The 57,671-nt window shown below is 73.0% G+C and carries 44 protein-coding genes (2 of these 44 cut by a window edge); 24 read left to right on the top strand and 20 right to left on the bottom strand.

Annotation, left to right across the window (positions count from 1 at the left end):
- Together ABZ272_RS02550 and ABZ272_RS02545 are read left to right on the top strand one after the other, a co-directional pair.
- Positions 1 to 261, top strand: partial view of a hypothetical protein gene (locus ABZ272_RS02550; protein WP_355048117.1) — the 3' portion only. The gene continues 9 nt to the left of window position 1, outside the view; only the last 261 of its 270 coding nucleotides appear in the window; its start codon lies beyond the left edge, outside the window; the stop codon is at positions 259 to 261.
- A 108-nt stretch (positions 262 to 369) separates the two neighbouring features.
- Positions 370 to 1,623, top strand: coding sequence for a DUF222 domain-containing protein (locus ABZ272_RS02545; protein WP_355048116.1), 1,254 nt, complete (start codon positions 370 to 372; stop codon positions 1,621 to 1,623).
- 89 nt (positions 1,624 to 1,712) lie between these two features.
- On the opposite strand, the gene ABZ272_RS02540 is transcribed toward ABZ272_RS02545, so the two are convergent.
- Both ABZ272_RS02540 and ABZ272_RS02535 read right to left on the bottom strand, forming a co-directional pair.
- Positions 1,713 to 2,222, bottom strand: a complete 510-nt coding sequence (locus tag ABZ272_RS02540; protein ID WP_355048115.1) for a pyridoxamine 5'-phosphate oxidase family protein — start codon at positions 2,220 to 2,222, stop codon at positions 1,713 to 1,715.
- A gap of 103 nt (positions 2,223 to 2,325) precedes the next feature.
- Entirely contained in the window at positions 2,326 to 2,889 is a 564-nt protein-coding gene (locus tag ABZ272_RS02535; protein ID WP_355048114.1) for a hypothetical protein, read from the bottom strand.
- An 80-nt stretch (positions 2,890 to 2,969) separates the two neighbouring features.
- Here ABZ272_RS02535 and ABZ272_RS02530 point away from each other — a divergent pair, with 80 nt between their 5' ends.
- A complete protein-coding gene (locus ABZ272_RS02530) occupies positions 2,970 to 4,862 on the top strand; it encodes an ABC transporter ATP-binding protein (RefSeq protein ID WP_355048113.1) in 1,893 nt (630 codons plus the stop codon).
- 125 nt (positions 4,863 to 4,987) lie between these two features.
- Here the strand turns inward: ABZ272_RS02530 and ABZ272_RS02525 are convergent, their stop codons facing one another.
- Together ABZ272_RS02525 and ABZ272_RS02520 are read right to left on the bottom strand one after the other, a co-directional pair.
- Positions 4,988 to 5,506: a PepSY domain-containing protein gene (locus ABZ272_RS02525; RefSeq protein ID WP_355048112.1), complete on the bottom strand. Its 519-nt coding sequence runs from the start codon at positions 5,504 to 5,506 to the stop codon at positions 4,988 to 4,990.
- A 94-nt stretch (positions 5,507 to 5,600) separates the two neighbouring features.
- Entirely contained in the window at positions 5,601 to 6,080 is a 480-nt protein-coding gene (locus tag ABZ272_RS02520; protein WP_355048111.1) for a GNAT family N-acetyltransferase, read from the bottom strand.
- Positions 6,081 to 6,151: 71 nt separating this feature from the next.
- Between ABZ272_RS02520 and ABZ272_RS02515 the strand changes: the two genes are divergently transcribed.
- Positions 6,152 to 7,060, top strand: a complete 909-nt coding sequence (locus ABZ272_RS02515; protein ID WP_355048110.1) for a LysR substrate-binding domain-containing protein — start codon at positions 6,152 to 6,154, stop codon at positions 7,058 to 7,060.
- Here the strand turns inward: ABZ272_RS02515 and ABZ272_RS02510 are convergent.
- The 4 genes from ABZ272_RS02510 to ABZ272_RS02495 are packed head-to-tail and all read right to left on the bottom strand — an operon-like array spanning position 7,044 to position 10,328.
- Positions 7,044 to 7,598, bottom strand: a complete 555-nt coding sequence (locus ABZ272_RS02510; protein WP_355048109.1) for a DUF5872 domain-containing protein — start codon at positions 7,596 to 7,598, stop codon at positions 7,044 to 7,046. The two genes, ABZ272_RS02515 and ABZ272_RS02510, sit on opposite strands and share 17 nt — an antisense overlap.
- A gap of 28 nt (positions 7,599 to 7,626) precedes the next feature.
- A complete protein-coding gene (locus ABZ272_RS02505; protein ID WP_355048108.1) occupies positions 7,627 to 8,913 on the bottom strand; it encodes a HAMP domain-containing sensor histidine kinase in 1,287 nt (428 codons plus the stop codon).
- Positions 8,910 to 9,605, bottom strand: a complete 696-nt coding sequence (locus ABZ272_RS02500) for a response regulator transcription factor (protein WP_355048107.1) — start codon at positions 9,603 to 9,605, stop codon at positions 8,910 to 8,912. The genes ABZ272_RS02505 and ABZ272_RS02500 overlap by 4 nt, the downstream gene beginning before the upstream one ends.
- Positions 9,606 to 9,629: 24 nt before the next feature.
- A complete protein-coding gene (locus ABZ272_RS02495) occupies positions 9,630 to 10,328 on the bottom strand; it encodes an SDR family NAD(P)-dependent oxidoreductase (RefSeq protein WP_355048106.1) in 699 nt (232 codons plus the stop codon).
- A 105-nt stretch (positions 10,329 to 10,433) separates the two neighbouring features.
- Between ABZ272_RS02495 and ABZ272_RS02490 the strand changes: the two genes are divergently transcribed.
- The 4 genes from ABZ272_RS02490 (at position 10,434) to ABZ272_RS02475 (ending at position 12,903) form a co-directional block, all read left to right on the top strand.
- A complete protein-coding gene (locus ABZ272_RS02490; protein WP_355048250.1) occupies positions 10,434 to 11,333 on the top strand; it encodes a helix-turn-helix transcriptional regulator in 900 nt (299 codons plus the stop codon).
- Positions 11,334 to 11,503: 170 nt separating this feature from the next.
- The gene (locus ABZ272_RS02485; protein ID WP_355048105.1) at positions 11,504 to 11,962 is read left to right on the top strand and encodes a septum formation initiator; all 459 of its coding nucleotides are present in this window, start codon (positions 11,504 to 11,506) and stop codon (positions 11,960 to 11,962) included.
- 113 nt (positions 11,963 to 12,075) lie between these two features.
- Positions 12,076 to 12,480, top strand: a complete 405-nt coding sequence (locus tag ABZ272_RS02480; protein WP_355048104.1) for a hypothetical protein — start codon at positions 12,076 to 12,078, stop codon at positions 12,478 to 12,480.
- A 9-nt stretch (positions 12,481 to 12,489) separates the two neighbouring features.
- Positions 12,490 to 12,903 carry a hypothetical protein gene (locus tag ABZ272_RS02475; RefSeq protein ID WP_355048103.1) on the top strand — a complete coding sequence of 138 codons (414 nt, stop codon included), beginning with the start codon at positions 12,490 to 12,492 and terminating at the stop codon, positions 12,901 to 12,903.
- A 56-nt stretch (positions 12,904 to 12,959) separates the two neighbouring features.
- Here the strand turns inward: ABZ272_RS02475 and ABZ272_RS02470 are convergent, their stop codons facing one another.
- Together ABZ272_RS02470 and ABZ272_RS02465 are read right to left on the bottom strand one after the other, a co-directional pair.
- Positions 12,960 to 16,895 carry a ThuA domain-containing protein gene (locus ABZ272_RS02470; protein ID WP_355048102.1) on the bottom strand — a complete coding sequence of 1,312 codons (3,936 nt, stop codon included), beginning with the start codon at positions 16,893 to 16,895 and terminating at the stop codon, positions 12,960 to 12,962.
- 129 nt (positions 16,896 to 17,024) lie between these two features.
- The gene (locus ABZ272_RS02465) at positions 17,025 to 17,642 is read right to left on the bottom strand and encodes a hypothetical protein (protein ID WP_355048101.1); all 618 of its coding nucleotides are present in this window, start codon (positions 17,640 to 17,642) and stop codon (positions 17,025 to 17,027) included.
- 124 nt (positions 17,643 to 17,766) lie between these two features.
- Here ABZ272_RS02465 and ABZ272_RS02460 point away from each other — a divergent pair, with 124 nt between their 5' ends.
- The 12 genes from ABZ272_RS02460 to ABZ272_RS02405 all read left to right on the top strand — a co-directional run bounded on the left by ABZ272_RS02460 (position 17,767) and on the right by ABZ272_RS02405 (position 35,533).
- Positions 17,767 to 18,372 carry a class I SAM-dependent methyltransferase gene (locus ABZ272_RS02460; RefSeq protein ID WP_355048100.1) on the top strand — a complete coding sequence of 202 codons (606 nt, stop codon included), beginning with the start codon at positions 17,767 to 17,769 and terminating at the stop codon, positions 18,370 to 18,372.
- A gap of 89 nt (positions 18,373 to 18,461) precedes the next feature.
- Positions 18,462 to 19,265, top strand: a complete 804-nt coding sequence (locus tag ABZ272_RS02455) for an alpha/beta fold hydrolase (protein WP_355048099.1) — start codon at positions 18,462 to 18,464, stop codon at positions 19,263 to 19,265.
- The gene (locus ABZ272_RS02450) at positions 19,262 to 25,879 is read left to right on the top strand and encodes a condensation domain-containing protein (protein WP_355048098.1); all 6,618 of its coding nucleotides are present in this window, start codon (positions 19,262 to 19,264) and stop codon (positions 25,877 to 25,879) included. The genes ABZ272_RS02455 and ABZ272_RS02450 overlap by 4 nt, the downstream gene beginning before the upstream one ends.
- 11 nt (positions 25,880 to 25,890) lie before the next feature.
- The gene (locus tag ABZ272_RS02445) at positions 25,891 to 27,279 is read left to right on the top strand and encodes an MFS transporter (RefSeq protein ID WP_355048097.1); all 1,389 of its coding nucleotides are present in this window, start codon (positions 25,891 to 25,893) and stop codon (positions 27,277 to 27,279) included.
- Positions 27,276 to 27,506: an acyl carrier protein gene (locus ABZ272_RS02440; RefSeq protein ID WP_355048096.1), complete on the top strand. Its 231-nt coding sequence runs from the start codon at positions 27,276 to 27,278 to the stop codon at positions 27,504 to 27,506. Before ABZ272_RS02445 ends, ABZ272_RS02440 begins: the two co-directional genes overlap by 4 nt.
- On the top strand, positions 27,503 to 29,215 hold the full coding sequence (locus ABZ272_RS02435; RefSeq protein ID WP_355048095.1) for a hypothetical protein: 1,713 nt from the start codon (positions 27,503 to 27,505) through the stop codon (positions 29,213 to 29,215). Before ABZ272_RS02440 ends, ABZ272_RS02435 begins: the two co-directional genes overlap by 4 nt.
- Positions 29,212 to 30,240, top strand: a complete 1,029-nt coding sequence (locus ABZ272_RS02430) for a 3-oxoacyl-[acyl-carrier-protein] synthase III C-terminal domain-containing protein (protein WP_355048094.1) — start codon at positions 29,212 to 29,214, stop codon at positions 30,238 to 30,240. The genes ABZ272_RS02435 and ABZ272_RS02430 overlap by 4 nt, the downstream gene beginning before the upstream one ends.
- A 38-nt stretch (positions 30,241 to 30,278) precedes the next feature.
- Entirely contained in the window at positions 30,279 to 32,162 is a 1,884-nt protein-coding gene (locus ABZ272_RS02425) for an HAD-IIIC family phosphatase (protein ID WP_355048093.1), read from the top strand.
- Positions 32,155 to 32,403: an acyl carrier protein gene (locus ABZ272_RS02420; RefSeq protein WP_355048092.1), complete on the top strand. Its 249-nt coding sequence runs from the start codon at positions 32,155 to 32,157 to the stop codon at positions 32,401 to 32,403. Before ABZ272_RS02425 ends, ABZ272_RS02420 begins: the two co-directional genes overlap by 8 nt.
- A complete protein-coding gene (locus tag ABZ272_RS02415; RefSeq protein ID WP_355048091.1) occupies positions 32,400 to 33,338 on the top strand; it encodes a thiamine pyrophosphate-dependent dehydrogenase E1 component subunit alpha in 939 nt (312 codons plus the stop codon). The genes ABZ272_RS02420 and ABZ272_RS02415 overlap by 4 nt, the downstream gene beginning before the upstream one ends.
- Positions 33,331 to 34,344: a transketolase C-terminal domain-containing protein gene (locus ABZ272_RS02410; protein ID WP_355048090.1), complete on the top strand. Its 1,014-nt coding sequence runs from the start codon at positions 33,331 to 33,333 to the stop codon at positions 34,342 to 34,344. Before ABZ272_RS02415 ends, ABZ272_RS02410 begins: the two co-directional genes overlap by 8 nt.
- Positions 34,337 to 35,533, top strand: a complete 1,197-nt coding sequence (locus tag ABZ272_RS02405; protein ID WP_355048089.1) for a 2-oxo acid dehydrogenase subunit E2 — start codon at positions 34,337 to 34,339, stop codon at positions 35,531 to 35,533. The genes ABZ272_RS02410 and ABZ272_RS02405 overlap by 8 nt, the downstream gene beginning before the upstream one ends.
- 8 nt (positions 35,534 to 35,541) lie before the next feature.
- Here the strand turns inward: ABZ272_RS02405 and ABZ272_RS02400 are convergent, their stop codons facing one another.
- From ABZ272_RS02400 to ABZ272_RS02370, 7 genes are all read right to left on the bottom strand, one after another.
- Positions 35,542 to 36,012: a hypothetical protein gene (locus ABZ272_RS02400; RefSeq protein ID WP_355048088.1), complete on the bottom strand. Its 471-nt coding sequence runs from the start codon at positions 36,010 to 36,012 to the stop codon at positions 35,542 to 35,544.
- Positions 36,013 to 36,093: 81 nt separating this feature from the next.
- Positions 36,094 to 37,320, bottom strand: a complete 1,227-nt coding sequence (locus ABZ272_RS02395) for an MFS transporter (RefSeq protein WP_355048087.1) — start codon at positions 37,318 to 37,320, stop codon at positions 36,094 to 36,096.
- A gap of 76 nt (positions 37,321 to 37,396) precedes the next feature.
- Positions 37,397 to 37,876, bottom strand: coding sequence for a hypothetical protein (locus tag ABZ272_RS02390; RefSeq protein WP_355048086.1), 480 nt, complete (start codon positions 37,874 to 37,876; stop codon positions 37,397 to 37,399).
- 38 nt (positions 37,877 to 37,914) lie between these two features.
- Positions 37,915 to 38,106 carry an MbtH family protein gene (locus ABZ272_RS02385; RefSeq protein WP_355048249.1) on the bottom strand — a complete coding sequence of 64 codons (192 nt, stop codon included), beginning with the start codon at positions 38,104 to 38,106 and terminating at the stop codon, positions 37,915 to 37,917.
- On the bottom strand, positions 38,106 to 41,174 hold the full coding sequence (locus ABZ272_RS02380) for a beta-ketoacyl synthase N-terminal-like domain-containing protein (RefSeq protein ID WP_355048085.1): 3,069 nt from the start codon (positions 41,172 to 41,174) through the stop codon (positions 38,106 to 38,108). The genes ABZ272_RS02385 and ABZ272_RS02380 overlap by 1 nt, the downstream gene beginning before the upstream one ends.
- A complete protein-coding gene (locus ABZ272_RS02375; RefSeq protein WP_355048084.1) occupies positions 41,171 to 44,470 on the bottom strand; it encodes an amino acid adenylation domain-containing protein in 3,300 nt (1,099 codons plus the stop codon). The genes ABZ272_RS02380 and ABZ272_RS02375 overlap by 4 nt, the downstream gene beginning before the upstream one ends.
- Positions 44,467 to 46,959, bottom strand: coding sequence for an amino acid adenylation domain-containing protein (locus tag ABZ272_RS02370; RefSeq protein ID WP_355048083.1), 2,493 nt, complete (start codon positions 46,957 to 46,959; stop codon positions 44,467 to 44,469). The genes ABZ272_RS02375 and ABZ272_RS02370 overlap by 4 nt, the downstream gene beginning before the upstream one ends.
- Before the next feature lie 296 nt (positions 46,960 to 47,255).
- Between ABZ272_RS02370 and ABZ272_RS02365 the strand changes: the two genes are divergently transcribed.
- The gene (locus tag ABZ272_RS02365; RefSeq protein ID WP_355048082.1) at positions 47,256 to 49,565 is read left to right on the top strand and encodes a BTAD domain-containing putative transcriptional regulator; all 2,310 of its coding nucleotides are present in this window, start codon (positions 47,256 to 47,258) and stop codon (positions 49,563 to 49,565) included.
- Between the two features lie 71 nt (positions 49,566 to 49,636).
- Here ABZ272_RS02365 and ABZ272_RS02360 read toward each other — a convergent pair whose 3' ends face one another.
- Complete coding sequence (locus ABZ272_RS02360) at positions 49,637 to 50,710, bottom strand: glycerophosphodiester phosphodiesterase family protein (RefSeq protein WP_355048081.1); 1,074 nt, start codon at positions 50,708 to 50,710, stop codon at positions 49,637 to 49,639.
- A 174-nt stretch (positions 50,711 to 50,884) separates the two neighbouring features.
- Positions 50,885 to 52,951 carry a PQQ-dependent sugar dehydrogenase gene (locus ABZ272_RS02355; RefSeq protein WP_355048080.1) on the bottom strand — a complete coding sequence of 689 codons (2,067 nt, stop codon included), beginning with the start codon at positions 52,949 to 52,951 and terminating at the stop codon, positions 50,885 to 50,887.
- Between the two features lie 1,091 nt (positions 52,952 to 54,042).
- Here ABZ272_RS02355 and ABZ272_RS02350 point away from each other — a divergent pair.
- Both ABZ272_RS02350 and ABZ272_RS02345 read left to right on the top strand, forming a co-directional pair.
- Positions 54,043 to 55,089 (top strand): polysaccharide deacetylase family protein, encoded by a 1,047-nt coding sequence (locus ABZ272_RS02350; RefSeq protein ID WP_355048079.1) that lies wholly within the window; start codon positions 54,043 to 54,045, stop codon positions 55,087 to 55,089.
- 136 nt (positions 55,090 to 55,225) lie between these two features.
- Positions 55,226 to 56,689: a PepSY domain-containing protein gene (locus tag ABZ272_RS02345; RefSeq protein WP_355048078.1), complete on the top strand. Its 1,464-nt coding sequence runs from the start codon at positions 55,226 to 55,228 to the stop codon at positions 56,687 to 56,689.
- 46 nt (positions 56,690 to 56,735) lie between these two features.
- Here the strand turns inward: ABZ272_RS02345 and ABZ272_RS02340 are convergent, their stop codons facing one another.
- Positions 56,736 to 57,203: a MarR family transcriptional regulator gene (locus ABZ272_RS02340; protein ID WP_355048077.1), complete on the bottom strand. Its 468-nt coding sequence runs from the start codon at positions 57,201 to 57,203 to the stop codon at positions 56,736 to 56,738.
- 98 nt (positions 57,204 to 57,301) lie between these two features.
- Here ABZ272_RS02340 and ABZ272_RS02335 point away from each other — a divergent pair, with 98 nt between their 5' ends.
- On the top strand, positions 57,302 to 57,671 hold the 5' end (the start) of the coding sequence (locus tag ABZ272_RS02335; RefSeq protein ID WP_355048076.1) for an SDR family oxidoreductase. 476 nt of this gene lie beyond the right edge of the window; the window shows 370 of its 846 coding nt (coding positions 1-370); it begins with the start codon at positions 57,302 to 57,304; its stop codon lies off the right edge, out of view.

Raw genomic sequence — 57,671 nt, 5'->3', positions numbered from 1 at the left:
AACACGGTGGAGAAGTTCGGCGCGGACGACTTCCTCGAACGCGTATGGGATCTGCCGACAGCGGTCAGCGAATCGCTCCGTCCGCTCGTTCAGATGACGCCTGAGGGCTGGGTCGTGGACGCGTGGCCCATGACTGCGCAGCTTGCTGCGATCGTGCAACCGTGGGTGGACGAACCCGTCGATGTGGAGTCAGCTTGCTGGTTCGTCAGCTCCGCGCAGCATCGGCGCGATGCCGGCGGCACGCCGCCAGCGACCGCTTGACGCTCCCGCGAGCCGTCCGTCTCGGCAGCCGCCGAGGATCGGCACCGTTCGGACATCCAATCGATCATGATTACGAAAAGTGTCGTACACCTGTTCTAATCTCAGATCATGGTCGAGGAGCTGGCGCAGGCAGACGCGGCGGTCGCCGCCTGCCTGGACGCGTCCGCCTGGAGCCTCGCCGAGCACGAACTCGTCGCTGCGCTCGACGCCACACACCGCCTCGCGCAACGCCTCGCCGCGCTCGAGCTGGCCCTCGTTCGCGAGGTCGACGGCCGGGGCATCGCCCGCGCCCACGGCGCGTCCAGCACCACGGTCTGGTTGCGCGAACGCCTGCGCCGCACGATTCCCGCCGCCCGGCGGCTCGTCGACCTCGCCGCCGCCCTCGACAACGGCCACAACGGTGGAGTCCGGCAGGCGTTGGCGGACGGGAACATCACCGCCGAGCAGGCCCGCGTCATCACCGACACCGTGACCACGGTGCACTCGGCCGCCGGTGCCGCGATCGCCGACAAAGCCGTCGGCGTCCTCGTCGAATGGGCCGGACAGTTCGACCCCACCCTGCTGCGAAGGATGGGCACCCGCATCCTCGACCACGTCGCACCGGATGCCGCCGACGCCGCCGCGAAGGCCGCGCTCGACGCCGACGCCCGCCGAGCCGACCGCGACCGGCACCTGACGGTGTCCGAGCAGACCGACGGCCGACTACGCCTCACCGGCATCCTCGACGCCGAGACCGCCGGCCTGCTGCGCGCCGCCATCGACCCGCTCAGCGGCCCCACCGGCCCGGACGACACCCGTACGCCGGGCCAACGCCGCCACGACGCCCTCGCCGACGTCTGCCGACTCGCCCTCCGCACCGGCGACCTACCGGCGAACGGCGGCGAGCCCGCCCAGATCGTCGTCACCACCGGCTACGACAGCCTGAGTCAGCAGCTCGGCGCCGGCGCCCTCGACACCGGCCTCGCCCTGACCCCGCAGACGGTACGTCGGCTCGCCTGCGACGCCGCCATCCTCCCCGCCGTTCTGGGCGGCAACGGCCAACCCCTCGATGTCGGCCGGCAACGCCGCCTCATCACCGGTCCCCTGCGGCGCGCCCTCGTGCTTCGCGACCGTGGCTGCGCCTTCCCGGGCTGCGACCGGCCACCGCGCTGGTGCGACGCCCACCACATCCGTCACTGGGCCGACGGCGGGTCCACGAGCCTCACCAACGCCGTCCTGCTCTGCGGCTACCATCACCGTCGCATTCATCAGGGAGAGTGGACGGTCAGTCTGGGCAGCGACGGTCGACCGATGTTCGTCCCGCCGGCCTGGCTCGACCCCAACCTGATCCCCCGCCGCAACCACTACCACCGGCGCTGCTGAGGCTTGCTCCGCAGAGGCGGCCGAGCCATGGCGGTGGCCTGGTGTGCGGCCGAGCCATGGAGGTGACCACGCCGCCGAGAGGGGAATGCTCAGCGACACCAGTGCTGGCGCGGCGCCAGCCCTTCGCGTCGCAGCCAGTGTTCCGTGTAGACGATCCGCTCCGCCTCGACGACCACCAGGGTGTCCTCGGGAGGCTCGGACAGCGGTCGTCCCCGCTCGGCGTGCTCGTTCTCCCAGCGGAGCGCCTCCCAGTAGTGCGCACGGTCCGGATGCCCCGGATCGAGCACCCGGGCAGATCCGAACACCTGAGCCCCACGGCTGCTGGCCAACCCGACCAGGGGCGCGAAGATCCCGACGGACACTCGCGGGTCCGCGGCGATGTTGCGCATCTTCGGCGAACGCGGCGCGGCCGTGAACAGCACGGCGAAGCCCAGGTGGTAGTACCGCACCGGCGTGGCCAGCGGCCCGTCCGGGCCCGTGGTCGCGAGCACGCACATGTTCTGCGACGACAGCAGGTTGAGGATGCGCTCTTCGAGCCGTTCACGATCGAGCTGCCCGGCCGGCGTGGGTCCGGCCAGCCATGGATTCGTCAACGGCATGCGGTGGCCCGGATCATGACGAGCACCCTACTCACACGGTCCACCCGAGCAGTGACCACGATCGGGCAGGACACGGCCCGAAGGCGGTGACAGGGCAGCGGGGTCAGGCTCGCGCAGAGCCCACCGGGCCGTCGTGTCCCGACGAGCCGCCGACTTCGGCGTCTCGCCAGTGGGGTGGGCGGCCGCTGGCCCCACCCAACCACACCGACAGGGGCCGTTGGTGTCGTCCCATGGACCGGCGCATGGCGTTGACCAGGTCCAGTTGCCTCTGGGCTGGCACCACCATCGCCTGCTCGAAGTCCCCCTGCGACAGCGGCGTCGTCGTGGTGTCCACGTCGGCGGTGGCATCCAGGAATCCCCGTACCGCCCGGCCGAAGTCGTCGATCGCGGTAGCGACCGCGTTCGGGGCGACCAGGCTGGCCGACATCAACGCCGTACTCCAGGCTCCCCAGTCGTAGTCCCAGGCCGTGCGTCCCAGGTGGGCGCGACGCAGGATCATCGAGAACGTGGCGTACTCGCGCAGCAGATCCTGGTAGGCCACGAGTTGGCGGTCTCGTAGCCAGTACCGGTCCTGCGCACGCCGGGTGAGCATCCCGCCGACGACGACGCCGACGGTTGCCGAGAGCGCGCCGCCCACGGTCGTGACGACGATGCTCAGCAATTCCATCGACTCTCCCCGTGAACGCGCGCACCGCGGCTTGACCTCAAGCTCGGATGAGGTCCTAGCCTCCGACATCGGAGGTACGCATGAGCATGGAAGTTACCGCGTGGACGTCCCTGCGCCACGCGATGAACGCGCGGGACGAGCGACCGCTGTCCCGCGCCACCCTGAAGCGGATCGGGCGGTTCGCCCGGCCACACCGCGCCCTGATCGTCAGATTCCTGCTGTTGAGTGTGGTGACGGCAGTCCTCACGGTGGCGTCGCCGATCCTCGCCGGTCGGGTGGTCGACGCGATCGTCGACGGCGCCGACGGCGGCGTCGTGGTCCGGTTGGCCGTACTGATCGCGGTGATCGCCCTCGCCGAGGCCGGCCTCGGGCTGGTGACGCGATATCTCTCCGCCAGCATCGGTGAGGGGCTGATCGTCCAACTACGGACGGCCGTCTTCGACCACGTGCAACGTATGCCGGTGGCGTTCTTCACGCGGACCCGGACGGGCGCGCTGGTCAGCCGCTTGAACAACGACGTGATCGGCGCGCAGCGGGCCTTCAGCGACACCCTGTCCAGTGTGGTCGGCAACGCGGTCACACTGATGCTGACGTTGGCCGTCATGCTCAGCTTCTCGTGGCAGATCACGCTGTTGGCGCTCGTCCTGCTGCCGATCTTCGTGCTACCCGCCCGCCGCATCGGTTCGCGGCTCGCCCGCTTACAGCGTGAGGCGGCCGAGCACAACGCGGCCATGAGCACCCGGATGACGGAACGGTTCTCCGCCCCCGGCGCCACCCTGGTCAAGCTGTACGGGCGGCCGGCCGAGGAGTCCGCCGAGTTCGCGGCCCGGGCACGGCGGGTACGGGACATCGGCGTCCGTACGGCGATGTTGCAGTGGGTCTTCATCACCGCGCTCACCGTCGTCGGCTCGCTGGCGTTGGCCCTGGTCTACGGGCTGGGCGGCCTGTACGCCCTGCGGGGCAGCCTCGACGCCGGGACGGTGGTCGCCCTCGCGCTGCTTCTGTCGCGCCTCTACGCACCGCTGACATCGCTGGCCAGCGCCCGGGTCGAGGTGATGAGCGCGCTGGTGAGCTTCGAGCGGGTCTTCGAGGTCCTCGACCTCAGGCCGCTGATCCTCGACAAGCCCGACGCCCGGCCCCTTCCCGACGGGCCGGTCGCGGTCGAGTTCGACGGGGTACGGTTCGGCTACCCGGCCGCCGACCGGGTGTCCCTCGCATCCCTCGAGGACGTGGTGAAGCTCGACACGCGTGGCGGCGAGGACGTCCTGCACGGGGTGTCGTTCCGCGCCGAGGCGGGCCAGATGGTCGCGCTCGTGGGCTCCTCCGGGGCGGGCAAGTCGACGATCGCGCAGTTGGTGCCCCGCCTGTACGACGTCGATGACGGGACCGTGAAGCTCGGCGACGTCGACGTGCGCGACCTGTCCGCCGAGTCGATCCGGACGGCGCTGGGCGTGGTCACCCAGGACGGGCACCTCTTCCACGAGAGCATCCGCGCCAACCTGGCGTTCGCCCGGCCCGACGCCGGTGAGGACGAGATGTGGGACGTGCTGCGGCGGGCCCGACTCGACGAGCTGATCCGTACGCTTCCCGACGGTCTCGACACCATCGTCGGCGAACGCGGCTACCGCCTGTCCGGCGGCGAGCGGCAACGGTTGACCATCGCGCGACTGTTGCTGGCCCGGCCGCGCGTGGTCATCCTCGACGAGGCCACCGCGCACCTCGACTCCACCTCGGAGGCGGCGGTCCAGGACGCCCTCGCCGAGGCCCTGACCGGCCGCACGAGCCTGGTCATCGCGCACCGGCTCTCCACCATCCGCGCGGCCGACCAGATCCTCGTCGTGGAGGCCGGCAGGATCGTCGAACGCGGACGACACGGCGACCTGCTCGCGGCGGGCGGTCGCTACCACGAGCTGTACCGCACCCAGTTCGCCCAGGACCAACCGACGGTCCACGAACAACGCGTGCCGATCTAGCCAGCGTGCCCACCGAAGACCGCGCCCAGCAATGCCCCGGACGGCACCAGCGCCAAGGGCCGCGCGACCGGCACGGTCGCCGCCCGCCTCGGGTCGACCCCGGGGCGGGCGGCGAGATTCGACGATCAATCGTCGTCGCCGTCGTCGTCCGCGTCGTCGTTCTTGTCGTCGGCGTCGTCATCGGCGTCGACCGGTTCCTGCTCGGCCTTGACCACCGAGCCGTTCTCACGGTCGACGTCCACCTCGTGCTCGGTGTCGCCGACGACGACCTCGACGCTCCAGACCGGGCGGCCGTGCTCCTGCTCGGCCTCGATCTCGACGATCTGACCGCCGCCAGCCTTGGCGAGGGCGATCTCCCCGGCTCGCTTCTCGTCGACAGCGGCGCCGGCCGGCGCCCCGCCCGCAGACGGGTCACTGGACGTCGGGGCACCGCTCGTCGGCGTACCCGACGGTGTGCCGGTCGACGACGGATCGCTGGTCGCCGGCGCGGCGGTGGTGCTGTCGGCCGTCGGCGCGACGGTCGCGGCGGCGAGCGTCGTGTCGGTGCGCGAGTCCCTCGCGGCGGTGACGCCGATCGCGGCCCCGGCCACCGCCAGCACCGCCGCCCCGCCGGCCGACGCCAGGAGCAGATTGGTCCGCTTCATCGTGGTGTCCACCTTTCCTCGGTTGTCGACTCCGAGGATCGGCGCAAGCGGGATAGCGGCGCGCTGTCCCAACGCTAAGGCCGGGTTAAGCCGGTCAGAGCGCCATGCGCATGAAGACGTCGGCACGGGCGTACGGCGGCAGCGGGACCTGTTCCGCATCGACGTGCTGGAAGCCGGCCGTCTCGTAGAGGTGTACGGCGTTCGGGAGCTTGGTGCTGCTGCCGAGGAACAGGGTGGCCGCGCCGAGCTCGCGGGCGCGCTCGATCGCGGCCTCGATGAGTTGCCGGCCCAGGCCCCTGCCGCGCAGCGCCGGAGTCACCGCCATCTTCGACAACTCGAAGACGTCCGCCGAGCTGCGTACCAGGGCGACACAACCGACGATCTCCCCGCCGTCGCGCAGGACGAGCACGTCGCCGCCCGGTTCGACGATGGCGGCGAACGGGTCGCCGAGCGTCTTACGGTCCGATTCCTCGATGGTGAACCGGTGAGAGATCCACTCTTCGTTCAGCGTCCGGAAGGCCTCGGCCTCCTCGGGGGTCGTCATGGACGTGACGGTCAGCGTGCTCGGATTCATGACCCCGATTCTCCGGCCGCCCTTATTCGAACGTCCAATATCTTGTTGGGACTGATTCGTATGCTGGGCGTATGGATCCGGAGTTGCGCCACCTGCGGTACTTCGTCGCGGTCGCCGAGGAGCTGCACTTCGGCCGGGCCGCGGCGCGGCTGCGGATGGCCCAGCCGCCGCTGTCGCAGCAGATCCGTCAGCTCGAGGCGATGATCGGTACGCCGCTGTTCGTCCGCACCTCCCGGTCGGTGGCGCTGACGCCCGCCGGCGAGGCGTATCTCGTCCGGTGCCGGCGCGTGCTGGCCGCAGTGTCCGACGACGTGCACGAGGCGAGCCGCATCGGACGCGGCGAGCAGGGGCGCTTCGACATCGGCTTCGTCAGTTCGGCGATCCAGCTCGGGCTGGCCGGGCCGATCCGTCGTTTCCGGGAGCGCCATCCGGCCGTCCACCTACGCCTGCACGAGGCGCAGACGGCGCACATCGTCGACCGGCTGCTGAACGGCGAGGTCGATCTCGGCGTGGTCCGGGACGCGGACGACCACGACGACCTGACCGGCGTCACCTTCGCCACCGAGTCCTTCGTCGCCGTCCTGCCGGCCGACCACCCGCACGCGGGAAGCCGCGCGATCGACGCGGTCGTGCTGCGGGACGACCCGTTCGTCTTCTTCCCACGCGTGGCCGGCGAGCGGGCCTACCAGCGCAATCTCCGGCCGTGCCTGGACGCCGGCTACACGCCGCGCATCGTCCAGGAAGCCGGTAGTTGGACCACTGTGGTGCACCTGGTCGCGGCCGGCCTCGGTGTGACGATCGCACCGGCGAGCGTCACCGCCGTGGCGCCGCCCCGGGTGGCGGTGCTGCCGTTGACCGGCACCGAGGCCACCACCGAGATGCGGATCCTGCGTCGCCGGGACGACGACCGGGTCACCTCGACGAGCTTCGGGACCGCAGGCGGGCGTCCCGACCCGCTCGCGACTAGCCGCGCCGGTTGAGTTCCGCCTCCAGCCGCTGGACGAGGGTCTTGCGGTCCTTGCCGGCGTGCTCGTTGCGCAGGGCGGTCCGGAGCTGTCGCGTGTCGAGGCCACGGACGAGTCTGCTGGCCTCGGCCACCGACATCTCCGATATCCGGCCGGCGGTGGTGGCGTCGCGTCGTGCCTTCTTGGCCGGGCCGGTGTTGGCGACGTACTGCCGGCCGGTCCGGGACGCCTCCCGCTTCTTGGTGTCGGTCGCGCGCTTCTGGCTCTCGGACATCTCGTCCCAGGCCTTCTTGGGCAGGTAACGGCTCGTCGTGCCGTCCTTGCGGGCCCGGGCGTCGCCCTCCTTCGTCTGCCACTTCTCGTTGCCCCAGCGCTGCAACGCCTTCTGCCGCTCGTCCTTTTCGCCCAGGAATCCACCGCCGCGCCGCTTGTACTCCTGCGTCACCAGCTGTGACTTGCGCGCCGACCACTGACCGGGCTTCCCGCCCTTGTCGGACGCCTTGATCTCTTCCTTGATCTGCTCTCTGAGCTCGGGTTTCGTATACCGCGCCATGGGTGGCAGCTACCCGGCAGCGCAGCGGCTATGCCTGGCGCTGCGGCGGCGGGCCGAGCCGCAGCAGCACTTGCGCCCCGCCCTGCGGGCCGGACCGCAGCTCCAACCGCCCGCCGCCGGCCTGCGCGGCGCGGCGGGCGATGTCCAGGCCGAGCCCGGTCGAGCCGGCCGCGCTGGCACCCCGCCGGACCGCGCCAGCCGGCATCCCCGGACCCTCGTCCGCGACGGTGAGCAGCACCTCCCCGTCGTCCCGCGCGAGCCGGACGGCGAACGGTGTGCCGTCGGGGGTGTGCGCGAAGACGTTGCCGAGCAGGGCGTCCACGGCGGCCGTCAGGTCGTCGGCGGCCACCCCGACGGTCAGCGGGCCGGGGGCCAGGTCGAGGTGGACGGCCCGGCCGGTGTCCTCGGCGAGCACCGACCAGAACGCGACCCGGTCGGCGACGATCGCCGCGGCGTCGGACGCGACCGCGCCCGGCACCGGAGCGCGACGCCAGCGGGCCTGCTGGATCAGCCCGGTGACCGCCCGTTCGAGCCCGTCGGCGGCGGCCGTGATCCGGCTCGCGTCGTCCGGGTCGCGCAGTGACTCCGCCTCCAACCGCAGCGCCGTCAGCGGTGTCCGCAGCCGGTGGGACAGGTCCGCGACCTGCTCGCGCTCCTGAAGCAGGAGGACCTGGATCCGGCCGGCGAGGTGGTTGAGCGCCCCGGCGACCTCGCGCAGCTCGGCCGGGCCGGCGGGTACGACCCGGGCGTCCAGTTCGGCGTTCGCCAGGCGGTGCGACACGGCGGACAGGTCGCTGATCGGCCGCACCAGCGTGCGCGCCAGGCGGTCGGCGACCGCCAACCCGATCAGCACCAGCACCACACCGAGCAGCGCCAGCACCAGCCAGGCCCGGGTCACCCCGGCGGTCAGCTCCTGCCGGGGCACCACGATCCGGATCACGCCCGTGCCGTCCGCCCGGCCCTGCACGGCGATGACCACCTCTCGGCCGGCAGCCGACTCACCGGTGAGGCTCTGCCCGCGTGCGGCCAGGGCCACCGCGGGCGTACGGGGCGCCTGGGCGCCGAGCACCGTGCCGTCGGGCAGGAAGACACTCACCGGTCGGCCGGACTCCGCGGCGAGCTGCTCGACGGTGAGCCGGATGGTGGGCGCGTCGGCCGTACCGACCACCGGCACGAGGCTCTGCGCGTCGGCGGTGGCCCGCACGGTCGCCCGGTCCTGGGCCACGGTGCGCACGAGCAGGGCCAGCGGCACCAGGAACGCGACGAGCGTGAGCACGCTGACCGCAGCGACCAGCAGCGCCAGACGCGCCCTCACGGGCGGACCGCGGGCGCTTCGAGGCGTACGCCGACGCCCCGCACGGTGTACAGGTAGCGGGGTTGCTGGGCGGTCTCCCCCAGCTTGCGGCGCAGCCAGGACAGGTGCACGTCGACAGTCTTGTCGGCCCCGCCGTACGGGATCTGCCAGACCTCGGTGAGCAGCTCGCGTTTGGTGACCACCTGACCGGGCCGCCCGGCCAGGTGGTGCAGCAGGTCGAACTCGCGCGGCGTCAGCTCCACCAGCGTGCCGTCCAGGGTGACCTGTCGGGACCGAGGATCGACGCGCAGGCCGCCCACCACGAGGGACGGATCCTGCGCGTCGACGCTGGCGGGACCTCGTCGCAGGACCGCGCGGACGCGCGCGTCGAGCTGCGCGGCGGTGAACGGCTTGACCACGTAGTCGTCGGCGCCCGCGTCGAGGACCCGGACGATCTCCGCCTCGTCGTCGCGGGCGGTCGCCACGATGACCGGCACGGAGCTGACCGCGCGCATCATCCGCAGCAGCTCGCGTCCGTCCAGGTCGGGAAGTCCCAGGTCGAGCACCACCAGATCGGGCCGGTCGTCGAGGGCGTCCCGCAGCCCCGCCATCGCGGTCGAGGCCGCGGCGACCGCGTGGCCGCGTTCCCGCAGCCCGCGCAGCAGCGGGGTACGGATGGTCAGGTCGTCCTCGATGAGCAGCAGGCGGGCCACAGCAGGCAGGCTAACCGTTCGTCATCAGGACCACGCGATCTCGCCGTGGCGGTCGACGAAGCGGCCCGAACGATGTCCCGGCCCTTCGGTGGCGAGGGCGACGATCGCTTCCGTGCCCTCCGTGACGGTCTGCGGACCGCTGTGGCCGTTGAGGTCCGTGGCGGTGTAACCGGGGTCAGCGGCGTTGATGCGGACGTCCGTCAGCGCCTTGGCGTACTGGGTGGTCAGCATGGTCAGCGCCGCCTTCGACGACGTGTAGACGGGGGCGATGACGCCGGACTCGGCTCGCGACGGGTCGTGGGTGGCCGACAGGGATCCCATCGCGCTGCTCACGTTGATGATCACCGGGTCGGGCGAGCGGCGCAGCAGCGGCAGGAACGCTGTTGTCGTCCGCACCACGCCGACGACGTTGACGTTGAGCACGTCGAGGATGTCGTCGCCGGTCAACTCGCTCGGGTCGCCGAACGGCCCATGGACGCCGGCATTGTTGATCAGCACGTCGACGCGGCCCTCGTGCTTCTCGACGTCGGCGGCTGCAGCCGCGACGGACGCGTCGTCGGTGACGTCGATCTGGACGAACCGGGCGCCGAGTGTGTCGGCCGTCACGGCGCCGAGCTCCGGGTCACGCGCTCCGACGATAACGGTGCGGCCCAGTTCGATGAGGCGGCGGGCGGTCTCGCGGCCGAGGCCCTTGTTGGCTCCGGTGATGAAGGTGATCGTCATGCGTCCCAGCTTTCGTCGAGGTGAGCGCATGTGCCAGGGACGTCACAACGGTAGGAAAACCAATACCACCTTCACGGTGGGGGGGTGCGCAACAATCGAGGCGTGATGACGCAGGCTGCGGGACTGGGGGCGACGATCCGCGCCTGGCGTGACCGCCTGTCGCCGACTGCCACCGGGTTGCCCGCCGGCCGTGGGCGACGGGCCGCCGGACTGCGCCGGGAGGAGCTGGCCGAGCTGGCCGGCGTGTCGGTCGACTACATCGTGCGCCTGGAGCAGGGACGGGCGACCACACCATCGGCGCAGGTCGCCTCCGCGCTCGCTCGCGCCCTACGGCTGACCTCAGCCGAGCGCGACCACCTGTTCCGGCTGGCGCACCTGGCCGCCCCGACGGACGACCAGATCTCCGACCACATTCCGCCCGGGGTGCAGCGGGTGGTGGGGCGTCTCGGTGACGCCGCCGTCGCCGTCTTCGCCGCGGACTGGCAGGTGATCTGGTGGAACCGGAGCTGGGCCGCGCTCCTGGGAGACCCGTCGACGTCCCCGCCGGGCCTGCGCAACTTCGCCCGCGACACTTTCCCGGTGACCTCCGACGGGCCGGGGATGTCGCAGTGGCCCGTCATCTCACTGGACGCCGACGCCACGAGCGCCGCGGTCGTGTCCGACCTCCGGCGCGCCACCGGCCGGTTTCCCCGTGACCGCCGCCTGGCGAAGCTCATCCGCGACCTCACCGAGGGCAACGAGCGGTTCGCCGAGCTGTGGGCGGCCGGGGCGGTCGCCGCACACCGCGAAGACCGCAAGATCGTCGAGCATCCGTCGGTCGGTGCGGTCACGGTCGACTGCGACGTTCTGACCGACGGCGACGCCGAGCTGAAGGTCGTGATCCTCACTGCGGCTCCGGGCACCAGCGACGAGACCAGCATGCGCCTGGCTGTAGTGGCCGGGGCTCCCGACCCGTCGAGGTCCGACGACCTCAGCGACACGACTCGCCACCGCACCGGGCGTTAACGAAACCCAGCCCCCGCCCCCGCCCCCGCCCCCGCCCCCGCCGATCTTGCACTTTCAGTTGCCGAAATGCGCGGGATGCACCTGATGTCGGCGCAGCAAGTGCAAGATCGTGTAGGAGAGCCGGGGCTCGGGTTTTTTGGTGACGAACTCCGTTCGGGGATAGTCGGGGCATGAGCCGTCGTTCGGTCCTCGTCGCCGCCGGGTGGGTGGCCACCGTCGCCGTGGCGACCCTGATCGGCTTGGGGGCGATCCGGCTGGTGGGTGAGAGCATCACCGGCACGCCGGGCGGGGTGCGCAGCGAGGCGGAGATCGAACGGGCGCTCGCCTCGCCCGAGCCCGCGCAGAGTGGCACCGTCGGCGCGACAGCGGGCGGGCCGACGACGCCCGCGCCGTCCGCCAGCGCCGGGGTCCGCCGGAGTTTCGCCACCGACGGCGGCACGGCCGTGGCCGAGTGCGGCGCCGACGGGGTACGCCTGGTGTCGTGGGCGCCCGCGCAGGGTTATCGGGTGCACGAGGTGGACCGGGGTCCGGACGACGACGTCGAGGTCACGTTCGAGGGTTCGGCCGGCCGGCACGAGTTGAAGGTCCGCTGCATCGGCACCGAACCGGTGGCCGTCGCCGACGACTGACCGGGATTCGTCCCGGTCGGGCAGGTGCCCGCAGCCGAGGCGAGGGCTCGACCGGGTGGAGGCGATCGGCTCGCCGGTTGACGGTCCGAGCATTGGTGAGCCACCATCGCACCGTGCTGGCGCAGGGGCGGGACGAGTCGGGTCAGCTACGCGCGTGGCGGGTGGGTCGCCGACGCCTCGCCTGGCGTCCCCGTCTCGCCCGGCCGCGGCTTGAGGGCGCGGACGGCGGCCCGTTCGAGATCGTCGTGGTCGTGATCCTGGCCGTGCTGGGCCTCGGCCATCTGCTCAACTGGCTCGCCGCTCTGTTGGCCACCTCGGTCGTCTGGCCGTATCGAGCGTTGTCCGGCCGCTGGCCGGTCGTGGCATATCCGCTTGATTCGTCCCTGGTCGCGACGGATCAGGGCGGCGACCTGCCGCATCGTCGAAGGGTGGCGGGCCGCGTCGCCGCCATGGAGCTGACGCGGCAGTGGGTGCGCGACATCGAAATGGCAGGGGCGCCCGGTCCTGGAGATCGTTAGTGTGCTGCCGTGATCCGTACCCTCGTTGTCGCCTCCCTGCTGCTGGCGGGCTGCTCGCCTGCCGATAAGCCCGAGCCCGTGGCCAGCCCGACCAACGCCTCGGACCCGCGCGCCGTGTCCGCCTGCCGCTACCTGGCAGACGCACTGAAGAAGAACATCCTGCCCCCGTTCCAGGAGGCGGGCGCCGCGAATCACGCCGCCTACTCGACCGACCCGGATATCCGGGCGGCGGGTGAGCGGCTGGGACCGGCCGCCAAGGAGGTCGGCGATATCTATTTCCGGAAGGACCCCGCCATCGACACCGGGCCCGCCGACCTCCGCCTGGCCGAGGCGCGGCAGGGCATGCTCGCGGCGTGCACCAAGGTGTTCGGCGAGCCCCCGTGGGAGTTCGCCCAGGAGCCCACTCCCACACCCAGCAGCTGATTGACGGGCGTGGCCGGCACGAAGGCTCGTGCCGGCCACGTCGTGGTGGTGGTGGTTCAGCTCGTGTACGCCTCCACCTCCCAGAGGGAGTGGCCGTAGCCGGTCCCCCGGGCCGTGCCGTAGATGCGCAGGTAGCGGCCGTTCGCGCCGAGGCCGCTGTGCTCGTCCACGCCACCGTCGGCGCCGGTCACCGTCTTCACGGTGGTCCAGGTGGTGCCGTCGTTGGAGGTCTGGATCTGGTACGCGCTGCTGTACGCCGCCTCCCAGGCGAGCTTGACCCGTCCGATCGCGGTCGGGCTGCCCAGGTCGACGCGGATCCATTGCGGGTCGGAGAACGTGCTCGACCAGCGGGTGGCGAGGTTGCCGTCGACGGCCTGGGCGCCGGTCACGTCGGCCCCCTCGGTGCTGGACGTCGTCGTCGGCTTGTTCAGCAGCAGGTTGCCGCCGGTCGGGGTGCCGGTGCCGCCGTACACCTCGAACTCGTAGAGCGAGTAGCCCCACGCCGTGCCGCGGCCGGTGCCGAGGAGCCGGACGTACCGGCCGGAGCCGGTGAGCCCGGTCAGGTCGTCCACCCCGCCGTCGCCGCCGGTCACCGTGCGGATCGTGGTGAAGGTGACGCCGTCGGTCGAGGTCTGGATCTGGTACGCGCTGCCGTACGCGGCCTCCCAGGTCAGCTTGACCCGGCTGAGGGCGTACGTCGCGCCGAGGTCCACGTCGATCCACTGCGGGTCGCCGAAGGCGCTGCCCCAGCGGGTGCCGGCGACACCGTCGAACGCGTTGGCCGCGACGAACGCGCCCTCGTAGCTGGATGCCCGCGCCGGCTTGCCCTTGGCCAGGTTGGTGCCCGTACCGGGATCCGGGTCCGGGTCCGGGCCGGGCCCGCCGGGGCTGGTGGAGAGGGTGAACTCGTCGATGTCGAACCACGGACCGGCGCCCTTGAAGACCAGGTACAGCGTCCGGGTGCCGGTCGGCGCGGTCACTCCACCGGTGACCGTGGCGAAGTTGGCGTACCCGCCGGTGGAGGTGACGGTCGCCGAGCCGACCAACTGCCCGGTGGGTGAGTCGACGCGCAGCTCCAGCGTCCCGCCGCCGCCGGCCGGCGCGCCGACCCGGGCGCTGAACGACTGGATGCCGGTCAGGTTGTACGGACGGAACGAAATCCAGTCGTTGTTGTCGATGTATCCGACCGCTGCCCCGCCGTGCCCGGCCGCCCCGGCGACGATCTGCACGCCGGACGAGTCACCGAAGTGCTCGGCCTGGCGGATGCGGGGTTGCAGCACCGCCTGGGTGTGCGTGGTCAGCGCCGGCTGGCCACCCCCGCCCAGATCGGTGTACTCGGCGTCGATGATGCCGAAGATGTTCGCCGCGGTGTCGTGCTCGCCGTCGGCCGAGGTCTGGATGACCCCGGTGCAGCCCTGCGTGCTGGCGAGCTGGTGGCCGTGCGAGTCGTGGCCGAGGACGTAGTTCACCTTGACCCGGGCGCAGTTGATGGTGCCGTCCTGGGCGTCGGTGACCGTGACGGAGAACGGGATCGCGTCCCCGAAGGTGAAGGTCTGCCCGTTCAACGGGGTGTTCACGGTGACCACCGGGGCGCTGTTGCCGACGGTGACGACCACGCTCGCGGTGGCGGTCTTGCCGGTGGTGTCCCGCACGGTCAGCGTCGGGCTGCGGGTGCCGTTGGTGGTGTACGTGAAGCTCGGGTTCGCGGCGGTCGAGTCGGTGGTGCCGTTGTTGTCGAAGTCCCAGGCGTAGGTGAACGGGTCGCCGTCCGGGTCGAGGGTGCCGGCCGAGGAGAAGGCCACGGTCAGCGGCGCGGTGCCGCTGGTGGGGGTGGCGGTGACCTTCGGTACGGGCGCGCGGCCGCCGCGGGCGTACTCGATGCGGTAGAGCGCCGAGTTGGCGTCGCCGTTGAACCAGCCGGTGCCGTAGTCGAGCACGTAGAGCGCGCCATCCGGGCCGAACTCCATGTCCATGACCTGGGTGCCGGTCCACGGGAACGGGTTGATCTTCAGTGGCTGACCGGTGGAGTCGAGCTTGACGTTCTTGATCCAGCGGCGGCCGAACTCGCCCGCGAAGAAGGTGCCGTCGTAGTACTGCGGGAACGCCACGGGCGAGGTGTTGTTCGGGTCGTACCGGTAGACCGGGCCGGCCATCGGCGACAGGCCACCGCCGGTGAACTCGGGCGGCGAGCCGGAACCGCCGTACGGCAGCCAGGCCGGAATCGCCGGCGGGAGCTGGGTGATGCCGGTGTTGTTGGGCGAGTCGTTCACGGGCCCGCCGGCGCAGTTGAACTTCGCCCCGGACGGCCCGGACGGGAAGGTGTAGTCGTTGTAGGCGTCGTTGCGGGCGGTGCAGTACGGCCAGCCGTAGAAGCCCGGCCGGTCGATCCGGGCGAACTCGACGTTGCCCGCCGGACCCCGGTTCGGGTCGGCGGTGCCCGCGTCGGGTCCGTAGTCACCGAGGTAGACGATCCCGGTGGCCTTGTCCACGCTCATCCGGAACGGGTTGCGGAAGCCCATCGCGTAGATCTCCGGGCGGGTCCGGGCGGTGCCGGGCGCGAACATGTTGCCGGCCGGGATGGTGTAGCCGCCCGCCGCGCTCGGCTTGATGCGCAGCACCTTGCCGCGCAGGTCGTTGCTGTTGCCGGCGGTGCGTTGCGCGTCGAAGGCCGGGTTGCGGCCGGCCCGCTCGTCGATCGGGGTGAAACCGGCCGAGTCGAACGGGTTGGTGTCGTCCCCGGTGGACAGGTAGAGGTTGCCGGCCGCGTCGAAGTCCATGTCGCCGCCGACGTGGCAGCACATGCCCCGGCTGGTGGGCACGTTGAGGATCAGCGTCTCGCTGGCCATGTTGATCGTGTTGTCGGCGTTCACGGTGAAGCGGGACAACCGGTTAACCCCGTCCCAGACGGCGAAGTCGGCCGGCGTGCCGGTGGCCGGCGCCCCGCCCCCGGGCGTGCTCAACGGGGGCGCGTAGTACGCGTACACCCAGCGGTTGGTGGCGAAGTTGGGGTCGGCCTTGATGCCCTGTAGGCCCTCCTCGTCGCCGGTGTAGACGGCGAGGGTGCCGGCGACCTTGGTGTTGCCGGCGGCGTCGGTGTGCCGGATCACGCCGTCGCGGGCGGTGTGCAGCACACCCCGGTCGGGCAGGACGGTCAGGCTCATCGGCTCGCCGGTCTCAGCCGCGCCCTTGGCCAGCGCCACCTGCTGGAAGTTCGTGGTGACCGTCGGGCCACAGTCGGCGGTGACCGCACCGGCGGCGGTCTGGATGCCGCCGAGCAGGTGCTGCCGGAAGGCCGCGTCGGTGTACGAGGCGTCGGTGTGGCCGAGGCCGGTGTACCAGGCCCGGCCGCCGGAGTAGTTCTGGCACCAGGAGATCGGGTGGTCGTACCCCATGCTGCCGCCGGTGTAGGTGCTCTCGTCGAGGGTGGCCAGCACGTGCACGGTGCCCCGGGGGTTGGCGCGGTAGTTGTACAGCTCGTCGAAGCGGCTCCACCGCTGCGGCAGCCCCTTGGTGGACGGGTGCACCTGGTCGGCGACCGTCACGGTGGCGGTCTGCTCGGCCGGATGCGAGGCGAAGTACGCGCCGACGAGCCCGCCGTACCACGGCCAGTCGTACTCGGTGTCGGAGGCGGAGTGCACGCCCACGTACCCGCCGCCGGCCGTGATGTAGCGCTCAAAGCTGGCCTGCTGGGTGGCGTTGAGGACGTCACCGGTGGTGGACAGCCAGATCACCGCCGCGAACCGGGCGAGGTTCGCGTCGGTGAACTGGCCGGCGTCCTCGGTGGCCTCGACGGTGAAGCCGTTGGCCGCGCCGAGTTGCTGGATCGCCGTGATGCCGGGGGTGATCGAGCCGTGCCGGAATCCGGCGGTCTTGCTGAAGACCAGGACGGTGAACGGGGCGGCGCTGGCCGCGGGTGGCGTGGCGACGACGCCGCCCAAGACGAGGATCGCGCTCAACACAGCGCCAAGCCACGCTCTCAGGGATCTGCGCACGGATAGGTCCTTTCGCGGGACGACGTGCGCCGATCACGCCGGTGGTGGTGAGGTGCATGCATCGTTACGGGTCGATTACCACCTCGTCAAGGACTTCCGCACTATCCGAGAGAGCGTTATCTCGGCAGCTCAGGGCGACTCCGGCAAGGAAGATCCAATTACGGTTTCCGATTGGTCCGGCGCGTCGTCCCGGCGCAGGGCCGGCAGCGTCGGCGCGAGCGCCATCGCCATACACAGGCCGCCGAGCGGCAGCAGGTCGAGCGTGACGGCCGGTAGGACGATGCCGACGAGCAGCAGGGCCACGCTCCACCAGGGAAGCCGCCGGTGCGCCGCGAGCATGCCCGCGAGGACGAGCAGACCGAGGAAGAACAGCTGCGGTACGACGTCGTAGAACAGCACCTCGACGCCGGGCACGCTCTTGAAGTCCCGGCCGAGGGCCGACATCTCCGCCCGGTCGGCGGCCAGCAGACCCTCGACGATGTCGGCGCCGAACTGCACCATCGTGGCGGCGAGCCCGACCAGCGTGACGGCCACGACCGACGTACGCCACGGGCCGGGGCGCAGCAGACCGGCCAGCGCCAGCACCACCGGCACGAACGCCACCATGCCGGCGAGGCCGACCAGGTGCGCGGCCTGCCAGTCGAACCCGGGACCGTACGTCCCGTCGGACCTGCCCCAGAGACGGACGAGCCCGTAGCCCACGATGCAGGCCGGCCCGGCGATCACGAAGAATGCGGCTCGTTTCATGCGGGCCATCATCTGGCCGCCCCCACCCGCCAGACCTCCGGGCGCAGCCCCGGTACGGCCCGGGTTTCCGCCTCAGGTCTTCCACCGAGCAACCCTGATCCCGATGGCCCTCTATAGTCGCGCGGTGAGCACGGACCAGGTACGGCAGGCGTACGGCGCGGTCGCGGATCTCTACATCGAACTGTTCGGCACCCGGGAGCAGGTGGAGCCCGATGACCTGGCCTTCATCGGCCGGCACCTGGCGGGTCGACCCGGGAAGGTGCTCGACCTGGGGTGCGGCCCCGGCCACCTCACCGACCACCTGCGGTCCCTGGGCGCCGACGCCACGGGCATCGACATCGTCCCCGAGTTCGTCGACCACGCCCGGGCGACCCACCCGGGCGGCACCTACCACCTCGGGTCGTTGGACGACCTCGACGTGGCCGACCACTCCGTCGCCGGAATCCTGGCCTGGTACTCGCTGATCCACCTGCCCCCGGAGCGCCTCGACGGCGTACTGACGACATTCCGACGGGCCCTGACCCCGTCCGGGACGTTGGTGCTGGGTCTCTTCTCCGGCGACGAGGTCGACGCCTTCGACCACAAGGTCACGACCGCGTACCGGTGGCCGGTCGACGAGATCTCGGCGCGGCTGACGAGGGCCGGCTTCACCGAGGTGGAGCGCCTGGAGCGCCCCGACGGCGGCCCGCACCGGCCGCACTACGCCATCGCGGCCACCCCGACGGGGTGAGTCGAGCCGCCCGCGCGCAGCGGACACCGCCAGGAACGCTCAGCCGACGCTAAGACCGCTCTCACGGCCCGTTCCTAGCGTGTGCGGGCATGGCGACACCACCCGTATCCCCGCCGACGACCATCGACGTCACCGCCTGGCTGACCTGCGTCGCGCCTCGTCCAGCGGCCCGGCTGCGGCTCGTGTGCCTGCCGTACGCCGGTGCCGGCGGCGGCGCGTACCGGCCGTGGGCCGCTCTGCTGGGCGACGACGTGGAGGTGTGGGCCGCGCAGTTGCCCGGCCGTGAGCGTCGGCTGGCCGAACCGCCGCTGAGCACGATGGACGACCTCGTACCGCCGCTTGTCGACGCGATCGCCGCGCGGGTGCCGACGCCGTTCGCGATCTTCGGGCACAGCATGGGCGGCCTGATCGGGTACGAGATAGCCGCCCGCCTGGTCGCCCGGGGCGGCCCGGCACCGCAACGGCTGGTGGTTTCGGCGGCCCGTCCGCCGGGCGACGCAGCGCCACTCGGCACGGCGCACCGCCTCAACGACGCGGCGCTGACCCGCTGGCTGCACGACCTCGGCGGGATACCCGACGAGGTGCTCGCCGATTCCGGCCTGCTGGAGCTGATCCTGCCCACCGTGCGAGCCGACCTGAGCGTGGTCGCGTCCTACCGGCCGACGACCGTGCCGCCGCTGCCGCTGCCCGTGGACGCGGTGGCCGCCGCCGACGATCCCCTGGTCAGCCCGGACGACGTGGCCGGCTGGGCGGCCTGCACCGCGGCCGGTTTCTCGCTGACCGTCGTCCCCGGGGGCCACCTCTACCTGCACGACACGCCTCCCCCGCTGTCCCGCCTGCTCGACGGCGGGCCGGCCGCCGACCGCGCGTACGTCGAAGGGGCCACCCGATGACCCAGGACCTGCACCCCGACCTCGCCGACCTCACCCCCGAGCAGCGGGAGCTGCTGGCCCTGCGGCTGCGCCAGAGCCGCGCCGGCCAGAGCCAAGCCGGCCAGAGCCGCGCCGGCCGCGCCGATCCGACACCCACGCCCGCGACGGCGGCCTTCCCGCTCTCCTTCACCCAGGAGCAGCTCTGGTTCCTCGACCGGCTGGAGCCCGGCACGCCCGTCTACAACGTGCCCTTCGCCGAGCGGATCACCGGTCCGCTCGACGTCGCGGCGCTGCACCGGGCGGTCAACGCGGTGGTGGCCCGGCACGACGCGCTGCGGGTCGTCTTCGCGACCGTCGACGGCGTCGTCACCCAACGGGTGTCGGACGCCCTGGACGTGCCGCTGCCGCTGCTCGACCTGACCGGGCTCCCCGCGTCGGAGCGGGAGGCAACGGCCAAACGGGAGATCGCGGCGCACGCGGCGGTCCGCTTCGACCTGACCAGCGGACCGCTGCTCGCGGCCCGGCTGGTCGCCCTCGCCGACGACGAGCACCTGTTGCTGGTGACCGCGCACCACATCGTCTTCGACGCCTGGTCGGCCGGTGTGTTCGTCGAGGAGCTGGTGCGCTGGTACGGCGAGTTCGCCGGGGACGCCCCGGCCGGCCTGCCCGCGCTGCGCACCCGGTTCGTCGCGCACGTCGCCGCCCGCCGCGGGCCGGAGGCCGAACGGGAGCTGGCGGGTCACCTGGCGCACTGGCGGGAACGACTCGCCTCGGCGCCGGCCCGGTCCACGCTGCCGCCGGACCGGCCCCGGCCGCCGGTGCAGACCCACCGGGGCCGGAGCCTGCCGTTCACCGTCGAGGCCGAGCTGACCGACGCCCTCGGCGGGTTGGCCCGCCGTGCCGGAGCCACCGTCAACGCGGTGGTCCTCGCCGGGCTGACCGCCCTGCTGCGCCAGGCCACCGGCCAGGACGACCTGCTGCTCGGGATGCCCGCCGCGGGCCGGGCGAGCACCGACCTGGAGCCGCTGATCGGCTGCTTCGCCACCATGCTGGTGCTGCGCGTGGACAGCACCGGTGACCCGAGCGTCCGCGACCTCGTCCGGCGGGTGCACCGGACGGTCAGCGAGGCGTACGCCCACCAGGAGGCCCCGTACGCGCGGGTGGTGGAGGAGGTCCGTCCGGTCCGCGACCCCAGCGTGAATCCCCTCTTCCAGGTGTTGGCGACCATGACCGACGGCGGCGTACGGCAGCGGCAGGCCGCCGGTGCGACGTTCCGCCCGGTGCCGGCGGAGAGCGGGCTCACCGACTTCGATCTGTTCGTCAGCCTGACCGTCGAGGGTGACCGGATCGACGGCGCGGTCGACTTCAACGCCGACCTGTACCTCGACGAGACGATCGCCGCGACCGTGGGCCGGCTGCCGGAGCTGCTGCGCGCCATGGTGGACGACCCGGACCGTCCACTGTCGGAGGTGCCCGGGCTGCGCCGGCACCGGATCGCCCTGGCGGCCACCTTCACCGTGGACCCGCTGCGCGACCCGGTGGAGTTCTGGCTGCGCTTCCTGCGCGTACCCGCGTCGGTGGAGCTGGTCGGGTACGGCCAGCTGGTGGCCCACCTGCTGGCCGGGCCAACGGTCGACGCCACGGTGTGCCTGCTGCGCTTCGAGGACTGGCTGCGCCGGCAGGAGAACACCGCCGGGGCCCTCGACGCGGCGATGGACGACCTCGACGCGGCGGTGGCGGCGTACCGGCGGCGAACCGACGCGCCGCTGCTGCTGGTGGTCTGCCCCGCCTCGCCGCGCGCCGCCGACCAGGAGTACGGCCGGCTCGACGACCGGCTGGCGGCGGTGGCGGCACGTACCCCGGGGGTCCACACGGTCTGGGCCGCCGACCACGCCGACGCCTACCCGGTCGCCGAGGTGGACGACGAGCGCGCGGACGAGTTGGGCCACGTGCCGTACACCGGGGAGTACTTCGCGGCGTTGGGCACGATCGCGCTGCGCGAGCTGCGGCGGCTCGCCGGTCAGCCACGCCGCCTCGTGCTCGTCGATGGCGAGCGGTTGCCGGTCGACCGGCTCGCCGACGCGCTGCCCGGTCACGAGGTGCGGGCGTACACGGCGGATGCTCTCGCCGCCGCCGACCCGGCCACCACGATGGTCCTCGACACCGATCCGCAGGCCGTGGCGGGGTGGCGCGGCGCGTACCCGGGCGTGCTGGCGTTGGCCGTGCCCACCGGCGTAGCGGACCTGCGCCGGCAGCTCGCCCACGTCTGGGCGCTGGACCCGCCGCTGACGGGCGCCGGCCCGAATGAGCTGTGCACGACGATCGGGTCGGAGCGGGCCGGGTACGTCGTCGAGGAGCTGAACACCGCCGCGGCGGTCGCCGAGCGTAGCCGGCCGGCCCCCGTCCGGACCGCCGGAGACGAGGAGGTCGTCGCGCCGCGCACCCCCACCGAGGAGCGGCTCGCCGGCCTCTGGGCCGCCGCGCTCGGCGTCGAACAGGTCGGCGTGACGAGCGACTTCTTCGGCCTCGGTGGACACTCGCTGCTCGCCACCGGCCTGCTGTCGCAGGTGCAGGCCGAGTTCGGCCGGGAGGTGTCGCTCTACACCCTGTTCACCAACCCGACCGTGGCCGGGCTCGCCGCCGTGCTGGACGCCGTTGAGGACGCCACCGCGCTCGCCCCGCTCACCCCCGCCCCGACGGGTACACCGGCGGTGGCGTCCTCGGCGCAGGAACGGCTCTGGGCGCTCGACCAGCTCGACGACGACGTGGTCCGGCACAACACCACGGCCGCCGTCGAGCTGCGCGGCGACCTCGACAAGACCTCGCTGCGCCGGGCATTCGACGACGTGCTGGCCCGGCACGAGGTGCTACGGACCACCTTCCGGGGCCGCGACGGCGAGCCCGAGCCGGTGGTGCACCCGCACGTCGACCCGTGGCTGGAGACGCTGGACCTGACCGCGCTGCCGGCGGCGAAGCACGCCCGTACGCTGCGCCGGGCGGCCGCCGAGCTGGCCGCGCACCGGTACGACCTGGCGGCCGGGCCGCTGGTGCGCGCCCGCCTGCTGCGGCTGCCCGACCAGCGCTGGCACCTGCTGCTCGGCATGCACCACATCGTCTGCGACAACACCTCGTGGAGCATCCTGCTCGACGATCTCGCCGCCCGGTACGCCCACCACGCCACCGGTGTCGACCGGCCACTGCCGCCGCTGCCGGTGCAGTTCACCGACTACGCCCGCCACCAGCGCGACTGGCTGGCGTCGGCCGCCGTCGAGCCGCACCTGGCGTACTGGCGCAAGCGACTGGCGGACGCGCCGCCGCTGCTGGACCTGCCCACCGACCAGCCCCGTCCCGACGAGCGCTCGGACGTCGCCGGGTATCAGGCCCAGCGGCTGGGCGCCGGGCTCGGCGCGGCGGTGCGGGAGCTGGCCCGGGCGGAGGGCGTCACGCCGTTCGCCGTCCTGCTGGCCGGCTTCGCCGCCCTGCTGCACGCCGAGAGCGGGCAGCCGGACCTGGTGCTCGGCACGCCCACCGCCGGCCGGGAACGCGCCGAGCTCGCCCCGCTCATCGGGTGCTTCGCGGACCTGCTGCCGTTGCGGATGGACGTGGCGGGACGGCCCACGTTCCGGCAGCTCGTGACCCGGGCCCATCGCACGGCCCGGGAGGCGTACCGGCACCAGGGGTTGCCGTTCGCGACCATCGTGGAGGCGCTGCGGCTGCCCCGGCAGGCCGCGTACCACCCGCTGTTCCAGTGCGTGCTCAACGTCCTCGACGGCGCCGACGAGCTGCCGGAGTTCGCCGGGCTGACCGCCACGCCGGTCGAGGTGCCGAGCGTCGGTGTCGACTTCGACCTCTTCCTCAGCGTCACCTGGCAGGGCGACGACCTGCACGCCGACCTGGCGTACCGGGCCGACCTGTTCACCCCGGAGCGGATGGTCCGGCTGTTGACCGGGCTGGCGAAGGTGCTCGACGACGGGGTGCGTCGACCGGACGCGCCGATCGGCGCGGGTCGCCGTGCGCCCGTTTCCCGGCGGCCGACGCCGCCCGTGCCCCGGCTGGTGATCGGCGGCACCGTCGAGGTTCCGCGGCTCGCCGAGACCGTCCGCTTCTGGGCCGGGCTGCTCAACCTGCCGCACACCCTCGACCAGCTCGCGCCCGGCGCGCTGCTGCGGGTGCTGCGCGACCCGGCCGCCGGCCTGGCGACCAGCCGGCGTGACCGCAACGCGCTGGTCCTGCGCTGGGAGGACCGCCTCGCACCCGGTCCGCTCGCGGCGGGCATCGTCGGGCTGCGCGACTTCTTCGCCGAGCTGCTGTCGGCGCTGGACGTGCACCGGGCGCACAGCGCGGCGGCGCTGACGATCGCCGTCTGCCCGCCGTCGCCGTCGTACCGGACGTCGCCGTACACCGCCGTCTTCGCGGAGCTGACCGCGCGGCTGGCCCAGGCCCGGCCGGACGTCGAGGTCGTCTCCGTGGCGGCCTGGGCGCGGCGCTACCGGGTGCCGGAACCGCCCGGCGACGCCTGGTCGCCGGAGCTGGCGGCGGTCACCGCGACGCTGCTGGTGCGGCGGGCGGTCCGGCACCCGGCGCTGCGCCGGCTGGTCGTGCCGGCCGGGCCGGCGCACCGGCAGGCGGAGCTGGCACGGCTGCTCGCCGCCCAGGCCCGCGCCGGGCGCGAGGTGCTGCTCACCACGACGCCGCAGCGCGCGGAGCTGTCCGCGCTGGTCACCGCCGGGATCATCGGGTACGCCCCGACGCCTCCCACCGACGCGGCCACCCTGCTCCTTCATCCGGCCACCACACCCGCCCCGCCCGACGTCCCGGCGCTGCCCGTCGACGAGCGGGTCGGGCCGGCGGAGCTGCTGCGGGGTCTCTGGTCGCTCGACGCCGACACCACCGTGGACGGCGACGCGCCCGTCGACCGGATCCCCGTCGGCCTGCTGGCCGAGGTCGCCACCGAGTTGGGTGACGCGGCGGCGGTGCGCGGCGCGGTCGCCGACGGGTACCGGCGCTCGGCCGACCGGGCCGCCGCCGCGCCGCGCACCGACCGGGAACGCCAGCTCGTGGCGATCTGGTCGGAGCTGCTGCGGACCAACCAGCTCGGCATCACCGACGACTTCTTCGCCTCCGGCGGCGACTCGCTGCTCGCCATGCAGCTCGTGGCCCGCTGCGCGGCCGCCGACATCCACCTCACCCCCCGACAGCTCGTCCGCCACCCCACGGTGGCCGAGCTGGCCGCCAGCCTCGGGGAGACCACGGCGACGCCGAACGCCGAGCAGGGCGAGGTGCGCGGCGACGCACCGCTGACCGGCGCGCAGCGCTGGTTCACCGACGTCATCGCCCCCACCATGGGTCGGCCCGCCCTGTTCAACCACCCCTACTACCTCGAGCTGGCCCGGCCGCTCCCGACCGACCTGGTCCGCGAGGCGGTACGTCGGCTGGTGGCCCAGCACGACGCGCTGCGGCTGCGCCTGACCCGGCAGGCGGACGGGAGCTGGCATCAGCACCACGGCGACCCGGCCGACGCCGTGCCGTTCGTCAGTTACGACCTGACCGGGCTCGGTGTCGACGAGCGGAAGGCGGCGGTCGAGGCCCACTGCGTCGAGGCGCAGACCGGCCTGGACCTCGAAGCCGGCCCGCTGGCCCGGGTGGCGCACTTCCGGCTCGGCCCGGAGCTGCCCGACCGGCTGCTGCTCGTCAACCATCACCTGGTCGTCGACGCGGTCTCCCGGGGCGTCCTCCTGGCCGATCTGGAGACGCTGTGCGACCAGCTCGAACGCGGTGTCGAACCGACGCTGCCGGCCAAGACCACGTCGTACCGGGACTGGGCGCGGCGACTGGCCGGGCACGCGGGTTCGCCGGAACTGCGCGCGCAGGTGCCGTTCTGGCTGGCGCAGGCCGACGAGGGGGTGCTGTCCCGGTTGGCCGACGAGCCGTCCGCCACGCCGATCCGCCTCGGTGACCTGGGCCTGACCACCGTGACCCTGGACGAGGCCGCGACCCGGGGGCTGCACGCCGCCGCCCGTCGGCTGCGCGCCAGCGTGCGGGACCTGCTCGTCTGGGCGGTGGTGGACACCGTCGCGGGGCATACCGGGGGCGCGGTCACCGTCGCCACCACCGGTCACGGCCGGGAACCGCTCTTCGACGACGTCGACGTCAGCCGTACGACGGGCTGGTTCCAGGTGCTCTACCCACTGCGCCTGGAGCTGCCCACGACCGCAGACGCGACCCGCTCGGTCCGCTCGGTGATCCGCCAGCTCGGCCGGGTCCCGGACAACGGCATCGGCTACGCGCTGCTGCGTCACCTCTGCCCGGACGACGACGTGCGCGCCCGGCTGGCCGCCACCGCCGCGCCGACGGTGGCGGTCAACTACATGGGCGGGTACGGCTTCGACGACGTCGCCCCGGCCAACCACCTCCTCGACGTCTGCGCGGCGCCGTTCGGACCGACCGAGGACCCCGACGGGCACTGGCCCTTCCCCTTCGACGTGACGGGGTCGCTCACCGGCCCCGAGCTGCGCGTCGATCTGAGCTACGCCACTCCGGCCTTCCGGCCGGAGACCGCAGAGAACCTGCTCGACGGCATCCGGCGAGGCCTGTTGCGCCTGGCCGGACGCCCCGGGCAACCGCCACGGCAGTAGGAGGAGACCCCATGGCGTTCCGACGCCCGTCCCGGTTCGCCGGGTTCACCACGATCTGGTTCGGCCAGCTGCTGTCGGCGCTCGGCACCCGGATGACGAACTTCGCCCTGAGCATCTGGGTGTGGGACGCCACCGGCCGGGCCTTCGACCTGACCATGCTGATGGCGTTCGCGTTCGGCGCGACAGTCATCTTCAGCCCGATCGCCGGCGCGCTCGTCGACCGGTGGGGACGACGACTGACCATCGTGCTCAGTGACGTCGGCTCGGCGCTCACCACCGCCGTCGTACTGCTGTTGTTCCTCAGCGGCTCGGTCGAGGTGTGGCACCTCTACCTGGTCAACCTGGTGACCGGCGCGTTCCTCGCGTTCCAGCTCCCCGCGTACCAGGCGACCATCACGGTGATGATGGAGAAGGGCCAGTACCCGAGGGCCAACGCGATGATGTTCGCGGTCCGGACCATCCCGGTGATCTTCGCCCCCGGCTTCGCGGCCGCCCTGCTGGGTCTCATGGACATCAAGGTCATCCTGCTCGTCGACGCGCTCTCCTACGTCGTGGCGATCGGCGCGGTGCTGCTGGTGCAACTCCCACCCCGGCCCCGCTCGACACAGCCGGACGAGGGCGGCTTCTGGTACGACACGATCTACGGCTTCCGCTACATCCTGACCAGCCGGGCGTTCACCGGGCTGGAGGCGATCATGTTCGCCATCAACGTGCTCGCCGCGGTCGGCTTCGCCCTGCTGGTGCCGCAGATCCTGGCCCGCACCGACAGCAGCACCAACGCGGTCGGCCTGGTGCAGACCATCGGCGCGGTGGGCGGGGTGGTCGGCGCGCTCCTGCTCGGGCTGCTGCCCAACACCCGCCACAAGATCCGTCGGATGCTCATCGCCATCCTGGTGTTCAGCGTCCTCGGCCGGATCGTCTACGGCGTCGGGGACAGCATCATCGTCTGGTCCGTCGCCCTGCTCTTCCTGCACCTGTCCATCCCCTTCATCGACGGGTACGCCCAGTCGGTGTGGCAGGAGAAGGTCGAGCCGTCCCACCAGGGCCGGGTCTTCGCCGCCCGGCAGTTCATCGAGGACCTGGCGTACCCCGGCGGCACCGCCCTGGCCGGCATCGCCGCGGACCGCTGGTTCGAGCCGATGATGCGCGAGGGCGGCCCCGGCGTGCCGTACTTCGGGTGGCTGGTCGGCAGCGGACCCGGCGCCGGGATGGGCCTGATCTTCGTGATCGTCGGTGTGTTCGGCATCGGCGTGGCGGCGGCCGGGTTCGCCTCGCCGAGCGTCCGCCGGATGGAGACCGACCTGCCCGACTACGACGAGCCGACCGACCCGCCGGCCCCGCTGCCCTCGCCGACCGGCACCGAGGAGCTGACCGACGACCGCGCGGTGGTGGCGAAGTGACGCTGACCGAGGTGGTGGCCGGGGTCCTGGAGGTCGACCCGGCCGAGGTGACCGACGAGTCCGGACCGGAGACCATCGGCACCTGGACCAGCCTGCGCCACCTGCAACTGGTGGTGACCCTGGAGGAGGTCTACGGGCTCTCCTTCGCCTTCGACGAGATCCGCGACGTGCGCAGCGTCGGCGAGCTGCGGACCGTGCTGCGCGCCAAGGGCACGGAGACGCGATGAGCATCGTCCTGTTCACCCGACGCGCCCGCTGGCAGGCGCTCACCCGTCAGCGGCCGGCCCCGGCGCTGCGCGTCGCCCTGCTGGCCAGCTACACGGCGGACCCGCTGGTGCCGTACCTGGGCCTGGACCTGCACGAGCGCGGTCTTTCCGCCACGCTCACCGTCGGCCCGTTCCAGCAGGTCGTGCAGCAGTGCCTGGCCACCGACGGCTTCCTCGCCGACGTCCGGCCGGACGTGCTGGTGGTGGCGCAACGCCTCGAGGAGGCGGGCGAACCCGGCGCGGCTGGCGACGCCTGGGCGACGGAGTTGGTGGCCGGGGCCGAGGCGGCCGTCACCGCCGCGCGTCGGCACGGCGCCCTGCTGGTGTACGTGCTGCCGGCGATCCCCACCGCCCGCCCGTCCGGGCCGGCGGACGCGATGCACGCCGACGGGCTGGTCGCCAGCGCCACCGTCGTACGGCAACGCCTGCGCGACCGGCTGGCCGGCGACCCGTGGGTGTTGCTCGTCGACGCCGACGAGGCGGTACGCGCCGTCGGCGACGACCGGGCGCACCACCCGGTGCTGTTCCGCCTCGCCAAGGTGCCGTACACCGAGGAGGTCTTCGCCCGGCTCGGGGCGACCGCCGCCACGCTGGTGGCGTCCTGGTTCGGCGCGGGCTGCCGGGCGCTGGTCGTCGACGGCGACGGGCTGACCGGCGCGGCGCACCTGCTGCCGGCGCTGCGCGAACTGCGCGCCGCCGGCGTACGGGTGGCGCTGCGGGCCACCGGCGACGGGTGCTGGTCGGACGGCGACGCCGTCGACCTGCTGAGCGTGCTCGACGGTTGGGTCACCGACGACCGGCCGATCGGCGAACAGCTCGCGGACATCGCCGCCGAGCTGGACGTCGCCCCAGCCCAGATCGTGCTGGCCGGCGTCGGCGCGGCCCAGCTAGAGCGGACCGGCGAACGGCCGACGCGCGAAGGGCCGACCGGCGAACGGCCGACCGGCGAAGGGCTGGCGGTCGAGGGGCCACCGCGACGCGTGCCGCTCGGGGCCGACCCGGCGGCCTGGTCGGACGAGCTGCGGGCGGCCGGGCTGACCGACCGGCTGCCGGAGCGGCGGTGGAGCGGCGGACCGGCCCGGTCGGCCGCCGCGCCGCACGCCGCGCTGGCCCTGGACGACTTCGTGGCCGGCCTGGACGTCCAGGTCGACTATCTGCCCGTCGTCGCGGACGGCGTCGCCGAGGTCGCCGAGGTGGTGGCCCGGGCGCACGACTTCGCGCTGACCTCGGCCCCACCGGCCGCCGCGCTGGCCGCGCGGGCCGACGACCTCCTGGCCATCCGGGTCCGCGACCGGCTGGGCGACTACGGCACCTCGGGCCTCGTCGCGCTGGATCGAGGCGCCGACCGGTGGACCGTCGACGTCTTCTCGCTCTCCTGTCCGGTGCTCGGCAAGGGCGTCGAGGCGGCCGTGCTGCGGGAGGTGACCCGGCGGGCCGGCGCGGCCGGCGCGGACGAGGTGGTCGTCCGGTGGACCGACACGGGCCGCAACGGCACCGCCCGGCGCTTCCTGTCCGAGGTGGATGGTCTCGCGCCGGCCGATCCCCGGGTCCGGCTCCGCGCCGCGCGCGCCTCGGCGGACTCGACGACGGGGTCCGCGACAGCCGACGCCGCGACGCCCGACGCCGGGACAGCCGACGCCGCGACGGCAGCGACGGCGGTGGGGCGATGAGCGCGCCGCCGGTCGGCGTCGGGGTGGCCGCCCTGGCCCACGTCCTCGGCGAGCCGGTCGACGTGGCGGCGGCCGCGGCCGCGTACACCAAGGATCTTGATCGTCTTCGGTCCTGGGAGTACCGGACCTTCCACCGGGCCGGTCCCGGTGTCGGGGTGACCGACCTGGCGGTGGTGGCCGGCGGCACGGCCCTGGACCGGGCCGGGTTGTCCGCCGCCGACGTGGACCTCGTGGTGCTCGCCATCCCCGACCTGGCCGAATACCTCTACTGGGACCCCGCCGCGCACACCCAGGCCCGCCTCGGCGCGCACCGGGCCGAGGCGGTGCTGCTCAACCAGGCGTGCGGCGGCGGGGTGGCCGCGTTCGACACGGTGGCCGGGCGGTTCGCCACCCACCCCGGCTACCGCACGGCGCTGGTGATCGGCGCGAACCGGGTGTGCGAGCCGTACTGGAACCGGATGGAGGTGAACACCAGCGTCTTCTCCGACGGCGCGGCGGCGGCCGTGCTGGTCCGCGACCACGACCGGTGTCGCTGGCTGGCCACCGAGACCATCACCGACGGCCGGTACGCGGGCTTCATGCGGATGCCCGTCGGCGGCGCCGCCCAGCCGTTCACCCCGGACGCCGGCACTCCCCGCGTCGGTGACCCGGCGGACCGGCTCAACGAGTTCTTCGCCGGGGATGTCCGGCGGATGTTCCGGTTCGTCGCGACCATCCGCGAACGCAACCGGCAGGTGGTGCAGGCGGCCTGCGACCGGGCCGGCGTCACGCTCGCCGACGTCCGACGGTTCGTGCACTTCCACGACAACGCGCGGCAGTTCGCCGAGCTGGCGAAGGACCTCGGCGTGGACCTGGAACGCACGAACGTCGAGCTGGCCCTCGCGCACGGTCACATCGGCTGCGCCGACCAGCTCATCAGCCTGGAGCGCCACCTCGACAGCGGCGAGGTGACCACCGGCGATCTGGTCGCCCTGACCAGCACCGGCAGCGGCATGCACTGGGTCTGCACCCTGCTGCGGGTCTGACCGACCGCCGCACCCACCCACGGGAAGGAACACCGAACATGAGAGTCGAGGAGGTCCTGCACCGGATCCGCCGGCTGCGCCGACCAGGCGCGGCCGCCGACCCGGAGCTGGCGCCCGGCCTGGTCCACCTGGACGACGCGGCGGTCACCACCGTCGCGTCCGCCGGTCGGCTGCTCGCCGGCGTACCCGTCGAGAAACTGGCCAGCACCGACTTCCCGCTGCGCCCGCTGCGGGTCGCGGCCACCGGCACGTTCACGCCCGGCACGCTGGAACCGCTGCTGCGGGTGGCGCTGCTGCGGATCGGCATCGCCGCCGAGATCCACGTCTCCGGCTTCGACCAGCTCGTGCTCGACCTCAGCGACCCCGGCTCGGCGCTCGCCGAGTTCCGGCCGGACGTCACGCTCTGCCTGCTGCACGACGGCTGGTTCCTGCCCGCCGAGTGGGACCCCGGCGACCTGGCCGGCCTCGCGGACGTGCTGCGCGAGCGGGCCGGCGTGCTCACCGCCGCGCTGCGCGGGTACGCCGCCCGCACCGACGGCGCGGTGCTGCTGCACACCGTGCCGCTGTCGCCGTTGGAGCACCGCAGCCTGGTCAGCTTCCGGGGACGGGCCGAGCTGGGCCGCGTCTGGCGGGAGCTGAACGCCCAGCTCCTGGAGCTGGGCGGACGGGACACGACGTACACCCTGGACCTGGAAGCGCTGCTGGTGGACCACGACGGCCCGGTGCGCGACGAGCGCCTGTACCGGTTCGCCAGCATGGCGTGGACGCCGTCGGTGGAGCGCCGGTACGCCCACGAGGCGGCCACGTTCTGCCGGGCGGTCCTCGGTCGGACGGCCAAGGTGCTCGCGCTGGACCTGGACAACACGCTCTGGGCGGGCGTGCTCGGCGACGACGGGCTCACCGGCATCCGGCTCGGGGCCGACTACCCGGGCAACTGCCACCGGGACGTGCAACGTCGCGCCCTGGCGCTTCGCCGGCAGGGCGTCCTGCTCGCGGTGTGCAGCAAGAACGACCCGGACCTGGTGACCGAGGCGTTCGCGCAGCATCCGGACCTGCTGCTGCGCGCCGACGACTTCGTCGCGCAGGCGGTCAACTGGGGGCGCAAGGACGAGAACCTGCGCCAGCTCGCCACCGGCCTCAACCTGGGCCTGGACGCCGTCGTGTTCGCCGACGACAGCCCGTTCGAGTGCGAGCTGGTACGCCACGAGCTGCCGAGCGTACGAGTGGTGGAGCTGGCCGGCGATCCGGCCGGTTTCTCCACGCGGCTGCTGACCGAGGGGCACTTCACCGTCCTGGCCACGGGCGTCACCGACCGGGAACGCACCGAGCTGTACCGGGCCCGGGCCGGACGGGAACGCTTCGCCGCCACGTTCGACTCGGCGGCCGACTACCTCCATGAGCTGAAGTTGCGGGTCACCGTCCGGGACGTCGACGCGCACAGCCTGCCCCGGGTCGCGCAACTCGGACTGCGTACCAACCAGTTCACGATGGCCGAGCGGGCGCACACCGAGGCGCAGACCCAGGCCCGCGCCGACTCCCCCGACCACCTGGTGCTCACCGTCGAGGTGGCCGACCGGTTCGGCGCGGAGGGGCTGGTCGGCGGCCTGTGGCTCGACCGGACCGATCCGGACGCCTGGGTGATCGAGAACTTCGTGCTGAGCTGCCGGGTGTTCTCCCGGGGCGTCGAACAGGCGGCCCTGCACCGGGTGACCGAGCTGGCCCGCTCGGCCGGCGCGACCCGACTGGAGGCGCTGTTCCGGCCCACCGCCCGCAACAAGCCCGGCGGGGCCGTCTGGCCGTCCGCCGGCTTCACCGTGGCCTCCGTCGAGGACGGCACCACCCGACACGTGCTGCCACTGCACCCCCCGCCCCGGCTGCTGCCGGCGTGGATCGCCCTGGAGGAGGGAGACATCCGTGCCTGACCTGTTCACCACCGTCGCGGGCCTCATCGAGCAGGTCGCGGACGTACCGGCCGACGAGCTGTCGCCCGACGTCCGGTTCGCGTCGCTGGCCCACTGGACCAGCCTGGAGGCGCTGCGGCTGCTCTCCGCGCTGGAGGACGACCTCGGCGTACGGCTGGACCTGCGGGCGTACCTGGCGGTGACCGCCGTCGGCGAGCTGGTCGACCTGGTCGCCGCCGAGCGGGACGGGGTCGTCCGGTGACCGCCACCCGCACCGAGGCGGCGCCCACCGCGCCGACCCGGCTCACCGACGCCGACCTGGACCTGCTGCTGCTGATCCGGCACTTCGAGCTGGCGCTGCTGGACATGTTCGGGCGGGGCGAGCTGCACGGCACCACGCACACCTGCCTGGGCCAGGAGTACGTGCCGGTGGCGCTGCGCCCACTGCTGGACGACGGCGACTTCGTCTTCAGCAACCACCGGGGCCACGGCCACTACCTGGCCCGGTTCGACGACCCGCACGGCCTGCTCGCCGAGGTCATGGGCCGCGAGGGCGCGGTGTGCCACGGCGTCGGCGGCAGCCAGCACATCCTGCGCGACCGCTACCTGTCGACCGGGGTGCAGGGCGAGAGCGCGCCGGTGGCCGCCGGGGTCGCGCTGCACCTCAAGCGCACCGAACCCGGCCGGTTGGCGCTGGTCTACCTGGGCGACGGCACGTGGGGCGAGGGCGCCGTCTACGAGGCGCTGAACATGGCCGCGCTGTGGGGCCTGCCGCTGGTGCTGGTGGTGGAGAACAACGGCATCGCCCAGTCCACGCCGACCACCGCGCAGCTCGCCGGCAGCATCGGCGGCCGGGCGCGGGCCTTCGGGGTGGACCACCTCCGGATCACCTCCACCGACACCGAGGTCGTCCGCGCCGCGCTGACACCGGTGCTGCGCCGGGTCCGCGAGCGGTCCACGCCGTACGTGGTGGAGCTGCTCACCCACCGGGTCGGGCCGCACAGCAAGGGCGACGACAGCCGTCGCCCCGAGGAGATCGCGCACGCGCGGGCGCACGACTGGTACGCCCGCTACGCGCGGGCGTACCCGGAGCAGTTCGACGCGCGCGACGAACGCCAACGGACGTACGTGGCCCAGGTCGTCGCCGACGTCGCCGGCCGCCCGGCGAGCCGCTGGACGGAGGAGAACCGTGGCTGAGCGGGTGGTGGAGAACCTCAACCAGGCCCTGCACGCGCTGCTGGCCGACGACCCCACCCTGAGCGTGCTCGGCGAGGACCTCGTCGACCCGTACGGCGGAGCGTTCAAGGTGACCCGGGGACTGTCGGCGCGCTGGCCGGATCGGGTGCTGTCCACCCCGCTGAGCGAGGGCGGGATCGTCGGCGTGGCCGGTGGGCTGGCCCTGGCCGGGCAGAGCGCGATCGTCGAGATCATGTTCAGTGACTTCGTGGCGCTGGCGTTCGACCAGATCCTCAACTTCGCCAGCAAGTCCACCGCCATGTACGGCCGGCGGGTGCCGATGCGGCTCGTGGTGCGCTGCCCCAGCGGTGGCAACCGCGGGTACGGCCCGACGCACAGCCAGAGCCCGCTGAAGCACTTCATCGGCATCCCCGGCCTGAGCGTGCACGAGGTGTCGCCGTTCCACGACAACCGGACGGTCCTCGCCGGAATGCTCGCCACCGGCGGACCGGGACTGCTCTTCGAGGACAAGGTCCTCTACACCACCCGCATGTACGCCGACGGTGTGGTGGACGAACTGTTCCGCTACGACCTGATCGGCCCCGACGCCGACGTCGCCCGGGTCCGGGTGGACGAGGAGGAGCAGGCCGACTGCGTGCTCGTCGTACCCGGCGGGTTGGCCGCCCGGGCCGTGTCGGTGGCCCGGGAGCTGCTGCTACGCGACGACGTCGTCTGCCAGGTGCTGGTGCCCTCGCGGCTCTGGCCGCTGGACACCGACGCCCTGCTGCCGCCGATCGCGCGGGCCGGACGGGTCGTGGTGGCCGAGGAGAGCACCGCCGGCGGCACCTGGGGCGCGGAGCTGGCGCAGGTCGTGCACCGGCGGCTCTGGGGATCGCTGCGCGCGCCCGTACGCCTCGTGCACTCCGCGGACAGCGTCATCCCGACCGCCGCGCACCTCGAACGCACCGTGCTGGTGCAGGACGCCGACATCCACCAGGCCGTGAAGGAGGTCGTCAGTGGTGACTGACCTGGTCGTCCCCAAGCTCAACAACAACGACACGACGTACGTCCTGCTCGACTGGCTGGCCGAGGACGGCGAGCGGATCCGCGCCGGCGAGCCGATCGCGGAGGTGGAGACGTCCAAGGCGGCCGAGGAACTGCTCAGCGACGGCGACGGCGTACTGCACCGGCTCGTCGAGGTCAACCAGGAGTGCGCCCCGGGCGACGTCATCGGGCACGTCTTCGACGACGAGGACGCGCGGCAGCGGTTCCTCGCGGTCACCCCGGCCGCCCCGACGCCCGAGGCTCGACCGGGTGGGCCCGTACTCACCGACTCGGCCCGGGAACTCGCCACCGCGCACGGCCTCGGCGACCACGAGCTGCGCGAGATCGGCAAGGCGGTCGTGCGTCGTACCGACGTGGAACGCCTACTGGCCGACCGGTCGGCGGCGCCCACGGCCGCGACCGAGCCGGTGGTGGTGGCCGCGGCCGCCGCGCTGGCGGCCGGCGACGGCCCGGAGCCGGACGACCCGCGCCCGGTGCACACGCTCTCCCGCGCCCAGCGCGCGGTGGCCGCCGTGGTCACCGAGTCGCACCGCGAGGTGCCGGCGGCGCTCGCGGTGATCAAGGTACGCGCCGACGCCGCCCTCGCGGTCGCCCGGCAGCTCACCCGCGCCACCCGCACCCTGGTCGGCCTGCCGGAACTGCTGGTCAAGGTGATCGGCGGGCTGCGCGAGGACCACCCGTTGCTCTTCGCCTCCCCCGGCGACGGCAGCAGCGTACGGCTGGCCGAGGCGGCACACGTCGGCGTCACCATCGACGTCGGCACGGGCCTGTTCATCCCGGTGGTCCGGGACGTCGAGGAGCTGACCTGCGCGGAGATCGCCGAGACGCTGATGGACTTCCGCAGCCGGGCCGGCGGCGAGGGCTTCCGGGCCGGCGAGCTGGCCGGCGGGACCATCGTCGTGTCCCTGCACACCGATCCCGACGTGGTGCTCGCCGGGCCGATCGTCTTTCCCGGTCAGACCTGCGTGGTGGCGATCGGCGGCACCCAGGACGAGTTGGCGCTGGACGCGGACGGTCAGGTCGTGACGCGCCGGTTCGTCAACCTGAGCGCCGTCTACGACCATCGGGTCGTCAACGGACGGGAGGCGGTCGCCTTCCTCCAGGCGGTGAAGGCGACGCTGGAGTCCCCCGACGACCTCGCCGAGGAGTGACGCGCCGGTCAGCCGACGAATTCGTCGTTGCACACCTGCCAGCCGGCCTCCGACTCCAGGCGAAGTTCGAGCGTCGTGGTCCGACCGTCCCGGCCGGTCAGTTCGACGGTCACCGAGGCGCTCTTGCCGGGCTCGTCGGTGAAGCCGGCCCGGCCCATGGTGTGCGACACGGGCCGTCCGATGCGTTCCACCGCCGCGGTGAACGCCGCCAGGTCGGTCCGCACCCGGATCTGCTGGCACAGGGACTCGTAGGCGGCGGCGTCGTGGTTGCGCTCCAGTCGACCGACGAACTGGTCGGCCGCCGCGCGGGGCTCGTCCACGTCCGGTCCGGCGTACATCCACAGGAGAAAGCCGCCGACCGGCAGGGCGAGCGCCGCCAGGCATCCGAAGATGACGGCGCCCGCGACGATCCAACCCGTGCGCGAGACCCTGGGTGGTGGGTCAACCGACGGACGGTGCGGTGACAGGGTTGGGCGCATGGCGAAAGGCTAATCACGACGGGCACCTGACCGACGACGGTACGGCCACGAATCGATCTCGATGCCCGTGTAGCCCGCTCGTCAGCCGGTCGCGCAGGTCTGCCGGTCGTGATCGTTGGCTGGTGAGCGGTGGTGTCGCCGGCGTGTCGTGTTGCTGGGCAGCCAACGATCGCGAGCGGAGGCGGTCGCGGCGGCCAGGCAGAGCGCGGTGGCGGCGAGGACCGGTGGGCGGCCGCCCAGGTGCACGGCGACGGAACCGAGCGGGATCGCCAGCACGAGCGGCCCGAACATCGCGGTGTTGGCCGTCGCGGCGACCCGGCCGAGCAGCGCCACGGGGGTGTACGTCTGCACGGCGGTGACCGCCGCGACAAGGGTCCACGGCAGCCCGACGCCGGCGACGAGCGCACCCGCCACCGTCGCCTGCCACCAGGGCAGACACCGCGCAAGACAGCTCACGGCGAACAGCACCGTTCCGGCGAGCCCGACGGAAACCGGACCCCATCGGCTCAGGAGCCGGCCCACCATGATTCCACCCAGGATGGAGCCGGCGCCCTGGGCACTGGCCAGGACCCCCAGAAAGGTCGTCGGCAGGCGTAGGTCCGTGCTGACGATCGTGTAGAGGGCGGCGGTCACGAAGCCGGACATGGCGATCGACACGCCGGCGAGCAGGACCGGCACGCGGATGGACCGCTGTCCGGCCAGCACTGACAGTCCGGCACGGAGCCCACGGTCCGGCCTCGTCAGTCGCTCGGGTGCCGTCCGGTTCAGGCGGACCGCCAGGTAGAGGACGGCGACCAGGATCGGCATCGCCGCGCTCAGCACAGCGACCGCGTGGCCGCCCTGCCAGGCGTAGAGACCCGTGCCGGCGAGCGGCGCGACGAGCTTCATGCCCTCCTGGGCGCTGGAACGCCACCCGTTGACGGCACCGAGTTCCGCCACCGACAGCGCCGACGGCAGCAACGCGGTCTCCCCCGCGTCGATGAGCACGTAGCTGACGCCGTAGGCGCCGGACACGACGAAGATGACACACGTCTGCCCGGGGCCACGCACGGCGAGGAGCGCCAGCAACGCGCCCGCCAGCATGAGGTTGACGGCGATCACCAGTGGCCGTCGCGACGCCCGGTCGAGCAGGCCACCCAGCCACGGGCCGGCGAGCACCGGGGCATACACGCAGAGCCCAGCGAGGGCGGCCAGTCCGGCGGAGCCACTGAGGTCCAGGATCCAGATGCCGGACACGAGGGCCATGGCGCTGCCGCCGAAGCCGGACAGCATCGAGATCGCCACGAACAGACTCGCGTTACGCCGCATGAACCCTCCCAGGTTGAGTCAGGTTGACTCATATCCTGATTCTTGAGCCGGGCTCAGACAATGCCGCGAGGAGACGTCAATCCCGCGTTGACAAGGCGGTCGACATCGTCGCCGCCAGCGTCCGCACCGACGGCGGCAGCCGGTCGCCCGCATCGTCGAGGTCCGTACGCAGATGCAGGACCAGGGCGTAGAGCGAGCCCGGGTCGGCGTCCAGGGCGGCGTCCACGGTGCTCCGCACGAGTGTCGCCCGACGGAAGCGGGAGTCCCACCGTCGGTCCGTCGCGATCCACCGCCCCAGTTCGGCCACCGCGGCCCGCAACGCGGCGATCTGCCGCGGGTAGACCCGGTCCAGGTCCTGGCGCCGCGCACGTCGCGCCGCCGCCAGACGCTGACGGCGTTGCTCGGCGGCCTGCCGCGTGCCGAGGCCCAGGGCCGCCGCGATCTGCGCCCAGGTCGCGCCGTCATGGCGGGCCCGGTCGATCAGCTCGGCCTCCCGCTCGTCCAGGTGCGCACGAGCGGCACGCACCTCGGCCAGGCCGGCCAACGGCGTCGTCATCGTGTCAACGATACATTGACAACTCGACGACTCGGTTGTCAGCTGGCGGCGAGGTGTTCGCGGACGCTGCGGGGGCGCATGTCGGTCCAGGTGCGCGTGACGAAGTCCAGGCACTCCTGGCGGCTGCCGGCGCAGCCCGCGTCCCGCCACCCGTCCGGCGCCTCCCGGTGCCGGGGCCACAGGGCGTACTGCTCCTCGTCGTTGACCACCACGCGGTGTTCGTCAGCCATCATGGGTTGCCTTCCTCGTGTCGGGCCAGGTGCAGCTCGCGGGCGAGACTCTCAGGCGAGAGCGCCCGGATCTCCGCGAGCAGGTCGGTGAGGTCCTCGTCCGGTACGACGGGAGCCGGCCGGGCCAGGTCGGCGACGGTACGCGCCAACGCGGCGGGGGTGGGTGATTCGAAGATCGCGGCGGGCGGCAGGTCGACGCCGAACGCGTCGCGCAACCGCGCCACCACCCGGGTGCCGAGCAGCGAGTGGCCGCCCAGCTCGAAGAAGTCGTCGTCGGGGCCGATCTCGTCCACCCCGAGCAGGTCGACCCAGATCCGCCGCACCACCTCGTACGGCTCGTCGGTCGGCGCGACGGCAGTGTCCGGGGTGGTCGGTGGTGGGGCGGCGGCGACCGGCGCGCTCTCGTCGAGCGTGACCGGGCCGGGCCGGTACGCGTCGACCCAGTGCCGCTCGCGGGCGAACGGATAGGTGGGCAGGGGCACCCGCCGTCGTCCGGTGGGCCAGTCGACGGGCGCCCCGGCGAGCCAGAGCCGACCGACGGCCAGCGCGACCGCGTCGTCCTCACCGGTCGGGGTGCGGTCGGCGGGCAGGCTGGTCAGCACCGTCGCACCGCGGGCCGCCCGGTGCTGACGGACGAGGGTGGCCAGGGTGCGGCCCGGGCCGGCCTCCAGCAGCGCGTACCGCTCGCCCAGCAGCAGGTCGGCGGTGGCGGTGAAGTTGACCGGGCGACGGAGCTGCCGCACCCAGTAGTCGGGGTCGGTGGCCTCGTCGTGGGTGAGCCAGCGTCCGGTCACGTTCGACACGATCGGCACGGCGGGCGGGCTGAGCGGGACCTCACGCAGGTGCGCGGCGAAGCCGGCCAGGGCGGGCTCCATCATGGCCGAGTGGAACGCGTGCGAGGTGCGTACCTCGCGGCAGGCCACCCCGCGCCCCCGCAGGTCGGCGGCGAGCGCGGCGACGGCGGCCGTCGTGCCGGAGACGGTGACGAGGCGCGGCGCGTTGGCGGCGGCCACCTCCACGCCGTCGGGCAGCAGCGCCGTGACCTCGTCGACGCCGAGCGCCACCGACAGCATCGAGCCGGGGGCCTGCGCCTGCATGAGCCGGCCGCGTACGGCGACGGTGGCGAGCGCGTCGGGCAACGTGAAGACGCCGGCCAGGCAGGCGGCCACGTACTCGCCGAGACTGTGTCCCGCCAGCGCGACGGGACGTACGCCACGGTGCCGCAGCAGCTCGGCGAGGGCGTACTCGACGGCGAACAGCGCCGGCTGGGTGAGTCGGGTCTCGTCCAGCTCCGGTGCGGCGGGGACCGGTTCGCCGGGTGGGCAGAGCAGCGTGCGCAGGTCCACGTCGAGGTGCGGGCGCAGCAGCTCGGCGCAGCGGTCGAAGTTCGCCCGGTAGACCGGCTCCGCGCGGTACAGGGTGCGGCCCATCCCCGCGCACTGCGCACCCTGGCCGGGGAAGAGCAGCGCCACGCCGGCCGCCGTACCGGTGGCGACGCCGGTCCGGACCAGGGACGAGTCGCGGTCGGCGAGCCGGGCGGCGGCGGTGCGGGCGTCCGGGGCGACGGCGACCAGGCGGTGGCCGAACGTCCGTCGCGTGTGGGCCAGGGTGTAGGCGACGTCGGCCAGCGGCACGTCCTGGTTCGCCGCCAGGTGGGTGGCGAGCTGAGCACGGGCCACATCGAGCCCGTCGGCGTCCCGGGCGGAGAGCACCAGCACGTGCGCGGACCGCTCGTCGTCGGCGAGTAGCCGCGCCGGTTCGGCGGCCTGGAGCACGACGTGGGCGTTGGTGCCCCCGATGCCGAAGGAGCTGACCGCCGCGCGGGGCGGCCCGCCCAGGTCGGGCCAGGGCTGCGGCGCGGTGGGCACCCGGAACGGGCCGCCGGCCAGCTCGGGGTGCGGCTCGGTGCAGTACGGGCTGGGTGGCACCACCCGGTGGTGCAGCGCCAACGCGGCCTTGATCAGCCCGGTGACGCCGGCGGCGACGTCGAGGTGACCGACGATCGACTTGACCGAGCCGAGCGCACACCGACCCTCGCCGACGCCGCGAGAGGTCCCGGCGCTGTTGAACGCCTCGGTCAGGGCGCGTAGCTCGATCTGGTCGCCCAGCTCGGTGCCGGTGCCGTGCGCCTCGACGTAGCCGATGGTGGCGGGGTCGACCTCGGCCACTTCCTGGGCGGCCCGGATCGCGGCCACCTGACCGTCCACCCCGGGCGCGGTGAACCCGACCTTCACCCGGCCGTCGTTGTTGATGGCGGAGCCCCGGATGACGGCGTACACCGGGTCGCCGTCGTCGCGGGCGTCCGCCAGCCGGCGCAGGACGACCACGGCGGCGCCGTCGCCTCCCACGGTTCCGGTGGCGCGTACGTCGAAGGGCCGGCAGTGCCCGTCGCGGGACATGATGCCGCCGACCTCGTGGCGGTAGCCGGTGCCGGTGGGCAGCAGGATGTGCGCCGCGCCGGCGAGCGCGACGTCGCACTCGCGGGCGAGCAACGCCTGCGCGGCGAGGTGTACGGCGACCAGCGACGACGAGCACGCCGTCTGCACGGCCACGGCGGGTCCCCGCAGATCCAGGTGGTACGCCACCCGGGTGGGCAGCGAGTCCTTGTCGTTGGCGAGCATCAGCTCGTACTCGGAGACCGAGTCCAGCCGCGGGTTACGGAACAGGTGGTGCAGGAGGTAGCCACTGGCCGCCGCGGCGGCGTACACGCCGACCAGCCGGTCGGGGTCCCCGGCGAGGTGACCGGCGCGTTCCAGGGCGGCCCAGGCGACCTGGAGGAAGAGCCGCTGTTGCGGGTCGAGCAGCCGTGCGTCACGGGGCGAGTAGCCGAAGAAGCCGGCGTCGAAGCGGTCGACGTCCGGCAGCGCGCCGTGCGCCGGCACGTGGTCGGGGTGCCGTCGCTCCTCCTCGCTCAACCCGTTGGCGGCCAACTCCGCGTCCGTGAACCGGGTGATGGTCTCCTGTCCGGCGAGGACCCGGCGCCACAGTTCGTCGACGTCGGCCGCGCCCGGAAAGCGGCCGGCCATCCCGACGATGGCGATCTCCAGTCCGGTCTCCTGGTCGCTCACGCTCGCCCCTCCCCCGCCGGCACCGGGCGGGCCCGGCGGGCCCGATCGGCCAGCGCCTGCTTGCGTTCGTCCCGTCGGCGGCCACCGGTCGGCGTCGCCGTGGGCGCGGACCCGCCGTCGAGGAAGCGGGCCAACTGCGCGACGGTCGGGTAGCGGAACAGCTCCACCGCGGCAACCGGTCGGCCCAGCCGGTCGGCGAGTCGGGTCTGCACCCGTGCCAGCAGCAGGGACGTGCCCCCGAGGTCGAAGAAGTTGTCGTCCGCACCGACGTCGTCCAGCCCGAGCACCGCTCGCCAGGTGTCGGCGATGGCCCGTTCGACGGCCCCGTCGGGCGCCACGTACGCGGCGCCGAGATCGGCGCGGGCCACGGCGGGGGCCGGCAGGCGGGACGCGTCGAGTTTGCCGCTGGACGTGAACGGCAGGTCGGGCACCACCACGAAGGCGCTCGGCACGAGGTAGCGGGGCAGCCGCCGGAGCAGGCTCTGGCGTAGCTCGTCCACCGCCAACCCGTCGCCCACGAGGTAGCCGACGAGTCGTCTCCCGCCGGGCGAGTCGGTCCGCACCACGGCGGCGGCCCGCCGTACGCCCGGGTGCTGCCGCAGGTGCGCCTCCACCTCACCCAGCTCGATCCGGAAACCGTTGATCTTGACTTGGTTGTCCGCCCGGCCGAGGAAGACGAGTTGTCCGTCGGCACGCCAGCGGACCAGGTCACCGGTGGCGTACATCCGTACCCCCGGCGTCGGCGCGTACGGGTCGGGCAGGAAGCGTCCGGCCGTGAGCGCGGCGTCGCCGTGGTAGCCGCGGGCCACGCCGAGGCCGCCGAGATACAGCTCGCCGGGCACCCCGGGCGGCACCGGCCGCAGCTCGGAGTCGAGGACGTAGGCGCGCACTCCGGTCAGCGGGCGGCCGATCGGCAGCTCGCTGTCGGTGGGCGCGCAGTGGGCGGCCGTGGCGGTGACGGTGGCTTCGGTGGGGCCGTACCCGTTGATCAGGAGCCGGCCGCGCGACCAGGCGGCGGCGACGTCCGGCGCGCAGGGTTCCCCACCCACGGTGAGTACCCGCAGGTCGGGTAGTTCGGTGGGGTCCAACGCGTCGAGGACCACCGGCGGTAGGTCGGCGACCGTCACGCGGTACCGGATGAGCGCGGCGGCCAGGTCGGGGCCGGGCGTGCGCTCGTCCGGGCCGAGCAGGCGCAGGGTCGCGCCGACGGTGAGCGTGGTGACCACGTCGGAGAGCGCGACGTCGAACCCGATCGAGTGGAACTGCAGGACCCGGTCGCCGGCCCGGACGCCGACCAGCCGGGCCTGCGCCTCGGCGAGGTTGGCCAGCCCCCGATGGGTGCCGATGACGCCCTTGGGCAGCCCGGTCGAGCCGGACGTGTAGATCAGGTAGGCGGCGCCGTCCGGATGGACGGCCGCCAGCGGCGCGGCGTCGTCCGGAGCTGCGTCGTTCGGCGCGGCGGCGCCGAGGTGCAGCAGCGGCAGGTCGGTGGCGGGCAGCGCGAGCTGCGCGTCGGCGGTGGTGACCACCAGCGCGGCGGCCGAGTCGGCGAGCAGGTGCGCCAGCCGGGCCGCCGGTAGCTGCGGGTCCAGGGGCAGATAGACCCCACCGGATCGGAGTACGGCGAGGAAGGTGACCACCCAGTCTGGGCCGGCGGGCAGGCAGACGCCGACGGTCGTCTCGGCCCGCACACCCCGGGCGGTGAGGGCCCGGGCCAGCCGGTCGGCCCGGGCGTCCAGGTCCCGGTAGGTGACAGCCTGATCGCGGTACGCCACCGCCACCGCGTCCGGGTTCGTCCTCGCCTGGCGGGCGACCAGCTCGCCCAGGGTCGGCTGCTCGGGGGACGCGGGCGCGGTGGCGGCCCAGCGGTCCACCAGGTCCCGACCGGCGGCCGGGTCGAGCAGCGGCAGCCGGTCCACGGGTGAGTCCGGGGCGGCGAGCGCGGCCATGAGCAGGGTGTCGAGCTGGTCGGCGAGCGCGCGGGCGGTCGACTCGTCGAAGAGTCGGGTCCGGTACTCGATCCGCCCGTCGATGCGGCCCTCCTGCGCGACGACGGTCAGCGTCAGGTCGAACATGGACGTGCCGGTGTGCGTCTCGCCGCTGGCCAGCACGGTCACCCCGGGCAACGTCAGCCGCTGTTCCCAGCCGTCCTCGACGGCGAACATGACCTGAGCGAGGGGATGACGACCGGGATCGCGGACCGGGCGCAGTTCCTGCACCAGGGCGTCGAAGGGCACCGGATCGGTCAGCGCGGTCAGCGCCGAGTCGCGGAGCCGGTCCAGCAGCGCGGCGAACGTCAGTGCACCGTCGACCCGACTGCGCAGCACCAGGGTGTTGACGAAGAAACCCACGGCGGTTTCGCTGTCGAGTGTCTGCCGATTCGCCACCGGGGTGGCGATGAGCAGGTCCGGTTGCTGGCTGCGCCGGTGCAGCAGCGCCGCCCAGGCCGCCGCGAAGATCATGTACGGGGTCGCGCCGGCGCGTCGCTGCGCCTCGGCGACCCGGTCGGCCAGCGCGGGAGGCCAGGAGAACTCGATCTCGTGGCCGGCGTCCTCCAGCTCCACCGGACGGGGCCGGTCGGTGGGCAGGTCGAGGCCGGGCGGCGCGCCGGCCAGCGCGTCACGCCACCAGTCGAGCCGCCGGGCCAGCTCGGTCGGGCCGAGCAACCGGTCCTGGGCCAGCGCCGTCGGCACGTCCCGGGGAACCGTCGGCAACGCCACGGCACGGCCCTCCCGCAGAGCCGCGTACGCCGCCGACAACTCCTCGAAGAGCAGACCCATGCTCCAGCCGTCGCAGACCACGTGGTGCAGGCTGAGCAGCAGCGAGAAGTCATCCGGGCCGGTGCGGCACAGGGTGGCGCGCACCAGCGGCCCCCGGGCCAGGTCGAACGGGCGTACCGCCTCGGCGGCGGCGTACCCGTCGATCCGCTCCGGCGCGACGTCCACCACTGTGAGCGGCAGACCCGTCGGCGGCAGGACCATCTGGTACGACTGGCCGTCCAGTGGCACGAAGACCGTGCGCAGCGCCTCGTGCCGCGCCACGATCTCGTCGAGCGCGCCGCGCAACGCGGCCACGTCCACCTCGCCGCGCAGGTCCACCCGGTACGGCACGTGGTAGGCGGGGCTGTCCGGTCGGAGCTGGGCCAGCAGGAGCATCCACTCCTGGGCGGCGGTGAGCGGGTGGATGCCGTACCGGTCGCCGTCCGCGCGGATCGCCGCGAGGAACGTCCGCCGCCGCTCGGGTGGCAGGGCGTCCACGCGCTGGCGCAACTGCGCGGGGGTGAGCGCGCCGATCATCGGGCGGCACCCTGTTCGAGCTGGTCGAGCAGGCCCGCGAGATCGGCGGGGGGTGGCCCGTCCAGCACGACCGGCGCGACCGGTTCGGCGGACTCGGCGGGTGTGCCAGCGATCTCGTCCAGCGCGGCGGCCAGCCCGGCGACCGTCGGGTGGTCGAAGATCAGCCGCAACGGCACCTCCGCGCCGACCGCGGCGGCGAGCCGGGAGCGGACCCGGGTCGCCTTCAGGGACCGTCCACCGAGGTCGAAGAAGTCGTCGGCGCGTCGGCGCACCGGCACGCCGAGGACGTCCTGCCAGATCTCGGTCACGGCCCGCTCGGTGGGCGTACGGGGAGCGTCGTCATCGGCTGGCGTGGTGGCGTCGGGGGCGGGCAGCGCCGCGACGTCCACCTTGCCGTTGCGGTTGAGCGGCAGCCGGGGCAGCACCACGAACACGGCCGGCACCAGGTGGTCGGGCAGTTGCTCGCGGGCCCGCTCCCGGATCGCCTCGACGCCCACACCCTCGTCGGGCACGGCGTACGCGACCAGCCGGGCGTCACCGGCGGCGTCGCGGTCGGCGCGCACGATCGCGTCGCGGACCAGCCCGCCGCGACGCAACGCCTCGGTCACCTCGCCCGGCTCGACCCGGTACCCGCGGATCTTCACCTGGTGGTCGGACCGGCCAACGAACTCGATCAACCCGTCCGGGCGCTGCCGGACCACGTCGCCGGTGCGGTAGAGCCGGCCGCCGGGCCGGGGCCCGAACGGGTCGGGCACGAACGCCTCGGCCGTCGCGTCGGGGCGGCCGAGGTAGCCCCGGGCGACGCCGTCCCCGCCGATGAACAGCTCGCCCAGCACGCCGGGCGGCACCGGTCGCAGGAGCCGGTCCAGCACGTACACCCGGGTGTTGGCGACCGGGCCGCCGATCGGCACGACCGGGTCCGCGGCGGTGAGCCGGGCGCAGTCGTACGTGGTGCTGTAGGTGGTCGCCTCGGTTGGGCCGTACCCGTTGACGAGCGTCGTGTCCGGACAGGCCGCCCGGAGCCGGTCCACAGCGCTCCGGTCGGCCTGTTCGCCACCGAAGGTCAGATAGCGCAGCGCCGCCAGGGCGTCCGGCGCCTCGGTCGCCACCTGCCGGGCCACGGAGGTGGCCAGGAACATCACCGTCACGCCGGTGTCGCGCAGCCGGGCGCGGAGCCGGTCCGGCACGATCACGTCGTTGATGTCCAGGTCCGCGAGGCAGGCGCCGTTGAGCAGCGCGCCCCAGACCTCCAGCGTGGCCGCGTCGAACGACATGGTGGCGGCCTGCCCCATCACGTCGTCGGGGCGTACGTCGATGAAGGTGGTGTCGCGGACCAGCCGGACGATGTTGCGGTGGCTGACGCCGGTGCCCTTGGGGCGGCCGGTCGACCCCGACGTGTACATGACGTACGCGAGTTGGTCGGGGTGGACCGTGACCGCCGGGGGCTGCGCCGGGCCGTCGTCGGCGGGCAGCCGGTCCAGGGCGATCCGGGGGGTGCCGTCGTCGGGTAGCCGGTCGGCCAGCGCGGCGGCGTGCAGGATGACGCCCGGCGCGGCGTCCTGACACATCAGCGCGAGCCGCTCCGGCGGATAACCCGGGTCCAGCGGCAGGTACGCGGCGCCCACCTTGAGCGTGGCCAGGGCGGCGACCACCCAGGTCGTGGTGTCGGCGAGGCAGATCCCGACGATCGTCTCCGCGCCGATGCCGAGCCGGAGCAGACGCCCGGCCAGGTGGTTCGCGCGCCGGTCCACCTCGCGGTAGTCGAGGGTCTGGTCGTCGTCGCGCAGGGCGGGCGCGTCCGGGGTCCGCCGGGCCCACTCGGCGAACAGCGCGGGCACCGACGACTCGCGTGGATAGGCGGTGTCGGTGGCGTTCCAGTCACGGACCACCCGCCGTTCCGTCGCCGGGTCGAGCAGCGGCAGGTCGGACAGCCGCGCTCCGGGGCGTTCCCGCGCCCGGTCGAGCAGGACGGCGAGGGCCGCCGCGATCGACCCGACGTGCGGGTGCCCGCCCACCGTGGCCGTCGCCCGTTCGTCGGCGTCGTCGATCAGCAGCCGCAACACACCACGATTACCGGGCGACAGTTGATCGGAGACGATCGATACCACCGGCCGATAGTCGAGAGGATTTTCGGGCAATTCCGTGTCATGCGCCCGGGCTTCCCGTAGCGCCGTTCGGACCAGGTCCCGCAGCTCGGTCCAGGTGGGATCCTCAGGCAGCCGAACCCGGACCGGCAGCCAGCGTCCGGCGTCGGTCGGGGTGGCCGGCGTCGCGGCGAGCAGATCCCGAGCACCGACCCAGCGGTGCAGCAGCGCGAACAGCCCGGCCAACGCGCTGACCTGCGGCTCGGCCTCGTCGCCCAGGTCGACCCGGGCGTCGCCGGGCGGGTCTGTCGTCGGCGGAAAGGGCAAGTCCGGCGGCTCGGGGAGGGCGGCGAGCTGCCGCTCCCAGAAGGCGGAAAGGGCAGGAAGAATTGTCTGTTCGGTCATCGGATCTCAGCTCCGATCGGCGGGTGACACGCAATGACCGAGAGCATGGCCCGCACCCGTGCCAGTTGCTTGTACGGACCGTTCGGGTGCCGTTGCGGCGACCTGAGGGAAACCTGAGCGCGGCTTTATGCCGATAGCGCATTGCAGTCAGTAAGTACACCGACTCTTTTGGTTATGGCGATGCCGCTCGATGAAGGCAATGATCGTGCCGGGGGGAAGCCACGCCGGGTGACGACTCGCAGGGCCCGGTTGTCTCTTCGCTCGCCTGATCCTCCACGAGAGCACAGGAGCGGTGAATGTCCGGAGACCTTGTCAACCATGCCTGGCGCGCGTCGCCGCCGGCTCGCAGCGAAGGTGGAGGCGACGCGTCGACAGCAGAACGACAGCCCACGAGCGGTGATCCGGGGCGGGCGCTGCGGCACCTCGTCGCCGCCGGTGACCGCAGGGCGGCGCACCTGTGGCTCGCCACCCAGACCGACCTGCTCGCCGCGCGCCCCGACGAGGCCGACGGCGCGGTCGCCCAGATCTGGCGCACGGCGCTGCGGCACCACCTCGCCGGGGAACCACACCTGGCGGCAGCCCTCCTGGCGACCGCGCCGATCGGCGCGACCGGGCCGCACGCCGTGCAGACGTACTGCCACGCCGCGGTGCACCACCTGCTCGACGACGACATCGAGCGGGCCAGCGCCGACGTCGAGGAGGCGGCCCGCGCCGCCCACGCGTGCGGCGTACCGACCGCCCATCAGGCGTACGCCCGGGTGGTCGTGCTGCTCGCCGCCGCCACCGGCGACCCGACGGCGACCCTCGCGCGGGCGGAGGCGACCGACGGGCTGCGCCGTCCCGACGCCAACCTGTTCCGGCTGATGGTCCACCTGGACCTGGCCGGCCACCTGCTGCGGGCCGGCGAAGCCGCCGACGCGCTGCGACAGGCCGAGGCGGCCGTACGACTGACCGAGGTGGCGGGTGACTCCGGCTTCGAGCCGTACGCGCTGACCCTGGCCGCCGCGGCGAAGTGCCAGCTCGGGCGGTTGGAGGAGGCGCTCGCCGACGGCGCCGCGGGGCTTCGCCTGCGGGAGCTGGCGGGCGTCACCGCCGACGAGGCGTTCTCGCTGGCCGCCCTCGGCATGGTGCACCGCCGGCGGCGCGAGCCGCGCCAGGCCCGGCAGGCGTTGGAGGGCGCCCTGAGCGCCATGGCCACGTCTCCCGCACGCCCCACCTCGCCGGCCTGGGTGCTCGCCGAGCTGGCGCGGATCCGCGCCGCCGACGACCTGGCAGCCGCGCAGGACCTCGCCGACCGCGCGGTCACCGTGGCCCGGGAGCTCGAACGGCCGTACGCCCTGCTGGCGCGCGGCTGGGTGGCGCTGCTGCGCGGCGACACCGCCGCCGCCCACTTCGACGCCGCCGAGGCCCGCACCGGGGCCACCGTCGGGCGGCGACGCGCCACCCTCATCGAGGCGCTTCAGCTCACCGTGCTCGCGGCGGACGATCCGCGCGCGTCCGCCGGGCTGCTCGACGACGCGGCGGCGCTCTGCCGGGAGCTGGGCGACCCGGCCGAGGAGGCCACCGTCCGGCTGATCGCCGCACGCCTGCAGGGGCGGCAGGCCCGTCGCGGCGCCGAGGGCGCCGAGCAGAAACTGCGCCGCTGCGGGGTACGCCTCGACCCGGGCGTCGCCGACGGGCTCAGCGCGATCACGCTGCGCGTACCGGCGGTGGTCATTCACACCCTCGGCGACTTCCGGGTGTTCCGGGCCGGCGCCGTCGTCCCGTACGGCGAGTGGCAGTCCAAGAAGGCCCGGGACCTGCTGAAGATCCTCGTCGCGCACCGGGGCCGCGCCGTACCCCGCGCCCGGCTGATGGAGCTGCTCTGGCCGGACGAGTCACCGTCGCGCACCGCGAACCGGCTGTCGGTGCTGCTGTCCACGCTGCGTCGGGTGCTCAGCACCGGGCACCGCACCAGCGGTCGGGGGGCGGTGCTGGCCGACCGGGGTTCGGTGGCGATCGACCTCGACGTGATCGACGTGGACGTCGAGACGTTCCTCACCGCGGCCGAGGAGGCACAGGCCGCCCTGCGGGCCGGGCATCCCGACACGTCCCGCGCGCTGGTACGGGCCGACGAGTTGTACGGCGGGGACTTCCTCTCCGACGACCCGTACGAGGACTGGGCCCAGCCGCTGCGGGAGGAGGCGCAGGCCGCCCACACCAGTGTGCTGCGCGCCCTGGCCCAGCACACCCCGGACACCGACCAGAAGGTCGTCTACCTGATGCGACTGGTGCACCGCGACCCGTACGACGAGGACGCCCACCTGGAGTTGGTGCAGGTGCTGCGCTCGGCCGGACGGCACGGCGAGGCGCAACGCCGCTACCGCACGTACGTCGAGCGGATGCGGGAGCTGGGTATCGCCCCGGCGGGCGGCCCGACGACCGGCGGTGACACCGGCGCCGCGGGGCAGCACGCGGGTTCGGCGGCTGGGCCGGGGGCGCGGGTGGCCCGGTGGCGGACGCCGGCCGCCCAGCCACCGTGGACGGCGGAGGTGGACTCGGGCCACCATCCGGCCGGCGTGCCGGCGCAGCGGACGTCGAAAAGGCTCATCGAGCACCCGGCCTGACCGGTGGACCCCGGACCGCCCGGTGAGCGCCAAGGAAGCTCACCGGCCGGTCCCGGCCACCGGACGCGAGATCAGTGGCGGAGCTGGTAGCTCTTCGGCAGGCGCATGCCGCGCTCGGCCATGATCGCCCGCACCCGGTTGGGATAGTTGCTGATGATCCCGTCGACACCCATGTCCATCAGCGCGGACACGGTCGCCGGGTCGTCGCAGGTCCACGGGATGACCTTCAGGCCGCGGGCGTGCGCCTCGGCGATCATGGTGGCGTCGGGGTAGAAGCGGAAGTTCGGGTCGGCGATGGTGCCGTTCTGCGGGAAACCGTAGTTCGGCGACAGGGCGGTGACGCCGGGGATCGCGGCGGCCGCCTTGACGAAGTCACCGTCGTAGTCGTCGGCGTCGATCCCACCGAGCCAGGGGGACGCGCCGGGCTTGCCGACCTGGAGGAAGTCGTAGTTCGTCAGGGCCACCAGCGGCCACTTCGGCGCGAGCCGGTGCATTTCCTTCAGCGCGCCCCAGTCGAACGACTGGATGGTGACCTGCTTCTCGAGGCCGGAGGCGTGGATCTCCTCGAAGACGCGCCGGACGAACAGCTCGCGGGGCGCGGTCTGCTCGGGCGCTCCCGCCTCGACCTTCGTCTCGATGTTGAGGGTGACCTGCTTCGCCCGGTAGCTCTTGACGAGGTCGAGGACGTCCTTCAACTCGACCATCCGGAAGCCCTTGACCTGCTCCTGCTCGGGAAAACCCGGGAGCTGCTGGTAGCCGCAGTCCATGGTCTTGACCTGGGCGAGGGTGAGGTCCTTGAGGTACTTGCCGACGTACGGGTACATCGGGTCACCGGCCGTGACCGGCGCGGTGTCGGCGCACTTCTGCGCGCTGACCTGGCGGTCGTGGTTGACGACGACCTTCTGGTCCTTGGTGATCTGGGTGTCCATCTCCAGGGTGGTGACACCGAGGCGCAGGGCCTTGGCGAAGCCCTCAAGCGACTCCTCGGTGGTCATGCCGATGCCACCGCGGTGCGCCTGGAGGTCGAAGTGGGTCTTCTGCGGGAGCAGCGCGTTGGCACTGTCGACGGTCGACGCGTGCGCGGCCACCGGAACGGCGAGCGCGGGCAGGACGACGAGGCCCGCCAGAATGTGACGCAGGGACATGGTGCGAGAACCTCAGCTCTTCAGGTGCAGATGCCCTGGCCACGCTAGGTGGGGGTCGGTCGGCCCCGATGACCTCGCCGCGAGCGGGACGTGAACGCTCGCCGAACCTCAGAAGCACCTGCCGTCCGCCGACGGTCACCACGTCGATGCGGTGACCGCCGGCGAACGTCCCGGCTAACCGCCGAGGGTGACGTGCAGGACGCGCTCGTTGCTGTTGTTCGGGATGCTGTCCTTGTCGCCGGTGGTCGTGGTCGTGAGCCACAGCCCGCCGTCGGGCGCCGGCTCGACCGTGCGCAGCCGGCCGTACGTGCCGCTGAAGTACGTCTGCACGTTCGTCAGGCTGCTGCCGCTGATCACGGCCCGGTACATCCGCGCGCCGCGAGCGCAGGCGACGTAGAGGGCGTCGCGCACGATCGTGATGCCGGAGCAGGAGCCCTCGGCGGTCGGGTAGGTGCGCGCCGGCGCGAGGTAACCGGCGGTGCCGCAGGTGCCGCTGGTGCCCTCGCAGGCCGGCCAGCCGTAGTTCCCGCCCTTGGTGATCAGGTTCGTCTCGTCCATGATCGAGTTGCCGAACTCCTGCTCCCACAGACGGCCCTGCGAGTCGAACGCGAGCCCCTGCGGGTTGCGGTGCCCGTAGCTCCACACGTAGTTGCCGAACGGGTTGTCACTCGGGACGCTGCCGTCCGGGTTGAGTCGCAGGATCTTGCCCTCCAGAGCGGCACGATCCTGGGCGTACGCGCCGTTCTGCGCGTCGCCCGTGCTCGCGTAGAGCTTGCCGTCCGGGCCGAACCGCAACCGACCGCCGTTGTGGTACTTGTTTCGCCGAATCCCGCTCAGCAGGACCTGTTCACCGGCCGTGGTGAGCCGACCGTTCTCCAACTTGATCCGCACGATCCGGTTGTCAGTCGGAGAGGTGTGCATGATGTAGAGCCACCGGTCGCTCGCGAAGCTCGACGAGATGGCCAGGCCCATCAGGCCACCCTCACCGTCGGTGCTCTGCACGTTCGGCACGGTGCCCACGGTGGTCTTCGCCCCCGTTGCGGGGTTGAGCTGGATGATGTCGTGCGCGTCGCGGCGGTTGTAGAGGACGCTCCCGTCCGGCAGCGTCACCAGCCCCCACGGGACATCGGTGTCGGTGGCGACCTGACGCACGGTGCACACCGGATTGGCGCAGGTGGCACCGGTGCTCACCGCGACGGAGGCGCTGCGCGAAGAGACGTTGTCCTGCCCGTCGCGGGCCGCCACCTGGTACTGGTAGGTGGTGCTCGCCGCCAGGCCGCTGTCGGTGAAGGTGGTCACCGGCGGAGCGCCCGTCACGGCGCCGATCTTCACGCCACCGCGGTAGATGTCGTACGCCCGGACCCCGACGTTGTCGCTGGACGCGGTCCAGCGCAGGGTGACGGTGGTGCCCGAGGCGCTGCCCGTGAGCTGCGTCGGCGTGCTCGGCGGCACGGTGTCGGCCTGGCACTGCGGCGGGGTGATCGTCACGGTGGAGCTGGCCTGCGACACGTTGCCGGCGGCGTCCCGCGCGTTGACGTAGAGGCCCCAGGTCGCGCCGGGCACGACGGTGAGGTTGGCGGACAGGGTGCCTCCGCTCACCGACGTCATCAGCTGGCCGTCGTGGTAGATGTCGTAGTACGCCACCGCCACGTTGTCCGTCGAGGCGTTCCAGGCGAACGTCACCGAGTTGCAGGTCAGACCGCTGACCCGGGCGTTGCCGGGCGGCGTGGGTGGCTGGCTGTCGGCGCTGCCGAACGACGCCGTCCAACGCTGGTTGGCCTGCCCGTTGCAGGTCCAGAGGCCCACGGTCGTGCTGTTGGCGGTGCCGCCACCCGTCACGTCCAGGCAGAGTCCCGACTGGACGCCGACGATGGTCCCGTTGGTGTTGATCTGCCAGCGCTGGTTCGCCCCGCCGGTGCAGCCGTAGATCTGGACGGCGGCCGGCGCGCTGGTGTCCTGCCCGACGACGTCCAGGCACATCGTCGCGTCGTACACCCGCAGCTCGCCAGCCGCGGTGAGGGTCCACGCCTGGTTGGCCTGTCCGCCGCAGTCATAGATGTTGATCCCGGTACCGGCGGTCCGACCGCCACCCACCACATCCAGGCATCGGCCGGACGCCGCGCCGACGATCGTCGACGGACCGGCCGCCGACGCCGGCACGCCGAGCGTCACGGCCACCAGCACTGCCACGGCGATCGGCGGCAGGAGCCGTCGTGGTCTGAGCCGCGCGAAAACGCTCATCCGTCCTCCAAGGTCGGGGCATCGACCGGCCCGACCCCACGCCGGGCGACCCAGCGCCCGACCAGACCGACGAATAGACAACATCGACCATCCAAGATGGATTGCGGGCACATGTCAACGATCACGTTCGATAAAGGACAAACCACGTCAACAAAGCCGGCTTCCCACGGATCGGCCTCGATGCGGCGTAATGGTGTAGCGACACAGCGTGGCGGGGACTGCGCGGCGGGCGCGGTGTGGTGGGCCTGAGCGCGGCGACGCGATGTGGTGGGACTGCGCCCGGCGGCGCGTCGTGGCGGGACTGCTCGGGCGCGCGGCGTGGTGGGCCGACATGGCGGCGCGGCGTGGCGCGGCGGCCCAGCAACCGCCGCGCCACCAGCGCCTGTCGGCGCCGAGCCGGACCGCCCGGTCCGCCGCTCCGGGCGGCCCCGCAGCGCAGTCTCCACCCGACCGGGCGGGCCTCCCGGCGGATGGATTCCTGCGCGCACCGACGTCGTGCGACGCGATGGCGTCGGCCGGCCCGCCCCGCCATCGGCGGCCGGCGTTCGGGTCGTCGTGGACGACCCTGATCGACGCTCATCGAGGTCCGTCGGTGGCGAAAGTATTGGTACGGCAGAACTGCGATGTCAACGTTTCTCGGAAACTTTGCGAAAGGTCAGACGGCACAGGCGGGCCAACCATTAGTCGTCTCCGCTGGCCCCGACAGTGGCCAGGAGATTGAACTCACAACCGGCGTCGAAGAACCTCACCGGGCGATCGGGTTGTTGCCGATAGTTCCGATGAATTTCCGGATCATTGAGATCGACGCTCGGCCCGTGGCGGCCGATACGCCTGCGGTCCGCGGGTCGTCGCAGGTGGATCGCCACTGCTCCGCACCCGGGTGACCGCGCCACGACGACCGCGCAGCACTCTCGGAGGACTTCCGGAACTTATTGACTGCCTCGAATTTCCGCTGCGATACTCCGATCCACCGTGATCGATGCAACCGGTATCCGCGAGGTCGCGTCGATCTCCCCACCCACCACCCACCACGTCCGGACCGTGCTCTCCTTCCACACCGGGGCGGGACCGGGCCGGTAGAAGGGGCACAGATGAGCACTGTCTCCGCTGGCACGCTCGTACGGTCCAGGCCACTACGGGCGGCGCTGTCCATCCTCGTCACCGCCGCCGCGGCTTGCGCCGTCGTCGTCGCGGCCACCGCCACCCCGTCGAACGCCGCCACCTGCAACGGCTACGTCGGTCTCACCTTCGACGACGGCCCGACCGGCAGCACCAGCGCCCTGCTGAACGTGCTGCGCACCAACGGCGTACGGGCCACCATGTTCAACGTCGGGCAGAACGTGCAGAACAACCGGTCGGCGGCGCAGGCGCAGGTGTCCGCCGGCATGTGGGTCGGTAACCACAGCTGGAACCACGCCCACATGACGTCGATGAGTCAGTCCCAGATGCAGTCCGACCTGTCCCAGACGAGTTCGGCCATCCAGTCGGCGACCGGCGTCCGACCCCAGTTGTTCCGGCCCCCGTACGGAGAGACCAACTCCACCCTCCAGTCGGTCGCCTCCTCGCTCGGGATGCGCCAGGTGATCTGGGACGTCGACTCCCAGGATTGGAACGGCGCCAGCGTCAGCCAGATCGTGTCGAACGCCAGTCGCCTCCAGGCCGGTCAGGTCATCCTCATGCACGACGGCATCCAGAACACCCGGGACGCCATCGGGCAGATCATGGCCAACCTGACCAGCCGTAACCTCTGCCCGGGCATGATCTCGCCGTCCACCGGTCGGGCGGTCGCTCCCGACGGGACCACCCCGCCGCCGAGCGGCACCACGCCGCCCCCCGGCGCGACGACCCCACCGCCCAGCGGCGGATCCTGCACCGCCGCCGCGTCGACCACCAACGTGTGGGGCGACCGGTACAACACCTCGGTGACGGTCAGCGGCAGCAACACCTGGACCGTGGTCGTGGCCCTCACGTCGCCGCAGCGGGTCTCCAGCGTCTGGAACGGCAACGCCAGCTGGGACAGCAGCGGCACGGTGATGACCGTACGGTCCAACGGCAGCGGCAACACCTTCGGCTTCACCACGATGTTCAACGGCAACAGCAGCGCCCGGCCACAGATCCGCTCCTGTAGCGCCGGCTGACCCCTCGGACGACTCCCGCGTGGCGCGCACGGCAACGCCACGCGGGACGCGTCCCCCGACCACGGCCCACCCCGCCGCCCCCGATCCGATCCGGAAGTGGCGGGAACCACACCGGCCGATGTCGCGACTACCAGACATGTCACTGACCGAGCTGTCCGGCACGCCGACGCCGGAGGAGTCCACCCCGGCGGAACTTCCGACCCAGCCGACCCGGCGCACCTCGCCGTTCGGCGCGCTGCTGGTCCGGCTGCACTTCTACGCCGGCATCCTCGTCGCGCCGTTCCTCGTGGTCGCCGCGCTGACCGGGCTGGCCTACACGGTCGCGCCGCAACTGGACGGCGCGCTCTACGGCGACCGGTTGACCGTGGCCGCGCGCGGTGACCGTCCACTCCCCCTCGCCGACCAGATCGCCGCCGCCCGCGCCGCGCACCCCACGGGCGACATCGCCACCGTCCAGCCCGGGGACGGCGACCGGACCACCCGGGTGGCGTTCTCCCTGCCCGAACTCGGCGAGAAGGTGCACACCGTCTACGTCGACCCGTACACCGCCGAGGTCCGAGGTCAGCTCACCACCTGGTTCGGCTCCACGCCGGCCACCACCTGGCTGGACGACCTGCACCGCAACCTGCACCTCGGCGTGGTGGGCCGGCACTACTCGGAGCTGGCGGCGAGTTGGCTCTGGGTGCTGGCCCTCGGCGGCCTGCTCCTGTGGTGGCGACGACGCAGCGCCTCCCGGTCCGCCGCCCGGCACCTGTTCGTGCCCAACCTGTCCACCGGCAGGGGTGTCCGTCGTACCCGGGGGTGGCACGCCACGACCGGCGTCTGGCTGGTCGTCGGCCTGCTGTTCCTCTCGGTGACCGGCCTGACCTGGTCCCGCTACGCCGGAGCCAACTTCGGCGCCGGCCTCGACGCCCTCGACGCGCGCTCCCCCGAGATCTCCACCAGCCTCACCGCCGTCCCCGCCGAGAGCCGCGGCGGCCACCACCACGGGGACGCCCCGGCGGAAGGGGTCGTCGACCCGGCGGCCTTCGACCGGGTCCTGGCGGCTGCTCGTACGGCCGACCTCACCGGTCCGGTCGAGATGACCCCGGCAGAGCCGGGCACCGCGTGGACCGTCACGCAGATCGACAACACCTGGCCGGTCGCGAAGGACCGGGTCGCCGTCGACCCCACCAGCGCGACGATCACCGCCCGCAGCGACTTCGCCGACTGGCCCCTCCTGGCGAAACTGAGCGGCCTCGGCACCCAGGCCCACATGGGTGTCCTCTTCGGCCCGGTCAACCAGATCCTGCTCGCCGCGCTCGCCCTCGGGCTGCTCTGCGTCGTCGTCTGGGGCTACCGCATGTGGTGGCAGCGCCGGCCGACCCGCGCCGACCGTCGCGCGCTCGTCGGCGCACCGCCGGCCCGTGGAGGCGTACGTCGGCTGCCGCTGTGGGCGGTGCTGCTCGGCGCGGCGGCGACCGTGGCGGTGGGTTGGGCCCTACCGCTGTTCGGCCTCAGCCTGCTCGCCTTCGGAGCCGTCGACGTCGTCGCGGGGATGGTGTCCCGGCGTCGGCGTCCCGGCACCATGCCCGTCTCCCCGGCGCCGGCCGGGAGCTGACCCGTCGGACCAGAGTGGGTCGGGCCGGCCGCGGCATCCGGGGGCGTCAGCTCTCGGTGTCGTGGCCGCCGTGCGGAAGGGCCGCCAGGCTGGCGCGCAGGGCGGTGCGGAACTCCGCGTACCGGTCGGGGCCGAGCGCGTCGGAGAGCTGCCGCTCGATCGCCGCCACGAAGTCGTCGGACGCCTCCATGAGCCGGAGTCCCCGCTCGGTCGGCACGATCAGCTTCGCCCGGCGGTCGGCCGGGTCTGGCGTACGCCGGACGTAGCCGAGCCGCTCCAACTCGTCGAGGATCGCGCCCATCGTCTGCTTGTTCCGCCCGGCCAGTCGCGCCAGCTCGCCGGGGCGCGTCCCCTCCGGATCCAGGTAGGCCAGGACGGCGCCGTGGCGGGGTCGCACGTCGTCGAAGCCGTCCTCGGCGGCGCGCGTGAAGATCTCCCGCTGGACACGCCCGGAGAGCTGCACGGCCAGGATGCCCAGGTCGGGATCCTGCTCCTTACGTGTGCTGCGCTTCATATTTTTGTCCAATCATTGGACGGTACAAGTTTTGGACTATAACGTCTCACCGGCGACCAGCGGGCCCGTCGGGGTCCGCGTGAATCCGGAGGACGACCATGACCATTCTGATCACCGGTGCGACCGGCACGGTCTCGCGGGAGGTGCTGCGCGAACTCGCCGGCAACGAGCAGGTACGGGCGCTCGTGCGGGAGCCGTCGCGAGCGCCCGCGCTCGACGGCGTCGAGTACGTCGTCGGCGACCTGGACCGCCCCTCGACGCTGACGCCGGCGTTCGAGGGCGTACGCACCCTGTGGCTGCTCACTGCGATGGGTCCGATCGCGCCCAGTCAGAGCATGAACGCGGTCTGGGCCGCGCGGCAGGCCGGCGTGCGGCACATCGTCCGGCTCTCCGCGATCGGCGCCGCGCACGACGCCCCCACCCGCAACGGCCGGCTGCACGCGCTCTCCGACGCGGAGGTGCAGGCGT

The sequence above is a fragment of the Micromonospora sp. NPDC005979 genome (assembly GCF_040614415.1).
Taxonomy (GTDB): domain Bacteria; phylum Actinomycetota; class Actinomycetes; order Mycobacteriales; family Micromonosporaceae; genus Micromonospora.
This window is presented reverse-complemented; position numbering and strand designations above follow the sequence as displayed.

What these genes read in the sequence shown, in the direction of transcription:
- ABZ272_RS02545 (WP_355048116.1), top strand. Translation starts at nt 370, where the DNA reads ATGGTCGAGGAGCTGGCGCAGGCAGACGCGGCGGTCGCCGCCTGCCTG.
- ABZ272_RS02540 (WP_355048115.1), bottom strand. Translation starts at nt 2,222, where the DNA reads ATGCCGTTGACGAATCCATGGCTGGCCGGACCCACGCCGGCCGGGCAG.
- ABZ272_RS02535 (WP_355048114.1), bottom strand. Translation starts at nt 2,889, where the DNA reads ATGGAATTGCTGAGCATCGTCGTCACGACCGTGGGCGGCGCGCTCTCG.
- ABZ272_RS02530 (WP_355048113.1), top strand. Translation starts at nt 2,970, where the DNA reads ATGAGCATGGAAGTTACCGCGTGGACGTCCCTGCGCCACGCGATGAAC.
- ABZ272_RS02525 (WP_355048112.1), bottom strand. Translation starts at nt 5,506, where the DNA reads ATGAAGCGGACCAATCTGCTCCTGGCGTCGGCCGGCGGGGCGGCGGTG.
- ABZ272_RS02520 (WP_355048111.1), bottom strand. Translation starts at nt 6,080, where the DNA reads ATGAATCCGAGCACGCTGACCGTCACGTCCATGACGACCCCCGAGGAG.
- ABZ272_RS02515 (WP_355048110.1), top strand. Translation starts at nt 6,152, where the DNA reads ATGGATCCGGAGTTGCGCCACCTGCGGTACTTCGTCGCGGTCGCCGAG.
- ABZ272_RS02510 (WP_355048109.1), bottom strand. Translation starts at nt 7,598, where the DNA reads ATGGCGCGGTATACGAAACCCGAGCTCAGAGAGCAGATCAAGGAAGAG.
- ABZ272_RS02495 (WP_355048106.1), bottom strand. Translation starts at nt 10,328, where the DNA reads ATGACGATCACCTTCATCACCGGAGCCAACAAGGGCCTCGGCCGCGAG.
- ABZ272_RS02490 (WP_355048250.1), top strand. Translation starts at nt 10,434, where the DNA reads ATGACGCAGGCTGCGGGACTGGGGGCGACGATCCGCGCCTGGCGTGAC.
- ABZ272_RS02485 (WP_355048105.1), top strand. Translation starts at nt 11,504, where the DNA reads ATGAGCCGTCGTTCGGTCCTCGTCGCCGCCGGGTGGGTGGCCACCGTC.
- ABZ272_RS02465 (WP_355048101.1), bottom strand. Translation starts at nt 17,642, where the DNA reads ATGAAACGAGCCGCATTCTTCGTGATCGCCGGGCCGGCCTGCATCGTG.
- ABZ272_RS02455 (WP_355048099.1), top strand. Translation starts at nt 18,462, where the DNA reads ATGGCGACACCACCCGTATCCCCGCCGACGACCATCGACGTCACCGCC.
- ABZ272_RS02450 (WP_355048098.1), top strand. Translation starts at nt 19,262, where the DNA reads ATGACCCAGGACCTGCACCCCGACCTCGCCGACCTCACCCCCGAGCAG.
- ABZ272_RS02445 (WP_355048097.1), top strand. Translation starts at nt 25,891, where the DNA reads ATGGCGTTCCGACGCCCGTCCCGGTTCGCCGGGTTCACCACGATCTGG.
- ABZ272_RS02435 (WP_355048095.1), top strand. Translation starts at nt 27,503, where the DNA reads ATGAGCATCGTCCTGTTCACCCGACGCGCCCGCTGGCAGGCGCTCACC.
- ABZ272_RS02430 (WP_355048094.1), top strand. Translation starts at nt 29,212, where the DNA reads ATGAGCGCGCCGCCGGTCGGCGTCGGGGTGGCCGCCCTGGCCCACGTC.
- ABZ272_RS02425 (WP_355048093.1), top strand. Translation starts at nt 30,279, where the DNA reads ATGAGAGTCGAGGAGGTCCTGCACCGGATCCGCCGGCTGCGCCGACCA.
- ABZ272_RS02400 (WP_355048088.1), bottom strand. Translation starts at nt 36,012, where the DNA reads ATGCGCCCAACCCTGTCACCGCACCGTCCGTCGGTTGACCCACCACCC.
- ABZ272_RS02395 (WP_355048087.1), bottom strand. Translation starts at nt 37,320, where the DNA reads ATGCGGCGTAACGCGAGTCTGTTCGTGGCGATCTCGATGCTGTCCGGC.
- ABZ272_RS02390 (WP_355048086.1), bottom strand. Translation starts at nt 37,876, where the DNA reads ATGACGACGCCGTTGGCCGGCCTGGCCGAGGTGCGTGCCGCTCGTGCG.
- ABZ272_RS02385 (WP_355048249.1), bottom strand. Translation starts at nt 38,106, where the DNA reads ATGGCTGACGAACACCGCGTGGTGGTCAACGACGAGGAGCAGTACGCC.
- ABZ272_RS02375 (WP_355048084.1), bottom strand. Translation starts at nt 44,470, where the DNA reads ATGATCGGCGCGCTCACCCCCGCGCAGTTGCGCCAGCGCGTGGACGCC.
- ABZ272_RS02370 (WP_355048083.1), bottom strand. Translation starts at nt 46,959, where the DNA reads ATGACCGAACAGACAATTCTTCCTGCCCTTTCCGCCTTCTGGGAGCGG.
- ABZ272_RS02365 (WP_355048082.1), top strand. Translation starts at nt 47,256, where the DNA reads ATGTCCGGAGACCTTGTCAACCATGCCTGGCGCGCGTCGCCGCCGGCT.
- ABZ272_RS02360 (WP_355048081.1), bottom strand. Translation starts at nt 50,710, where the DNA reads ATGTCCCTGCGTCACATTCTGGCGGGCCTCGTCGTCCTGCCCGCGCTC.
- ABZ272_RS02355 (WP_355048080.1), bottom strand. Translation starts at nt 52,951, where the DNA reads ATGAGCGTTTTCGCGCGGCTCAGACCACGACGGCTCCTGCCGCCGATC.
- ABZ272_RS02350 (WP_355048079.1), top strand. Translation starts at nt 54,043, where the DNA reads ATGAGCACTGTCTCCGCTGGCACGCTCGTACGGTCCAGGCCACTACGG.
- ABZ272_RS02345 (WP_355048078.1), top strand. Translation starts at nt 55,226, where the DNA reads ATGTCACTGACCGAGCTGTCCGGCACGCCGACGCCGGAGGAGTCCACC.
- ABZ272_RS02340 (WP_355048077.1), bottom strand. Translation starts at nt 57,203, where the DNA reads ATGAAGCGCAGCACACGTAAGGAGCAGGATCCCGACCTGGGCATCCTG.